The organism is Marinomonas shanghaiensis, assembly GCF_003259175.1.
Taxonomy (GTDB): Bacteria; Pseudomonadota; Gammaproteobacteria; order Pseudomonadales; family Marinomonadaceae; genus Marinomonas; species Marinomonas shanghaiensis.
This window is the reverse complement of the sequence record NZ_QGOK01000007.1, coordinates 173,014-230,684: the sequence shown is the minus strand read 5'-3', so window position 1 is coordinate 230,684 and position 57,671 is coordinate 173,014. Positions and strand designations below refer to the sequence as shown.

The window sequence follows — 57,671 nt, the reverse complement described above, 5'->3', positions numbered from 1 at the left end:
CAAAATAACGCTTACCGTTCACAACACCACCGACATCCGATCCAGATAAAGCACTTTCTAAGCAGCCGTCCCAGTTGATTCTTTTCACATCAAGAGGCTGAACCAAATCATAATCCACATACCCAGGCACTCGGTCGACCGTTGGCATAATAATATCGAAGCCCGTACCATCCGTTGCCCGCAACGAGTTCATCAACTCATCATTTGTGCCATAAGGAGTAAAAGTCGCATTAATACCAGTTTTCGCTTTAAAGTCTGCTAGCATTTCATCGGTAATGTAACCAGCCCAAGCATAAATACGTAACTCTTTATTCGCAGCAATGGCTCTATTGATAGAAAATGGAGCAGCGGCAACAGCACCTGCAATGGAGGCACCTTTAACAAACTGACGACGAGAAAGGGTCATTCTTGAACTCCTTTGAGTTTATGATTTTTAGTGATTCATGAAAAAACGTTTGACGCTCAAAACACACTTTTATTAAACACTCGTTTAATATCCTTTTAAATTTAATACAAAATAATGACGAAAAAGTGACCATGGAAGTTTTTTTTATCCATTCAGAATGTTTCGCGATACGTAAGGCGCTAAAAGTCAAAAATAAGGCGCTTTTGGACCATTAGACCAATACCGATCAAACGCTCTCCACTCAACATCTAATACCAAGACTGTCATATTTTTGTCATCTACTCCTATTAAGGTAGTCCCATTTCCAAAATAATGTAAACAAAGTAGGTTCTGGATTGAAAATCTCCCATGTGACTCGCACGACGACCATTAGTTATTTCATTATTGCGGGTATGCTCATCGCCCTGCTGCTTTGGAGCCTAATGAAATTTCGTGATGCTTTTGAACAAAGCGATGCCTATACACAAGTTTGGTCCTATTCTTCCATCGATTTAAAACAGCTTATAGAAGGGTATTTATCTTCTGGAGAAGCATCCACATTGCAAACAACGGAAGCCTTTATTCAAACAAAAATTCGCCCAGCATTAGGCACATTACCAAGCGACATCAGAGACCCAATTGAACAACAACTCACAGAAATAGAAAAAAGCCTTCAGTCGGATATAAGAGCGGCCGGAAAATTATCCGCCAACCCTTTTGCTCTCATCGAGAACAATGAACGGCAGACGTTATTATCACTGGACGAAGCCACTGACAAAATACAGTCTTACCAAGTTCAGACCGACCTCCAGACCGCAACCCCTTACCTAGCAAGTCAAGCCAAACTGTATGCTGACTTGATTCATGTAAGCAGCGCAAGAAACGAATTTTTAACCAACAGTACAGCAGAAAACCATGAACGCTTAAAACAAGCTGTACAGCTTTTTCAATCCCACATCAAAGACTTCAGCAATTTGCCTATACTGACACTGATCGGCGAAGAAAGTAGCAGTGCCAATGATGACCTCTCCGCACTAATGGGCTGGTCAACAGACACAGAAGATACAGCGCAAAAAGTAGATCCTTTAGAAGAAGCCAAAGCTGAACTGCACTCTTGGTCTGACCGATACTTAAAAGACGTAGACGTGAGTCTCATGGTGATTAAACAAGCCGTCGCAGCACAAGATAAAATACGCTCGCAAATAAAACAGCTTGAAGCCACCCTAAAATCGGGTACGCAAAACATTCAGGAAAGTGCTCAGGCCACACAACAACAAACCTTACTCGCCTTCTCTGTCTTTGTCATACTCATGATACTGACCACTGTTTCTGTGCATATTTTCCAAAATAAAGTTGTCGTAAAAAGTGCGAGAGATTTATACACCGCGGTGAAAGAATTAGTGGAGCACCAAAATATCAGCACATTAAAAGTGGGGAAGAATAAAAATGAATTATCAGATGTTGCCCACTATTTAAACCGCTATTTAGAGCAGATAGCGGTTCAACGACAACAAAGAGACACCGAGCTTAGCAATATATCGCTTTCGCTTAATGACATGCTCAATGCCTTTGGGCAGGTACACGAGCTAAGTATGGCTTCACGCCAAGAACTTGACGACACATTAAACATGTCCAACCAAGTCGAAACCTTAGCCAATAAAGCTGAAGTCCGCGCTCAAGAAGTTGCCAGCTATGCGGCGGACACTAATACTGCCATGACGCACAGCGTGAACCAAGCTGCGTCATTGGCTGTCGCAAACCAAACGACAATGGAACGCTTAGCCAACAGCAATAATGCCTTAGCTAATTTAGCGGCCTCAGTATCAAGCGCCTCTTCAATTGTAGGCGGCATCAAAGACATTTCAGAACAAACCAACTTGCTGGCGCTAAACGCTGCCATTGAAGCTGCTCGTGCAGGGGAACATGGTAGAGGCTTTGCTGTCGTTGCTTCTGAAGTGCGCACCTTATCCAGCCGGACCCAGCAATCATTAGAAGAGATGACCGAAATCTTTTCCTTACTCACTTCCGCCACCAGCCAACTGAAAACTAACTTAGAACTGATTCAAAGCGCCTCAACGGAACAAGTCAGTTTGACGCAAGCCCTTGGTCAATCGGCACAAGAAATCTTAGAAAAATCTAAGCAGTCTACCCATTTAGCGAAAAAAGCAACGGGGTATGCGGCAGAGCAAAAATTAGGCATGAACAAACTCAATACGGCCGTTGTCAAAGTTCGAGAGCAGGCCAATGAGTCTGAAGCTTTTATGTCAAATGTCACCAACAACATTAAGCAAAAAATTCAAGATATCACCACTACACTGGGTATCAGCTAGCCTCTACACAAAGCCGGTTACTTAAGCCTAAAATAAAAATCCAGCCTAAGCTGGATTTTTTTTCTCACACAGTCATAACAAATGACTAAAACAATACTCGAGCTTTTATCGTGCCATCGACTTCTTTCACTTTTTCAAGCGCAAGTTCGCCAGCGGCAGCGTCTACATCCATGACCATGTAGCCAAGTTTCTCGGTTGTACGAAGATACTGGCCTGTAATGTTAATGTTGTTTTCAGAGAAGATCGCGTTGATCTTAGAAAGCACACCTGGACGGTTTTCATGAATGTGAAGAATGCGATGATTATCTGCTTGAGCAGGCAAAGCCACTTCTGGAAAGTTAACTGCAGCGGTTGTGGTACCAACATCAGAGTATTTAATCAGCTTCTCAGCGACCTCAATACCAATGTTTTCTTGCGCTTCCATCGTACTACCACCGATATGAGGCGTTAGAATAACATTGTCCAAACCACGCAATGGTGAAACAAATTCCTCATCGTTGCCTTTAGGCTCAACTGGGAATACGTCGACCGCAGCGCCACCTAAATCTCCAGATTTAATGGCATCCGCCACCGCGTCTAGATCCGCTACCGTACCGCGTGAAGCATTAATGAAGATAGAACCTTTCTTCATTTGAGACACTTCTTTCGCACCGATCATCATCTTAGTGGAATTTGTCTCTGGCACATGCAAACTGATAATGTCACTGGTGGACAGTAATTCTTTCAGGCTCTTTATTTGACGCGCATTGCCTAATGGTAATTTCGTGACGATATCGTAAAAGCACACTTCCATGCCTAAAGATTCAGCCAACACGCTCAACTGCGTTCCTATGCTGCCGTAACCAATAATACCCAAACGCTTACCACGAGTTTCGAAAGAGCCCGCAGCAGATTTAATCCAACCACCACGATGACACGCTGCGTTTTTCGCAGGAATGCCTCGAAGCAACAGAATTAACTGACCAAGAACCAACTCAGCCACACTGCGCGTATTGGAGTATGGCGCGTTGAAAACAACAACACCCTTCTCGCTGGCGGCATCGAGATCCACTTGGTTCGTACCAATACAGAAACAACCAATGGCAACCAGTTTATTGGCATGTTCTAAAACCTCGGCCGTTAACTGAGTACGAGATCGAATACCGATAAAATGCGCTTCCGAGATTTTCTCAATAAGCTCATCTTCTGCTAGTGCTGTTTTGTGGTATTCAATGTTGGTATAGCCTGCGTCATGCAATGCATCCAATGCTGACTGATGAACGCCTTCTAATAACAAGATTTTGATTTTGTCTTTGTCTAGTGAGTTATTACTCATGGCTCGTTCGACTTCTCTTTGGTGGTGGGGGAAAAAGTTTGACTATATTAACACAGAATAATGTGTAACCTAACGCTGCGACAGGAATGTCTTTCATTATCAGAAGAACAATCCTCATAGCCGCCTCGTCTCATTACAGGCATTGTGTGTCTGATTCATTAAACCGCTGTCTTTCTCTGCAAATACACACCCGTCTCCACATGATGTGTGTACGGAAACTGATCGAACATGGCATATCGAACCACTTCATGCGTGCTCGACAAAGCCTCTAAATTCGCTTTAAGCGTCTCTGGATTACAGGAGATATAAAGAATGGCGTCAATCTTACGAATCAGTTCAACCGTGGCATCATCCAAACCGGCTCGCGGTGGATCAACCAGCACCACAGAGGGCGTCAGTTCACTCACGCCCGCCTGAAGTAGGCTCTTAGGCAATTCAACGTCACCGTTCAAAGCGGCAGACACGTCTTCACTGGCCATTTTTACCACTTGAATGTTGTTCATACCGTTAATCGCGACATTCAGTTGTGCCGAATTCACCGATACTTTAGATATTTCTGTGGCAACCACGCGATCAAAACGACGCGCCAGAGGAATGGAAAAATTACCATTACCACAGTACATCTCTAACAAATCTCCTGATGCTCCTTTGGTAACATCCAAAGCCCATTCAAGCATCTTTTCGCTGATACCAGCATTGGGTTGCGTAAAACTGTTTTCCACTTGCTGATAGTGAAATTTACGACCGTTAACCGTCAACGTTTCCATCACAAAGTCACGCGTGATAATTTGCTTTTTCTTACGACTGCGACCAATAAAATGGCACGCTGGAAAAGCCTCATTTAACTGAAGCGCCGCCGCATTCCATTCTGCATCAATCGGCTTATGGTAAAGCAGACTGATTAAGGCCTCGCCCGTCGTGGTCGTTAAAAAATCCACTTGGAAAAGCTTATGGCGTAGCACAGGTATATCACGAACAGCATCGAGCAGTTTGGGCATCAACTCATTGATAAGGCTCGATGCGGCCAAAAACTGATCCGTTCTAATGGGGGTTCTCGGATCAGCAGAGTCAAACATAGCGTAATATAAATCATCGCCTTCATGCCAAATACGGAACTCAGCGCGCATCCGATAATGAGACGGCTGACTCGCAAATACTTCCATCTCAGGCAATGACAAAGTCGCCATTAATTTGGCTAATTCAGCTTGCTTTTCTTGCAGCTGCTTTTGATACATTTCTGGTTGGATTTGATCCGGTCTCATAGCTGATACTCTTGGAAGCGATCGATACTGATTAAGCGCGGCATTATACGAGTTCCCCGCATACAAATCTAATCGCACACCACCATACCGTGAAATTAACCAACCAAATTAATGAAGGTATTTAGGCCCAAGTAAAATAGCTAAGGATAATGTGAGCGAAAATGTTCCCTCATAATCCTCATCAGCCTCATGAGTAAATTGAGGAATAACCTGCCCTATGAGCCAATCCTTATACAAGAGACGCTCATATTGCACATTATACAAAACACTATCTGGCTCAAGAGAATGCTCACCGGACTGCAAAAAACTGACTTGATACTTTACGCGATTTCTCTCGTTTAATCGTTGCTGTATAAAAAAGTTTTCACGAGCGTAAAACAACCCCTCTTTATCAAGCCAAGTGATACCAAAGTCCGTCCCTAAATCGAGAGTAGGAGCAACGACATACCCCAAACCGATACCATAACGTGCGCCAATGCCTTTAGAATAATAAGCAAAAGCCTCTTGCTTCTGCCACCACTCCCATTTGTCTATCACGTCACCCTGCTTAAGGCGCACACGTATAAAAGGATCAAGCGGAAAATCAACACGGATACCCGCATCAACATCCAAACCTATGTCGTCTTCTATATAGCGAACCGCAGCCGACACGCTGGATTTCAGTGCCGAATCGATCAAAGTATTTTGCTGAGATGACTCTCCACGCAAACTTTCAGGCGCTAAAGAATCCGGTTCTGATTCAACGATCAAGCGCAAACGATCCTGAGTATTCGGTAATTTCAATCGTGTACGAAAGTCAAAAAAACCCGTACTTTTGTCTTCGTTAAAAATGGACCCAAAACGAATCTGTACGTTACTATCGGATTGCTGTGGGCTTTGGCTACCAGATAGAAACGTATCAATATTTGTTGACCAACTGCCAATTGTTTCTGAGAAAGATTCATGAGAATCAAGCCACCACGGAGCTTGATCTTCCTCACTATACTCTGCCTCAGTCGCTTGGACAGTGTCATCTTCAGCCGAAAACGCCAATAAAGGCCAACAGACGACGAAACAAATTGTCATCCTATAGCCCTTACCCAGTAACATAAACTTAGTTACCCTTAAGCATTTTCTGGATCATAAGAGAGGAATTTTCAGCCGCCACTTTTAGATACTCTTCGAAGCTTTGAGGCGATTCCTTACCCGCGATGTCAGACAAAGAACGCACCACCACAAACGGCGTAGCAAACTTAAAACAAACCTGTGCTACCGCAGCGGCTTCCATTTCGACAGCAACCAATTCTGGAAACATTGCACGCACCTTATTGACTCTTTCAGGGTCGTTCATAAAACTGTCACCTGTGCCAATCAGACCCACTTTCGCCTTCACTTGAGTCACTGACGTCAAGGCTTGTTTAGCTTGATTAACCAGCTCCATGTCAGCGGGATAAGTCGCAGGCATATTTGGCACTTGCCCCATAACATAACCAAAAGCGGTAACATCCACGTCGTGATGAACAACCTGGTCAGAAATAACCACATCGCCAACCTGCAATTCAGGATCAAAACCACCAGCAGAGCCAATATTGATCACATACTCAGGCTTAAACTGAGAGAGCAATAAGGTAGTAGACACCGCCGCATTCACTTTACCGATACCCGATTTCAACAAAACAACGTCTTTGCCTTCAAAACGTCCAACAAAAAAATCACAGCCAGCAATAGACTGTTCACGAACCTCTGTCATCCACGCTTTGATCACAGCGACTTCTTCGTCCATGGCTCCAATTAATCCAATTACACTCATTTATTGCTCCCAATATTTGTCTTTTGTTGCATAACTTTTTCAGTAAATAATCTTATCTGGTCAACAGAGTAAGGCCACGGCATATCAAAAAATGACACATTATCCGGCATTTCAGGCCATTGCTGTAAAGAAAAAATTTGAACTTTTGGAAAAGCGGACTGAATCGCCAGTAAAAGCCTTGAAGGCTGAGGCTCCAGTAATACAATGGTCGCTTCAGCATGATACGACAAGACAACCTGATAATGAGAAAGATCTGCCAACCACTGGGTAATCACACGATGTTTTTCTAACTCAGTATACCAAATCGCTTTTGTGACTCGACTGCCGCCAATCATAACCCAAGAACGCCCTTTCTCGCTTGAGCGAATAGGTAGTATGCCCTCTCGTGCACAGGCTCGAACCAACACTTGATGCAAACTATAATCAAAAGAACACCCCTGTAAGGTAAAAACATGAGCATTCACCTCCACTGGCAAGGTACTGTTAAGCCATACAAGCGGAAGATCATCGCGGTTGTATTTTAACTGCAAAGCACGAGTCATATCGGATTGTGCATTAATATCTTTATCACAACCAATTAATACAGCATCAAACCTTTGCATCGTACTGGACTGAGTAAAGAAGCTATCAGTTGATACATATTCTTCAACGTGTGTGCCCAACCGGATCAAGGCCTCTTTAATGGCTTTTGCGTTTGGGTAATCATTCGCTACCCAAGCAACGACTTTATCCGCTACTAGCGAATGAAACTCTGCACTCTGCCCCTCTTCCCCCACCAACAAATTCAATTGAACTGCATTGTTTTGCAGGATTTTTTGCTGACCACCAAGCGTTGCCAGTAACACCTTAATCATCCAATAAAAGAGCGGCCTAAACGCCATATCATTCATCGCAATCATTTCCAGTTCGGAATCGTAAAAACGCACAGTGAGGCGCCTTTCAGCCATATCATTTGACATGACCATCATGAGCAAGACTCGTATCAGGCTTCTGAAGCAGGTGTCCACTGCAACCACTTTTGCGCCCGCTTCAATGGAGCAATCTAATAAGGCTCGGTTTGCTTCAACGCCCATCGCGGCCATCACACGCGCACTCTCTTGACTAAATACCTCACCTATTGGCAAATAAACCACATCACTTTCCACACCATCAATGTCATCTAATACAGAAATCAATAAAGCAAGCCAACCCTGAAGATGCCTGGCTTCCAACGGCCCAGGCAAAGTAGACAGATACCCTAGCTCATTTAAAATCGCATCTGTATCCACTTTTCTTTGCACTACAGAAGACAATGGTTGCAGTTGCGCCAATTGCCACGTCAAACTCGTCTCTTGTGTGACATTTCGGCCCACCAGCAACAAGCCACGATAGTCACTCTCATTCTGGAAGGAATAGGCACGCCATTGGTATATTTGGCTCAAATTATTAATCGTCAAATCAAAAACCACCCCAAGACCGCCCTTTAGTGCCTCCTGAATAGGTTGATGACAAGAAATAGGCATGAAATCAAATAAGGTCCTAGATTTATCGGCATCGGGGAAAAGGCTTTTGGCCTCAACATTGATTAATTCAACTTCCGCCACCTCATTACAGAAAATAACAGCACTGTGTACTGATTCAGCAAGCAGGGTAAACTTATGTTCTTTTGCCCTGATAAAGGCCTTATATTCATTACTTTGTAACTGTATAGGCTGCAGTTCAGCATAAGGCAGCAGAGTGTCTTCTCGACGATAAACAATGCGCTCTAAGGGAGAAAAAATTAACTGTCGAATCAAACGCAGCAAAAGCAAATAACAACAGAACAAGACGCAACCAACCGCAAGGATCAAAGGCAGAGCACGGCTCAGCGTCGCAGAAGAAAGCGTATACTTTTGCAGGATGTCCAATTGCAAATCGGCTTGCACAGGCGAGACTAAAGGCAAACGCGAATGCAGTACTGTGCCAGATAAATCCACCCCCACTTTATGCTCTTCAAGCAAGATCCGGTTATGCTCACTATCATAGACACTCACGGCACTTACTTGAGCACTTTCAAGCAATTCGTTCGCCAATGTGAGATTATCGTTTAACGAAATAAAACCATATAAAAAACCAATGTTTTCCTGCGCTGCTGAAACCAACCGCTTTTTATAGATCAGTAGAATAGAATTATCTTTGGTAACAACAGACGCCCATTTATTCATCAGCCCCGCTTCTAAAACGGAATCAAAATCGACCTTTGTGAATAAACGAGCCCTTGGGTCCATCGAGTTTTCACCATTTACCCACTCAATGTAGAAAAAATCCAACCCCCCAAAAAACAACACTTCATGATGGCTAAATAATAAATCCAGCTCTCGCCCTGAAGCATAGTTGCTTAACGAAAGATCTTGGCCGATGAATTTCATCTCGTCTTCCGCACGAGCCAAATAATCATTGAACGTTTGTTCGACCATACGATGCTTTAGCGCAAGGTTTGTCTCTAAAGCCGACTGATGCAAACGATCGATAAAGTACAAAATCGCAAGAGCAATGGCCACAAAAACCACACAGATTAGTATGAATGCTTTTTGCCGAAAACGACGGCGTAAACTAAAGGTTACTTCTGCCATAATTCCACCGAATAATGATGGGCTTGTAGCATCATTAAGCGCAAACTCTCTGAATCTAGCTCAGCGGGCATCAGCGTGGCGTTAGCCACATAAAGGTTGGGCATATTTCTTCCTTCAAGATCTAATTTAATCGCCTCAGCAACCGCAATGGCTAAATCGTCCTTCATAAACAAAACACTCACTTTCACCCGACGACTTTCTAAGTCAGCCAATCCGCTTAACGTCACCCCCCAAGTATTCGTTTGTGTTAATAAATGCTCCCCTGAGGTTTGCAAGGCGGCCACCACGCCTTCAGAAATGCCCTGAGCACAACTGAAAATAAAATCGGTATTGCCTTCCTTCAAAAGCGTCTTTGCCGCGACAAAGGCTTCCTGCTTATCATCTGGCACCTCTAAAATACGCTCAACACGACGTTTATACTTCTGCATCTCATCCAAAAATAAGTCACAGCGCACATAACCAAGGTAGCTAGGTGGTAAAATCAATGCTGAGATTCTTGCTCCTGCGGGCAATTGGCGATCGAGATAACTTGCCAACATCGAGGTTGCTTTCTTTTGATCAAAACCTATGTACATCAGTGGCGGATGATTTATCCAATGCGTTAACGGTGATGCGAAATTATATAAAATCACTTTGGGTTTACCAGAACGAAGAAAACGCTCCAAAAATCGTCGCTGCACAGACCCCAATTTTGTTACCACCACATAATCTGGTGACGAATCCGTTATCTTAAGGTAAGACGTCAGATCACCGTCCCACTCAGACTTATCCGTATACGTATCTAAGCGATAGTCTATGTTTAACTCTCGCATACGTTTTCTAAAGGCGACCAATAAAGATCTATTTTCTATCGAATCAACGTCACCGAATAGCAGCAAGGCAATGCGTACAGCGTTTTTTTGAGAAACCCGAATGGGACTGGGAGGAGAACTGACAATCGTTGAAAATTGCTCGGCTAAAGGGCCCTGTCTGGGGATTAACTGATAAAAATCACGGCTGTCCATTAAATCAAGCGCCATACTCGCCGCTTGCGTTGGCGGCACCGCACAGCCCAAAGTCACCCATACAACAAAAGCACACAGTCTTCGCATTACTGAATCCGATAAAACATCATAGAAAAACAATTCTAACCAAGTTAACGAACTTTGGTGATGACGGAAACAAGAAACTGCCAACAAGTACAAAAAATGTACCTAAAAAGACCCAAATACCGAAAAATAAGACGTTTTGATAAATTTTAGACATAAAAAAAGCCGACATAAAGTCAGCTTTTTTTAAATTTGGTGCGGAAGGAGAGACTCGAACTCTCACGCCGTGAAGCACTGGAACCTAAATCCAGCGTGTCTACCAATTCCACCACTCCCGCAAGGAATGGCGAGCATTATAGGTAATTGAATTTTCCGGTCAATAGTTTTTTTACTTTTTTATTAAAAAAATCAAAAATAATTTCCCAGACCTATTTGCTCACCATTTTATTACGCATCAAGCATTTGCAAGCCTGACTTAAAAAACACGACCACCAGAATATTCACCACGCTCATAGCGCACAGCCATCTCTTCCAAATCCATAGTATGGATACGAGAAGCTTGACCAGCAGAACCAAAGGCTTCATAACGGTCAATACATACCGCTTTCATCGCTTTGATACTTTCCGTCAAATACTTACGCGGGTCAAAGTTGCCTTTGTGCTCCGCCAAACTACGACGAATCGCACCAGTTGCCGCCAGACGCAAGTCAGTATCGATGTTAACCTTACGAACACCGTAACGAATCGCTTTAACGATTTCGTCAATCGGCACACCGTACGTTTCAGGAATGTCACCACCAAATTCATTGATAATAGATAACCAATCCTGTGGAACCGAAGACGAGCCATGCAATACGATATGAGTGTTTGGAAGTAACTCAACGATTTTCGCAATACGCTCAATATCTAGAATGTCACCGGTAGGTGGACGAGTAAACTTATAAGCACCATGGCTAGTACCAATTGCCACAGCTAACGCATCAATACCAGTAGCATTAACAAAGTCTACCGCTTCTTGAGGGTCTGTTAGCATTTGATCATGAGAAAGTGTGCCTTCAGCGCCCACACCATCTTCTTCCCCAGCTTGACCCGTTTCTAGAGAACCCAAGACGCCCAACTCACCTTCTACAGAAACGCCACAAGCGTGTGCGAATTCAACCGTACGACGAGTAACATCAACATTGTACTCATAAGTCGCTGGTGTTTTACCATCAGCCATCAAAGAGCCGTCCATCATAACAGACGAAAAGCCCAACTGAATGGAGCGTTGGCAGATAGCCGGAGACGTACCATGATCCTGATGCATAACAACAGGAATATGTGGGTAATCTTCAATCGCGGCCGCAATTAAGTGACGCAAAAAGTGAGATCCTGCATATTTACGAGCACCAGCCGATGCCTGCATGATAACCGGTGAGTTCACTTCATGAGCCGCTTCCATGATTGCCTTTACTTGTTCCATGTTATTCACATTGAAAGCAGGCAAACCATAACTGTGTTCTGCTGCATGGTCGAGCAATTGGCGCATACTGATTAAAGGCATAAAAGGTTTCCTCTGACAATTTGTCTTGTTTTGTATTTATAACGTTTGGAGTTACGGTGTTAGTTAACTCTCTGTATTTGTAATCATGGCTTGTTCGCACAGACCATGTGGCTTACGCCTTATCGTTATTGTCATACCCGACTGACATCGAGTAGGTCACTCTCTAGTTTTGTTTTCACCAACACTGCTTTCAGTGCAACTCACATCAAACTTCAAACAGTGTTAGTAAAGTAGGCTTTTCGCCTTTTATCATTTATGTAGTGCTTTAGAACGATCTTTGCCGTTCTTTAATACTAATTTTGCGCTCGTGACTCTAACATCGCAACCGCTGGCAACACTTTTCCTTCAACAAACTCTAAAAATGCGCCGCCGCCAGTTGAAATATAGGAAATTTTGTCTGCAAGACCGTATTTATCAATCGCCGCTAATGTATCTCCACCACCCGCCACTGAAAACGCATCACTGTCAGCAATCGCCTGAGCAATAACTTCTGTGCCTTTAGAAAAGTTATCAAATTCAAAGACACCGCATGGACCATTCCAAAGAATGGTTTTGGCATTTTTTAGAATATCAGCGAGCACTTGGGCAGAATCCGGACCTAAGTCCATAATTTCTTCATTATCAGCCACTTGATCGACCGGCTTAATCGTTGCAACCGCCGTTTCTGAAAACTCTGTTCCCACACGAACATCCGTCAACTCAGGAATATCCAAATCAGCCATCAGTTTTTGAGCTTGAGGGATTAAGTCTTTTTCATGCAATGACTTACCAACATTGTAGCCACGAGCGGCAACAAACGTATTAGAGATACCGCCGCCCACAATAAGCTGATCACATACTTTAGACAGTGATTCTAATACCGTTAATTTAGTCGATACTTTTGAACCACCCACAACAGCCACCAAAGGACGAGCGGGATTATCAAGCGCTTTACCCAACGCTTCTAACTCTGCCGCCAATAATGGACCAGCACACGCCACAGGTGCGTATTTAGCAACGCCATGGGTTGATGCGTGAGCACGATGAGCCGTACCAAATGCGTCCATCACAAACACATCGCACAAAGCCGCCATTTTTTTCGATAGGGCTTCATCGTCTTTTTTCTCACCAAGATTAAAACGCACGTTTTCAACCAAGACAAGTTGACCCGACTCAACCTCAACGCCATCCAGCCAATCTTTGACGAGTGGCACATCTTGCCCTAATAAAGTAGAAAGGTGTGTAGCAACAGGTTGAAGAGAAAACTCTTCTTCATATTGTCCTTCTGTTGGGCGACCAAGATGAGACATCACCATGACTTTCGCACCGGCCTCTAGCGCCAGCTTAATGGTTGGCAAGGCAGCACGAATTCGCGCGTCGCTGGTCACTTTTCCATCTTTTACGGGCACGTTTAAGTCTTCACGAATAAGCACGCGTTTATTCGTCAAATCCAAATCTTTCATATTCATTACGGTCATGTACGATGTCCTCGTCGTTTTAACGTCTGATGTCTCGATCCAAATTTGATTGCTCAATCACACCAGCCCAATACTTAGCCACATCCAACATACGGTTAGCGTAGCCCCATTCATTATCAAACCAACACAATAACTTCACCATACGCTTATCAATGACTTGAGTTTGCGTACCGTCTATGATCACAGAACGTGGATCATGATTAAAATCTACTGACGCATGCGCTTCTCTAGTAAACCCCATGAGCCCAGCGTATTTCAAATGAGCAGCGTGTTCCAACTGTGTATTGATTTGTTCAACCGTTACGTCGCGCTCGGTACGCAAAACCAAATCAATCACAGAAACATTTAAGGTCGGTACACGGACCGCATTACACCCCATCTTTCCGTCAAGTTCAGGCATCATACGAGTAATACCTCTTGCTAAACCAGTATCGACGGGAATAATAGAGCTCAATGCAGCACGGGTCAGACGTAAATCTTTTGTATGATAGCCATCAATCACTGGCTGATCATTCATCGCCGAATGAATGGTCTGAGTCATACCATGCACAACGCCACAAAATTGCTTCACAATGTCCAATACAGGAATCAAACAATTTGTCGTACAAGAAGCAGCTGACACAATACGATGCTCTGCCTGTATATCATGATTATTAAAACCATACACAATGGTCGCATCCACATCCGCAGCAGCGGGTTGAGAAAGCAATAATCTTGGCACACCCGCATTGAGATAAGCTTGCGCCCCATCTCTACCAGAAAAACTGCCAGAACATTCAAGCACCATGTCTAATGCGAGAGACGACCAGTCCAATTCATCAGGCGTCGCACAGGAAAAGCACAAAATGGCATCATCACCAATAAGTAATGCATTACCTTGAGTCGAAACAGGTTGAGGGAAACGGCCATGAGTCGTGTCATAGCGCGTAAGATAACTGATTGTCTCAATGTCAGACAATTCATTGATAGCAACCACTTGAATGTGATCGCGGTAGCCGTTTTCATACAAGGCTCTTAATACCGAACGCCCGATACGACCATAACCATTGATAGCGACTCGCAACATAGTCCTACTACTTCATCGCAAAGAAAGTCATCCAAAAAAGCATCACTCTCCGCCTAATAAAAGGAAAAAGAGGCGCGCAAGCGCACGCCTCTTTTCTTAGCAAACAAAACCCTTACGCGGCAAGAATTTTCTCAGCCGTCGCAACCACATTGTCTACTGTAAAGCCGAAGTGTTTCAACAAATCGCCGCCAGGTGCAGACTCACCGAAAGTCGTCATCCCCACCATGGCACCTTCGAAACCAACGTACTTGTACCAATAATCCGCATGTGCCGCTTCGATGGCAACACGCTTAGTCACACTGCTTGGCAACACAGACGCTTTATACGCCGCATCTTGTGAGTCAAATACGTTTGTTGATGGCATAGACACCACGCGCACTTTTCTGCCCTTCGCTGTCAACGCTTTCGCTGAGTCCATTGCAAGACCCACTTCAGAGCCCGTTGCAATTAGGATAAGATCTGGCGTACCAGCACAATCCTGCAACACGTAACCGCCTTTTGCGACGTTCGCCAATTGCTCTGCATCACGTGCTTGCGCAGGCAAGCCTTGACGAGAAAAGACTAATGACGTTGGGCCATCACGACGCTCAATGCCCGCTTTCCATGCCACCGCAGTTTCTGCCGCATCACATGGACGCCATACAGACATGTTAGGTGTCATACGTAAGTTAGCAAGCTGCTCTACTGGCTGGTGAGTCGGACCATCTTCACCCTGACCAATCGAATCATGGGTGTAAACAAATAGGTTCTGAATACCCATCAACGCTGACATACGAACCGCATTACGCGCGTACTCCATAAACATCATGAAGGTCGCGCCGTAGTTAATAAAACCACCGTGCAAAGACGCACCATTCATGATGCCACTCATACCAAATTCACGCACCCCGTAGTAAACATAATTACCGGCTGGGTCGTCTTGAATACCTTTTGAACCAGACCAAAGCGTTAGGTTTGAGCCGGCAAGATCGGCAGAACCACCTAGCAATTCTGGTAACATAGCGCCAAAGAAACCAATCGCATTTTGCGACGCTTTACGGCTGGCGATGCTTTCGCCTTTGTCTTGGCATTCTTGGATGAAGGCTTTTGTTTTCGCGTCGAAATCCGCAGGCAATTCGCCTTTAATCACACGGCGTTCAAACTCGGCTGCCAGCTCAGGATAAGCGGTTTTATACGCTTCGAACTGAGCATTCCATTGCGTTTCACGTGCAGAACCTGCTTCTTTTGCGTCCCAGCCAGAGTAAACATCAGCAGGGATTTCAAAAGGTGCATAAGGCCAACCTAGGAACTCACGCGCTGCTGCGATTTCTGCATCACCTAGTGGTGCACCATGGCAATCATGGCTACCCGATTTATTCGGTGAACCAAAACCGATAATGGTTTTGCAGCAAATCAAACTGGGTTTCGTCGTTTCGGCTTTTGCCGCTTCAATCGCTGCTTTAATCGCTTCTGGATCATGGCCATCTACGTCAGCAATAACGTGCCAACCGTAAGCTTCAAAACGTTGTGGTGTATTGTCTGTAAACCAACCTTCAACATGACCGTCGATGGAGATGCCATTGTCATCCCAGAAGGCAACCAGCTTGCCTAGACCCAACGTCCCCGCCAATGAAGCGGCTTCATGAGAAATACCTTCCATCAAACAACCATCGCCAAGGAAACAATAGGTATTGTGATCTACAATCTGGTGGCCTTCGCGGTTAAATTGCGCGGCTAGGGTTTTCTCAGCAATCGCCATACCTACCGCGTTACTGATACCTGCGCCCAACGGACCTGTTGTGGTTTCTACGCCATCGGTATAGCCGTATTCCGGATGACCTGGTGTTTTAGAGTGAAGTTGACGAAATTGTTTTAACTCTTCGATTGGCAGCTTGTAACCAGACAAATGCAGTAAAGAGTAAATCAGCATAGAGCCATGGCCGTTTGACAACACAAAGCGATCACGATCTACCCATTTTGAATTATTGGGGTTGTGCTTTAAAAAGTCATTCCATAGCACTTCAGCGATGTCTGCCATCCCCATTGGCGCACCTGGATGGCCTGAGTTAGCTTTTTGAACAGCATCCATACTCAAAGCACGTATGGCGTTAGCAAGTTGTTTGCGAGACGGCATGGTTATTCTACTCCTGATAGCTTAACGAACAATAGAAGAAACATTCTCTACGGGATAGAGCCACCATGCAATGCTGACCCCATCATTACGCCCAAACATTGGGCAGAGAAAATGAAAATACACATAAATCGGCACCATCGTAACAAAAAAAACGACCTTTGCCTCATTAAAATCTGCAGATCGGGTTGATATTTAAACAACTCTAGTCCATCATTTGACCCACTAAAAGCGTCGATTTGTTTCGGCTTGCGGACGCTATATAAATTCAGCTAAACAGAAGCAATATCACCTGTTTAGCTTTTTTGAAATATAAACATTGCTAAGCGGGTTTTTTTATACCTATTTAGCGCTTATCCATCATTTTTGATAGAGGCACTAAACATGTCAGAATATTCTTTATTTACTTCAGAATCTGTTTCTGAAGGCCACCCAGACAAAATCGCCGACCAAGTATCCGATGCTATTCTTGATGCCATCTTGGCTGAAGACCCAGAAGCGCGTGTCGCTTGTGAAACTCTAGTCAAAACAGGCATGGTATTGGTAGCCGGTGAAGTGCGTACTAATGCTTGGGTCGATATTGAAGAAATCGCCCGCGGCGTTATCCGTGAAATCGGCTACAACAGCTCAGACATGGGCTTCGACTGGGAATCTTGCGCTGTCATGAATGCCATCGGCAAACAATCTGCCGACATCGCGGTCGGTGTTGACGAAGCCGGCGAACACGAACAAGGCGCAGGCGACCAAGGTTTGATGTTTGGTTTCGCCACCAACGAAACCGACGTATTAATGCCAGCGCCTATCACTTACGCACATCGCTTAGTTCAACGCCAAGCAGAAGTGCGCAAAAATGGCACACTTGACTTTCTACGCCCAGATGCAAAAAGCCAAGTCACCTTCCGTTACGACGAAAACGGCAAGCCCTGCGCGATCGATGCCGTGGTTCTTTCAACGCAGCACAGTGCGGCCGTAAAGCAAGCGGACCTTCGTGAAGCGGTTATGGAAGAAATCATCAAGCCGGTTCTTCCTGCAGAATGGTTATCTAAAGAGACAAAATACTTCATCAACCCAACGGGCCAATTCATCATTGGTGGACCAGTGGGCGATTGCGGTTTAACGGGTCGTAAAATCATCGTTGATACATACGGCGGCATGGCGCGTCACGGCGGTGGTGCCTTCTCCGGTAAAGACCCATCCAAGGTTGACCGTTCTGCAGCCTACGCGGGGCGTTATGTGGCGAAAAATATCGTGGCAGCGGGTCTTGCAGACAAATGCGAAATCCAAATCTCTTACGCCATCGGTGTGGCTGAACCAACGTCTATCAGCATCAATACTTTTGACACAGGCAAAGTCAGCGATGCGGTGATTACACAGTTGGTGCGTGAACACTTTGAATTACGCCCTGCCGGCTTAATTAAAATGCTCGACCTAAAACGCCCAATTTATCTACCAACAGCGGCGTACGGTCACTTTGGCCGTGAAGGTGAAAACTTCACTTGGGAAAAAATCGACAAAGCAGACGCATTACGCAAAGCCGCTGGTTTATAATTTTCTGATTTTCCGTTATAAAGCCTTCTGCTGCCTAAATCTTATTTAGGCAGCAGAAGGCTTTTTTATTTCTCTCTTTTCATTTATTCAAAACCATAAGGCAAAATCATGCGTATTCCACGAATTTTTATCGACTCAGAACTCAACGAGAATACCATCCTTGCTTTACCTGATTCCGCATTTCAGCATCTATGCAAAGTACTACGGTTAAAATCAGACCACCCTCTTCGTGTGTTTAATGGCCAAGCGTTTAACGGTAAAGGCGGTCAATTTAATGCCATACTGTGCGATGTCGAAAAACGTTCTGCTAATATTCGCGTCACCGATTTTGAAGAACTGGATAATGAATCCCCCATTCAAGTGACGATTGGACAAACGCTGTCGAGAGGCGAACGTATGGATTACGCCATACAAAAATCCGTCGAAGCTGGGGTATTTGCCATTCAGCCACTTTTTAGTGAGCGCTGTGAAGTCAAACTACAAGAAAGCCGAGCGGAAAAGCGCCAGCAGCATTGGCAACAGGTTGCCATTAGCGCCGCAGAACAATGTGGTAGAGGCATGGTTCCCATCGTCTACGCCCCTATGGAATTACATGAATGGGTAGAGAAATGTAACGAAATGTTAAAGCTTACGTTGCATCATCACAGCGCCAAACCGATTAGTCAGTACGAAAAACCCTCTAATAATCGCGTAGCTTTGTTGATTGGCCCAGAGGGCGGCCTAAGTGAAAAAGAAGTCCAACTGTCTGAAAAAGCAGGGTTTAATGCCATTACACTGGGGCCTAGAGTACTGCGGACAGAAACCGCTCCCGTTGTTGCCCTCAGTGTTATTAATACCTTATGGGGCGATATCTAGTCTATTCTTATGGCAAGCAATCACTAACAGAATCACTACATATTCAACGTATAAATGGCTTTACCATTTTAGTAGGACTCAATAAAGGACAGATGATCACATGTTTTACCGAATCGTTTTAACTTGTACGGTATGTATAGGGACAGCTCTGCTACCTGCAACGGCCCAAGCTCTAACACTAGAGGAAGCCACTTATATTGCGATAGAGAATAACCCAACGGTTAGACAAGCCATTGCCGAATATCGAGAATCCAAAGAAAATGCCGAGATAGCACGACGCTCAGGCTACTATCCAAGCGCTGATCTCTCAGCAGGCGTTGGCCGTGAAACGACCTACGCAGACAATACAAACTCAGACGATGTTGACTTGACACGACGCGAACTCACCCTTTCATTAAACCAACCCTTGTTTAATGGGTTTTCCACAAAAAACGAGATTGATCGGTTAAACAGCGAAGCGGAAGCCAATCGCTGGAATGCGCTAATTTCCGTTGAGAATACGGCACTGGAAGTCGCCCAGGTGTTTGCGAATGTCTTACGCTATCGAGAACTCGTTACGCTTGCCGAGCTTAACCTCAAAACGCATGAGCGTATTTACGGGCAAATTAAATTAAAAAGCGACTCTGGCGTTAGTCGTCAATCTGACCTCAGCCAAATCACAGCCAGACTTGCGAAAGCCAATGCCAACCATCTAGCCGCCGTCAACAACCTTCGAGACGCCGAAAGTAACTATCTCAACATTGTTGGAGAGTTACCACCAGAAGACCTAATTTATCCCGTTCCGGATCAAGACCTTCTCCCTCAAAGTTTAGATTCCGCCATCAGCCAAGCGTTGCAAAAGAACCCAGCGATTGAAGGCGCACGTTGGGATGTAGCGGCCACGGAAAGCCTCGAGAAAATTGCTGATGCAAGCCTGTATCCCAACATTAATTTTGTTTTAGAGCGAACATGGAATAACAACATAGACGGAGATGAAGGACCAAGTGAAGATATGTTGGCCATGATTCGACTGAACTATAATTTATACAGTGGTGGCACTCAAAAACGTCAAAAAGAAGTCGCCGTTCAACAGAATATTCAAGCGTCTGAAATTCGCCGAAAAACCATTAGGGACACGGAACTTACCGTGCGCTTAGCGTGGGCGGCATTTGAAGCAACAATAGGACAAAAAGAACACATTCGACAATACGTTATTGCCACCAAGGAATCCCAAGTCGCTTACGAGAAGCAATTTCGCCTTGGCCGTCGTACATTACTAGACGTGCTTGACAGTGAAAACGAATTATTTCAGGCACGCCAAGACTACGTTAACGCAGATTACGACGAGCTTTTTTCAGAGTTTCGTTTGTTTAATGCCAAAGGTGAGTTAATGCGCGCCTTCCGTATTTATCGCCCTCAACTACTTGGTTTCAATGATGAATTTGATAAAAAGAAAGCCATTCCTAAGGCCGGCCCAACCGCGATTGACGAATTAAAAGCCGCCGAAAAAACACTGCAAAAGACACCACCGGTCCCAAAATCAAAGGCTCCTACAGAGGGAACCAAAGGCGTCCCAGAAAACGAGCTTTTCTTAGAAGCTGATGAAAACACCGGAAGCTGGTAGCAAAAACCGCAATAAGAACAGAACCATTGGGTCAATGTATTCAACATACTAACCAATGGTTCGGTACTCAGTAATAAGTACCTACACATTGGACTCACCTTCACGACGCGCAGGATTTTTATTCATAAACATAACTATCTACAAATCGTGGCTGTTTTTTCTTCTCAGCGCCCCCATATTTCTATAGCATCATCCTTATTAATCGATTTATAAAAGCATTGATATACCGCTTTCGCTTTAGGAACTTACCCTATGACTATCAAACTCGGAATTGTTATGGATCCTATTTCATCCATAAACTACAAAAAAGACACGTCACTCGCCATGTTATGGGCCGCTGCAGAGAAAGGTTGGCAGCTTATTTACATGGAACAAAAAGACTTATTTTTAGACAATGGTAAAGCCTATGCCATGACCCGCCCATTACAGGTTTATAAGGACCCTGCGCACTTTTACGACCTTGGCGAAGAAACCAAAATGGCCATGGGCGATCTGGACGTTATTTTAATGCGTAAAGATCCGCCATTTGACAGTGAATTTGTCTACAGCACTATGATTCTAGAGCAAGCAGAAAGAGACGGTGCACTTGTCGTTAACGACCCCAAAAGCTTGCGCGACTGTAACGAAAAACTGTTCGCTACGCAGTTCCCGCATTGCTGTCCACCGGTCTTGGTCACCAGACGAGCAGACTTACTCAAAGGGTTCCATAAAGAGCATGGCGATGTCATTTTCAAACCACTGGATGGCATGGGTGGTAGCTCTATATTCCGCATCAAGCCTGATGACTCGAATATTAGTGTCATTATTGAAACGCTCACTAATATGGGCGTAGAGCAAATCATGGCACAAAAATTCATCCCTGAGATCAAAGACGGCGATAAGCGCATTTTGGTCGTCAATGGTGAACCTGTGCCGTTTGCGCTAGCACGCATTCCGGCATCAGGCGAAACTCGTGGCAATTTAGCCGCAGGTGGTCGTGGCGAAGGTCGCCCTTTAACAGAACGTGATCGTTGGATTTGCGACCAGGTCATCCCATCACTAAAAGAAAAAAACTTAATGTTTGTTGGCTTAGATGTCATTGGTGATTATCTCACCGAAATCAATGTCACCAGCCCAACATGCGTTCGTGAATTAGATGCTCAATTTGATCTAAATATCGCCATGATGTTAATAGAAGCCATCGAAGCACGTCTTCAGTAAGAGCAACATGCGAGTAATAGATAAATTTTCTGTCGCACTTTTCATCGCCATTAGCTTCCATGTGCTAATGGTGATGGTTGTTGGTTTCGATTTTCAACTTCCCTCTCCCAAACCCAAAACACTAGAGGTAACACTGGTTCAACACACCACAAGCGCACCTGTTGAAGCCGACTTTATTGCGCAAGCGAACCAACAATCCAGTGGTACAGAACTGCGTAAACAAAAACTCACAACAACAGAAGAAGCGCGCTTCTTAGCCGATACGATTCAGGAAATATCGCCTCCCATCCAACCTCAACTCGCTTCTGCCGAGCCCGTTGATGAACCCAACCTGCTGGCGACAACCAATCAAGAGGCTATATTTGAAGTCGTAAACGAATCAGAAAAAGAGCCCAAAACCTTAGAGGAACAATTTCGAGGGGAAACACAGCTGCCAAGTCACCTCTCTAATGACATAGCAACCTTAGAGGCTTTACTGGATCAACAACGTCAATCCTATGCCAAACGCCCAAGAATTCGTCGCCTCACTTCAGTCTCTGCTAAAGCCGCGATAGATGCCCAATATCTGGATGACTGGCGCCGTCGAATTGAACGCATTGGCAATATTCACTACCCAGAAGAAGCAAAACGTAACCATCTGTATGGTGAGCTTCGCCTGGCCGTTATCTTGCTGCCAAATGGTTACGTGGATGATATTGAAGTACTTCATTCTTCTGGTATCAGAGTATTAGACGATGCGGCTATGCGCATTGTTCGTCTTGCAGAACCCTTTCAAATATTTCCCAGCGAACTCAAAAAAGAAGTCGATAAGCTAGAGATCATTCGCACATGGCGATTTGTCCCAGGTAATCAATTACAAAGCCAGTAAGACTAAAAAATAACAAACACAAAAAAGCCCTCAAATGAGGGCTTTCGTTGTCTTACTGATGAACATACGAGCACGTCAGTCGAACTGACCATCTCCCATCGCAAGACGAATTTTCTTCATCGCATTTTTTTCAAGCTGACGAATGCGTTCAGCAGACACACCGTATTCATCGGCTAAATCATGCAAAGTCGACTTAGCATCTGACAGCCAACGCTGCACTAGAATGTTTCGACTACGTTCATCAAGATCTGCCATCGCCACTTCAAGACGCTGGTTAGAGTCTTCTTCCCAGTTACCATTTTCGAGCAACATGGCTGGATCTGAACGGTGATCCTCTAGATACTGAGAGGGCGCTTGAAATGCACTGTCATCATCGTCATCAGCGGATGCATCGAATGCCATATCGGAAGAGCTTAAACGTCCTTCCATCTGGCGAACTACTTCTGGTGTTACACCTAAGTCACTGGCCACCGATTCGACTTCTGAATTGCTGAACCAAGACAAAGATTTCTTTGCACTGCGAAGATTAAAGAACATCTTACGTTGTGCTTTCGTCGTCGCCACTTTCACAATGCGCCAATTCTTAAGAATAAATTCATGAATTTCGGCCTTGATCCAATGCACTGCAAACGACACAAGACGCACACCGACTTCAGGATTAAAGCGTTTAACCGCTTTCATCAAGCCAACATTGCCTTCCTGGATGAGATCGCCTTGGGCTAAACCGTATCCAGAGTAACTTTTCGCGATGTGCACAACAAATCGTAGGTGCGACATAACCAAAGTACGTGCAGCCTCAAGATCTTCCTGATAATAAAGACGATCCGCCAACGCTTTTTCTTCGTCGGCCGTTAAAATTGGAATTCTGCTAATGGCTTGTATATAAGACTCTAGGTTCTGACCTGGAATCATCATGTCTGTAGGCTGAAGAGCTTTACCCATCTCTATTTCCACCTTTCTAGTTGTTCATGCCGTGTATGACAAAATACTACCAAGTAAATTCTGCTTGTGTGTGACATAAATGTGAATAAACCATGGCTATTATCTTCGTACTGATTTTCGCCTTTCATTGTCACTGCAGCTCAATGTTTGTGATGTGTCGGTTCACCGCAATCCACGCGCCAACCACACCCACCAAAGCGCTTATAGTTAAACATAAAATAATTTCATCTGCATTAAAAGTCTGTAATTGAAAGCCACTCTGATAGAGCTCAATCAACCGCTCTGCTGGCGTACTCACCCACCAGCTAAGCAAGAGAATACATAGGCTAGCAAACAAACCACCCAAGAGACCAAACCAAAGCCCCATGTATAAAAAGGGTCGACGTATATACGCATCCGTCGCTCCCACCAACTTCATGACTAACACCTCATCACGACGACTTTCTACTGCCATGCGAATGGTGTTACCCACGATTAAAAACACAGCAACAATCAATAACACCGATAACGCGTAGACAAATCGCTGCCCAAAACTCAGTATATTGGCAAGACGCTGTAACCATTGTGCATCCAATTCTGCGTATTCCACTTCTTTTTGTGCCGCAAGCTGGTCTCGTAACGCTTGTAAGCTTGCCAGAGTATTCACATCCACAGTGAGAGTAGGGATCACGCGCAATACAATCGGCAAAGGATTTTCAGGTAGCGATGACATAATTTGCTCATAACCACTTGATTGCTCAAAATAGCGCAAGCCTTCTTCTTTCGAAATATATTCAACGGATGCCACATTATCCAAAGCCGAAAGACGATGTGATAACGCAAGCGCTTGTGTGTCTTCTAAATTAGAAAAAAGATACAAAGTAATGACTGACTGCTGTTCCCATTGATCAGTGACAGATTGCACATTTTTCAACAACACATACAAACCGCCAGGCAAAGACAATGCGATCGCAATCACCATCACCGTCATAATGCTGGCCAATGGATAACTGACCAAGCGCATAAAACTTTCTGTTAGTGTTTCTTGGTGTTGACGAAAGTACTTAATAGGGCTGAAAGACGTCCGCGTTGACCAGCTATGCTTAGTCGCTTTAATCGACTCTCTGGTCGCGCCTCGTTGATTGGGTTTTTGCACCATTTAGCCAAACCCTCCGTCGTTCACCATTCGACCTTGGCTCAACGTCAAAACACGATGACGCATACGAGCAACCAAAGCCAAATCATGACTGGCAACAAGAACCGTCACACCGACCCGATTAAACTCCTGAAACAAGTTCATAATTTCAGCAGATAATTTAGGATCCAAATTCCCCGTAGGCTCATCCGCTAACAAGAGCTGCGGCTTATTCACCACGGCTCGGGCAATACCAATGCGCTGTTGCTCGCCCCCTGATAAGGCCATTGGGTTGTATTTTTCTTTATCCAAGAGACCCACTTTATCCAAAGCAGCACGCACTCGCTTAGCAATCTGTTGAGAGTCCGCACCACTCACTTGCAGTGGTAAAGCCACATTATGAAAAACACTTCTGTCCAATAACAACTGATGGTTTTGAAAGACCACGCCCACTCGACGACGATGATGAGGAATCGCTCTACGACTCAAAGTTCGTAAATCCACACCATCGACCAAGATTTGACCTGAAGTCTGACGCTCAATCATCATCATGAGCTTCATTAAAGTACTTTTACCGGCACCCGAATGCCCAGTAAGAAAGGCCATTTCACCCTGCTGCAAATGAAAACTCACCTGCGACAGCGCCTCTTGTCCACTCTCGTACTTTTTACCCACTCGTTGAAATTCGATTTCCACGCTAATCCAGCATCCTTAAATTAGAAAAAACAGTACTAAAGAACTCACTCACCTACTCACTATCAAACAAGGCGTCAACAAACTCTTGTGCCACAAAAGGACGCAAATCCTCAGCTTGTTCACCAACACCAATATAACGTATAGGTAATCCGAATTGTTTAGCGATAGCAAAAATAATACCGCCTTTTGCGGTGCCATCCAATTTCGTCAGCGTAATGCCGCTCACACCAACCGCTTCGGAAAACAGCTTAGCCTGACTAATGGCATTTTGACCCGTTCCGGCATCCAAAACCAACATCACTTCGTGTGGCGCTTTTTCATCTAGCTTTTTCATGACGCGAACGACTTTTGACAGTTCATTCATCAAGTTAGCTTTATTTTGTAAGCGACCCGCTGTATCCGCTATCACGATATCGATACCCTTAGCCTTTGCAGACTCAATGGCATCATAAATGACCGAAGCAGAATCCGCTCCAGTATGCTGCGCGACAACAGGAACATTATTGCGCTCCCCCCAAACTTGCAGCTGTTCAACGGCTGCGGCACGAAAGGTATCGCCCGCTGCCAACATAACACTTTTACCTTCTGCCTGATATTTTTTCGCCAATTTACCAATCGTTGTCGTTTTACCGACTCCGTTTACTCCCACCATCAAGATGACAAACGGACCGTCTTGACTCACAGGATCAAGTCCTTGCTGAGATTGACTAAGAATACCTTCCATGTCAGCTTTTAAATGCGTTAGTAAGGTGGAAGAATCTTTTAGCTCTTTGCGATTTAATTTGTCCGTCAGACCACTGATCAAGGTTTGCGTCGCGTCAATTCCAACATCCGCCATCAGCAACTGTGTTTCCAGAGCTTCCAGCAAATCATCGTCAACTTTTTTATGCCCCCCAATTACAGAAGACAAACCGCTCCCTAAACCGCTGCGAGTACGAGACAGACCCGATTTAATACGCTGCGACCAAGACAGAGCTGGCGAAGGTGGGGTTGAGGGCTGCGCAACAGATACATCTACTTCACGCTCGGCGAGACTTGCTTGACTGTCATCCACATCCACCAAAGAAGCAGCGTCCCCTAAATCCGTTGCGTGGGATGCCGCCGCTTGTGCGTCTTTTTGCTTCGCTGCCGCGATACTGGCATTCATTTTTTTAACAAAGCGACGACGAATCACAAACGCCACGATGGCTAAAAGTGTACCAATAACAATGGGAACATAACGCGCATATTCACCAAGATACGGCGTAAAAAAAGCAACAATTTGATTAACAACTTCCATTAAATCGATCTCTTTATTTTGACTGATGCAGTAAACAACCGTGAAATGCTATGATTAGACACAGCGCTACATATATGAACACTTAGAAACCCTTATTTTAACATTATTCTGGCTCGCAAACAGGCTTAGTTTTCATCAAACATTCTTCTCTTTCTAAGGTAAATTATGTCCGATAGCAACAAACCTCTTTTCAGTAGACCGGTATTAGCCGCCATTATGCTGTTCTGCACATTGGCTATTTGGCTACTCAACCTCACTGCACCGGCCAATAAATTTCCCACACCCAATGTAGAGACGTGGACCACAACATCAGGCATTCCCGTTATTTGGCTCAAACAAGAGCAATGGCAGGCAAGTGACAAATTGGAAATTCGCTTTGCCTTTCGCGCAAGCACCCGCAACATGCCGCTGACTCAAACAACGCTTGCTCTTTTAATGAGTGACTCTCTACCGCTTAGCACCGCGTCTATTAATCAAAGGTTAACGCCTTTAGCGGCCAGCGCAAGCAGCTATTATGATCACGAAAGACAAAGTATTGGGGTGACATTAAGTAATGAGCCACAATACTTAATGCCAACACTGTCCTTGCTGAGCAATTGGCTAAAAGCACCGGAATTCAAGCGTCGAACCTTTGACAATTGGCAACGCCAACAACACGCTAACCCTCCCGTACAACACGAGCTTGAAGAAGTGCTCTTTTTTGATCCTACTCAGCCAGACGAAACATCAGAGCATCCAGCAATATCACTACAAGACGTGGCAGACTATTATCAAGACTTAACAACCTCTGCGAGCGCCATTTTTATCATTGGAGATATGACACCCGACTCCAAAACGGCCATTCAAGATGCAATCAACAACATAAGCCAAGACTATCGTCTAGCAAATCAGACAACAGAACCTCTTCAACATGCGCTCCTTAGCGCGACGATTCAGCAACAGGAAGGTGAACTTTGGCAAACCCGCAGTGCTTTAGCGCTCTCATCCATTACCTCTGTTACAGAATGGATTAGCTTACAAATATGGGGCGCCGATATGATTGCCACACTGAACCAACAACCACATATTGATTTTGCTCAACTCGCCTTAATATTATCACCACAAAACCCTTGGGCGTGGTGGAGCATTCAGTATGGCAGTAACGTCACCACGAATGCCCCTACCGACGACGTTTCGCGTTTTATTAATGCCAAAAGCCTCATTTTTACCGAACAAGTGCCGTCTATCAAGCATCCCAAGACATTTCAAACACTGCTCGATGACTTCAAACAACAACTCGAACAACAAAGCTTATCGCCCACTTGGTGGAGTAACATCGCGACTCAAGTCACCAACCAGAATGGCTCATTAACCTTGGAAAAATTCGCTGCCGACTATCAAGAAGCGATGAATAATTTCTCGCTTGAAGAGTACCAAGCCACACTTAAAACCTTATTAAAGCCATCGTCCTATCAAGAGATTCAGGTCTATCAATGAAAAAAAACACCCCCAGTAGCGCCGTCAACAACAGCAAAGCGAAAGCCTCAAAACTGCGTATCATCGCGGGGGAATGGCGATCGCGCCAAGTACCCATTCCCGCCGTTGAAGGCTTAAGGCCCACACCGGACCGAGTAAGAGAAACCCTGTTTAACTGGATTAACCATCACATTCCAGGAGCGGTCTGTGGTGATCTGTTTTGTGGATCAGGCGCACTGGGGCTCGAAGCGTTATCACGTGGCGCCAAACATCTTACATTTGTGGATAATTCACGTGTCGTTTCACAACAAATGACCGCCAACTTAGCCACTTTAGGTGCGACCGATAAAGCGAAGGTGATCGCGCAAAACGCCGCCGTTTTTTTGGATACCGTGACACCGCATGCGATGGACATCGTATTCTTAGATCCGCCGTTTCGTAAAGGCTGGCTGGCTCAAATCATTCCATTGCTCGAAAAAGGCTGGCTCGCATCACGTGCTTTGGTCTACATCGAAATGGAAAAAGAAGCCGCGCTTCCCGCGCTTCCCGCTCACTGGACGTTAATAAAAGAAAAAAATGCAGGACAATTGGTCTATCGGCTATTCGACATCAATAAATAAACACTATTAAAATCGCCCTAACCAAATTAGGGCTTTTTTTTGCGCGTAAAGCACTCAAACGCCCCACAAAGAAGCAAGCATCAGCCTCCTTCTCCATTATCACGCCAAATATAACAGATCACTTTGGGTATTTTTAGCACGATGCTTGCATGACCTGAAATCACTAGGTGCTACTTAATTTGCGCGCACTCTCTCTAACGCTTCTCTATTATGATCAGGAAAGTCATCATGTTAGCCAACCTATCCTTCAAAACAAAATTATTGCTGCTGCTTATTACAGCCGTTTTGGGTTTCATCATAGTGACCTTTGTTGCCATGAAAGGTCTTTCTTCTCAGCAGGATGCCAACAACGAACTCAGAAAACTCTCTAAAATTCAGGCATCAAATGATCAACTCAGCATTCACATGCTCGAAATTGCCGACCAGCTCAGATCCATTTCGGTCGACAACTATTCCGATTATGTCGCTAGCGCCAATCAGCAAATAGAACAAAACAACCAAACCATTACGGCCAATATCGCACAAGCCAGTCGACTAGAATTAAAAAGCGCTCTTGAAGACAATCTTGTAGCCATGAATAACTACAGCCAAGCCCTCATGATGCTGATTAATAAACGCCACACGATAGGTTTTGATTCCTCCTCTGGTTTGCGCGGCAGCGTCAATACAATGGGGGAAGAAATAAGCGAAGACATCAAAAGCCTTAGTCTACTAAAACGAGAGTTTACGAATGTTCGTAAAGCCGAGGCAAGCTACCTATCCGATCCCGAAGACAGCACATTGGCCGAATTTACTGATAGTTTTGCTCGCTTTGATAACCGTATAGAGAACTTTGGCTTTCAAGATACCCACGGCGTCAAAGCCAACGCTTATCGCGATGCGCTTATTCAATACGGTAAAGAATACCAATCGCTAGATGTCATAGAAGCCCAATTTACGGAACAAAAAGAACGCTTTAATGACAGCCAGCTCAAGGCCAGTCAGCTCATTGAAGCAACCATTGCCCAAGCCGAAACCGACGCAGAGAAAAGCTCAACCCAAGCCAACATTACCCTTCTTAGTGTCAGCACGGGGGTCATTTTTTTCGCCGCCTTACTCATGGTTGCCATTGGCCGCAGCGTTAACATGACGTTACACAACATCATTAGCGACCTAAACAAGGTAAAAAAAGGGGACATGTCTTCCAAAGCTGCCATCAACAGCAGGCGCAACGATGAATTTGACCAGCTCAGTCAATCGCTCAATGAAATGACAGGCGGCCTGGGGGACGTATTAAAAGACGTGGTTTCTACGACGGATAATGTCAGCGCCATGTCAACCGACTTAAACAACACCATCAATAGCATCGCCAGCAGCAATCACTTGGTCAATCAGCGAACCCTCTCATTAGCGTCCGCCACCGACGATATTTCAAGCCGTTTAAACGAACTATCCAGTACCACTAATACCCTTAAAGCCCATTCTAAAGACACCTATCAATCGGCAAAATCAGGAGCGGATACCATTAAAATGGTATTAAACAGCATCACTGACACCGTCAATATTGTCAACATGACCAGTCAGCAACTCGATGAACTGGGACGCTTATCGAAAAATATCGACAGTGTTATCGCGATGATCAACGACCTTGCAAGCCAAACGAATTTACTCGCCTTAAATGCCGCAATAGAAGCCGCTCGCGCCGGTGAAGCTGGACGAGGATTCTCAGTGGTTGCCGATGAAGTACGCGCTTTAGCAGAAAAAACCGTTGATGCGACTTCAAAAATTACCGACATAGTCAACACCATTCAACAGTCCACTCAGACAGCCATTAGTACCATGGAAGGCGGACAAAACAACTTAAGAATCATCAGCGAAAATGGCAGCAAGGCTGAAGAAGCCATGCGTGACATCGAAAACAATGCGATGACAGGATCACAATCCACTGACTCGATGGCCAACGCTATTCACGACGTGGCTAGTACCGCCATCCAGATGAGCACCGAAATGGAAGAAATTGCACAACAACTCAACCAAGACACACGCTCTATCGACATTTTGGCGGATAAAACCAAGCAGATTCAGCTCATTTCTGCGCAACTTGCGGTGAAAACACAAGTTTTTACCCTCGCTTAAAAAAGTCATTCATCAACAAGCGCTTTTGATTGTCTGCAAAAAAGACAACATAAGCGCTTTCTAAAGCGACCATTCTATAGCAAACCCTTGATGACACTAGACGCAAACGCTAGACTGTGCAGCATCATTCATCGATGAACCTTCCCACCTATCTTCACGGGAACTCGAGCACTTTCTTTAGACTTTAGGATACAAACAAACCTATGCCGGACGTCATTCCAGCCGACTCTGTTGGTATTGTCACGCCACAGATTGCGCAATTCGACACACCGTTGGCACTGTCCTGCGGACAAACCTTGTCCTCGTATCAGTTAGTATACGAGACTTATGGCACCCTGAATAAAAGCGCGTCTAATGCGGTGTTAATTTGTCATGCGCTCAGCGGCGATCATCATGCGGCAGGCTATCACACCCTGTCGGACACCAAGCCAGGTTGGTGGGATACCGCAATAGGACCGGGGAAAGCCATCGATACCAATAAATTTTTTGTGATTGCCCTCAATAACTTAGGTGGCTGCTGTGGCTCAACAGGTCCCACCAGCATTAACCCAGAAACGGGACAACGTTGGGAAGCCAGTTTTCCCATTGTCACCGTAGAAGACTGGGTGGAAAGTCAGGCCCGTTTGGCAGACGTCTTGGGCATTCAGACCTTTGCGGCCATTGTGGGTGGCAGTCTTGGCGGCATGCAAGTACTCGAATGGAGTATCCGCTTCCCTACCCGTCTGAAGTCCGCTGTGATTGTCGCTTCCGCGCCAAAATTGTCGACACAGAATATTGCCTTCAATGAAGTCGCGCGCCAATCCATTCGTCGTGATCCTGACTTTTTTGATGGTAATTACATAGAAAATAATTCTGTCCCCACCAACGGTCTAGGTTTGGCTCGCATGTTGGGCCATATTACCTATCTTTCAGACGATGCCATGGGGGCAAAGTTTGGTCGCCAAATGCGTCACGATCGCTACCAATACAATTACGGCATTGAATTCGAAGTGGAAAGTTACTTGCGCTATCAAGGCGAAGCCTTCACCAAACGGTTTGACGCCAACACCTACATGCTGATGACCAAAGCCCTGGATTACTTTGATCCCGCCTCGCAAACCGGTGGCGACTTATCCGCGGTTCTAAGCCGAGCCCAATGCGAATTTTTACTGGTGTCCTTTACTACCGATTGGCGCTTCGCTCCAGAACGTAGCGAAGAGATTGTTAACGCCTTGGTCAAAGCCGGTAAACTGGTTTCTTACGCCAAGATCGAAGCCACAGAAGGTCACGATGCCTTTTTGTTCCCAATTCCTCGCTATATGGCCGTGTTAAGCACCTTTTTAACTCGCATCGCAAGCAACGTAACGACGGAGACCAAATAATGCGCTCTGACTTAGAAATGATCGACGAATGGATTCAGCCCAACATTCGAGTGCTGGATTTAGCTTGCGGGCCAGGCGAATTGCTTCACCATCTCATCAAAAACAAACAAGTGAATGGCTATGGTCTGGAAATTGGTCCTGACGATTTAAACACCTGTATTAAAAAAGGCATTCCGGTTTTAGAGCAAAACATCGACGAAGGTTTGCAAAACTTCGATGACCAAAGCTTCGATCTCGTATTAATGACTCACGCCTTGCAACAATTCCGTCGTCCTGACTTATTGATTGACGAAATGCTGCGCATCGGCAAAGAATGCATTATCACCTTTCCAAACTTTGGTCATTGGCGCAGTCGTCTGCATTTAGCGCTGAAAGGCCGAATGCCGGTATCGGATTTCTTGCCCTATAATTGGTACGACACCCCAAACATTCACTTTTTTACCTTTCAAGATTTTGAACGTTTGTGCCGTGAAAAAAACATCAAAATTCTGCGTTGGGCCGCTGTCGATGGTCAACTTAAAGACCATTGGTGGATTCGATCCATGCCGAATCTATTCAGTGAAACGGCCATTTTTCATATCAGTCGTTAGACGATACATCACACAACAAGGCGGCCCATCAGCCGCCTTTGTTTTAAAGAATAACAGAGGGAAAATCGATGAACAAAACCATCGTACTCGCCAGCAGCAATGCTGGAAAAATCAGAGAATTCAATGCCTTGCTTGGCGATATGGGTATTGATGTTAAGCCACAAAGCGAGTTTAACGTCGAAGACGCCGAAGAAACAGGCTTGAGTTTTATTGAAAATGCCATCCTGAAAGCACGCCACGCTTGTGCCCAAACAGGCTTACCAGCATTGGCGGATGATTCCGGCATTGAAGTGGATTATCTCGATGGTGCGCCGGGGATTTATTCGGCTCGCTTTGCGGGAGAACACGGCAATAACGCAGCAAATAACGCCCTACTGCTAGAAAAACTCGAAGGAGTGCCCGAACACGAGCGTACCGCTCGTTTTCATTGCGTATTAGCCTATATGCGTCACAAAGACGACCCAACGCCACAAGTGTTCCATGGTGTATGGGAAGGCCGTATTTTAACATCCACAGAAGGCCAAGAAGGTTTTGGCTACGATCCCTTGTTTTATGTACCAGAGTGCGCTTGCAGTGCTGCCAGCTTACCAAAAGAAGTGAAAAATCAAATTAGCCATCGCGGTAAAGCGTTAAAACAACTTTTTGCCGCATTTCAATCCTCCCCTTCCCAACAAGGAACGCCATTTTGAGCACGTCGTTACCACCACTAAGTTTGTATATTCACCTACCTTGGTGCGTGCGTAAGTGCCCTTATTGCGACTTTAATTCTCATCAAGCCGACCGCTTTGAAAGCAATGGCAAACTGCCTGAAGACGCTTATCTCGCACAACTTTTAGCGGATTTAGAAGCGGATCTTCCTTATGTAGCAGGTCGTCCCATCCAAACCGCGTTTATTGGGGGCGGCACACCCAGCTTGATGAGCGAAGACTTCTACTACCGTTTAATGGATGCGCTACGCGACAAGCTAACTTGGGCTGACAACGCTGAAATTACCATGGAAGCCAACCCAGGGACCTTTGAGCAGGAAAAGTTTCGTCATTTTCGCCAAGCGGGTATTAACCGTTTGTCCATTGGGATCCAAAGTTTTCAGCCAAACCTGTTGAAAACCCTAGGAAGAATCCACAACCGCGAAGAAGCCATACACGCTGTGGATAAGTCCAGAGCCGCTGGGTTTGATAATATCAACCTAGATTTGATGCACGGCTTACCTGATCAAAGCCTAGACATGGCGCTGGAAGACTTGTCACTGGCCATTGAATTGAACCCTGAGCACTTATCTTGGTATCAACTGACGATCGAACCCAATACGGAATTTTATCGCCGCCCACCTACGCTACCCGAAGATAACACATTGTGGGGGATTCAAGACGCAGGGCAAGCGCTGCTCACCCAACAGGGTTATGTGCAGTATGAAGTGTCAGCGAACTCGAAACAAAACCGTCGTGCAGCACACAATCTGAACTATTGGCGCTTCGGTGATTACATCGGCATCGGCGCAGGCGCTCACGGCAAAATCACGTTAGTTAATGGACAAATATTTCGTACACGAAAGACTCGCCATCCAAACCATTACTTAAACACTCTGCCTGAAGCCTTGGTGATCAAAGAGGCCATCGAGCAAGAAGACTTACCCCTTGAATTTATGATGAATCGCTTACGTTTGTTCGAAACCTTTGATTTAAAGGATTATGAGCGATTTACCTATCAAAGTGTGCCAATACCTCTGCTCAAAGCCTGTGAAACCGCGTTAAAACAGGGTCTTTTAGATAACAATGAATGGAAGCATCAACGCATCAAAACCACAGAAAAAGGTAAGCTATTCCTCAATGAATTACTGGAATTATTCCTTCCTTAAACCCTGACCGAACGGGTCATTTTGTTTACTATAATTTGACATCTAACTAAATTGATGTAACTCTTACCAGGTTAAAAATGAAAAAGGCCATCCTAGATGGCCTTTTTTCGCTTAATTAAAAACACACCGTAATGTGGACATTTCTAATTCCTTTGTCTTTTTAAACGAAAAATAACGCTATTTTGATGCTTTAATTCATGACTTCGCTCTATTTGGTAACGACCCAAAATTATGAATGAATTGTGAAAACAGGACAAAATACGTCGCATTAAGAACAATCTGCTCATGAGAATTCTTTTAGTGTGAGTTAACGAGATTGTATAAAAAACACTCATGTTGATTTTCGTTTAAAAAGAACAGAAAGAGTTCCACTAATTCAGGAGAATGTTTATGAGTAATAAAGTACCTGACAGTGGTCGGGCAGAGTACAACACGTCGTACAAAGTAGGCCAAGATAACATACAGTTTCTTGGTCTAGACGTACTTAATCCTGTGTTTAGCACCAGTGCTTTGATCATTTTTGCATTCATTATTGGCAGTATTTTATTCCCAGCCGATGCCAGTGCTGTTTTATCGGGCGCCAAAAATTGGTCAATCGATAACTTTGATTGGTTCTTCATGGTCGCAGGGAATATTTTCGTACTCTTCTGCTTGATTTTAATTGCACTACCTTTGGGTAAGATTCGTTTAGGTGGCACCGAAGCGAGCGCAGAACACTCAACCATTACTTGGTTTTCTATGCTTTTCGCAGCTGGAATGGGTATCGGCCTGATGTTTTGGAGTGTGGCTGAGCCTGTCGGTTACTATACAGCGTGGTACGGTACGCCATTTGATGTCGCTGCAAATACACCTGAAGCACGCGATCTTGCGATGGGCGCTACCATGTTCCATTGGGGTCTTCACCCTTGGGCCATTTACGCAGTGGTCGGCCTGTCTTTGGCTTTCTTTGCTTACAACAAAGGTTTACCGCTGACTATTCGTTCCGCTTTTTATCCCTTATTTGGTGAAAAGGTTTGGGGCGGTATTGGTCACGTGATTGACGTTATCTCCGTTATTGCGACCATCTTTGGTTTGGCAACGTCTCTCGGTTTTGGTGCCCTGCAAGCCGCAGGTGGCCTCAACTTCCTATTCGATATCCCTAACACATTAACAACACAAATCCTTGTTATCTGTGGTGTTACCGCGGTGGCTATTATTTCAGTGGCTCGTGGTCTTGAAGGAGGGGTGAAACTGTTATCCAACATCAACATGATTATCGCTGCCGTACTGGCCATTTTCATTGTCATCGTTGGTAATACTGGCGCTATCTTTGCCGCTATGGGTTCTTACTTTTTGAGCTATGTTGAAAACATCATCCCATTAAGTAACTGGATTGGTCGTGATGACACAACTTTCTACCATGGTTGGACTGTGTTCTATTGGGCTTGGTGGATTTCCTGGTCACCATTTGTCGGTATGTTTATCGCACGTGTTTCTCGTGGTCGTACTGTTCGTGAGTTCCTAGTTGCGGTTCTCCTGGTACCAACTGTGGTTTCTCTTGTGTGGATGTCTATTTTTGGTGGTTCTGCTCTAGACCAATCCGCCAACGGTATTGGTGCATTAGCCGACGGCATTGGTGATTCGTCATTAGCCATGTTCCAAATGTTTGCAAACCTACCGTTAACAGGGCTGATTTCTTTTGTCGGCATCATTCTGGTATTGGTCTTCTTTGTCACGTCTTCAGACTCTGGCTCTTTGGTCATTGATGGAATTACCGCGGGCGGTAAAACCGACGCTCCAATGATCCAACGTGTTTTCTGGGCCGTTCTTGAAGGTATCATTGCCATTGCTTTACTCGTAGGTGGTGGCTCTGAAGCACTCGGTGCGATCCAAGCGGCAGCCATTACTATTGGCCTACCATTCACATTGCTCATGTTAATTATGTGTGTGAGTTTGTGGAAAGGCTTGCACAGCGATATGCACCTTTATAAATAACCGTGACAACACAACGCGAATAATATAGATCGTTCGCGTTGTGTTGTTTTTATAAATACTTTACTATGCGCGTTCTCTTAGGGGAGTAATCTTCTTTGCATAGCCTACATACTAATGTGTGCAGCAAAGATTCTTTGTCAACATAATTGAGCCTCAAGCTCGTGGCAAAGAAGTCCTGATCTGAATGACGGGATTGATGAGACTTAAGACAATAACTTGGCTCAGGTGGGCACGAGTTTATTGTCTTTTGTTTTATTGCCCACCTAGGACCTATCAAAAATGGAAGCATTACTCACTTCTATCTCTACTGTTGCCCTTGCTGAAATGGGCGATAAAACCCAACTTTTGGCTTTGTTCCTAGCAACGCGTTTTGCCTCTAAAATGTCGATTGTGCTGGGCATTCTTGCTGCGACCTTACTTAATCACGCGTTGTCTGCTTGGTTAGGGGTCGAAATTGCTCAATGGATACCAGAAAGCGCAATCAGTTGGATTGTTGGCCTAAGCTTCATTGCTGTCGGCTTATGGTTATTGATTCCAGATAAAGACGATAGCGAAGACAGTCAGGTGCTAAAATACGGCGCATTTGGCGCGACCTTTGTGCTGTTTTTCTTGGCAGAAATTGGCGACAAAACACAAATCGCGACCGTATTATTGGGAGCACACTATGGTAGTGTTTGGATGGTTTTGATTGGCTCAACCTTTGGCATGATGCTCGCGAACGTTCCTGTTGTTTTTGCTGGACGTTGGATTATGGATAAAATTAACGCTGACCGTACTCGCCAACTCGCTTGTTTGCTTTTCCTGATCATGGGCGTTGTCACCATAGCGGCACCGCTACTGTCATAAATCGGCTCGACTAAACGGGAAGAATACGATGGACGTCGAATTAACAGAAATACTCGAAGCACTTTGCCAACATGCCCCATTCAATGAGATTGCCGATGATACGCAACTCAATGATATGGTGAAAGAAATAGAGATACAGTACGTTCGTGCTGGCGAGTGGGTCATCGCTCCAAGCGCACTGAACAATACGCTTTTCTTTATCCGTAGTGGGGCGATAGAGGTACTGAGCAAAGAGAACAAGTTAATTCGACGTATGAATGAAGGCGAACTCTTTGGCTATTTTTCTCTGTTGCGCGGCGGCAAGTCATCACAGTCAATGCGCACTATTGAAGACAGCTTGTTGTATCGTATTCCTGCCCGCTGGTTCCTTAAGCTGTACGAAGAAAACGACACATTTTCTGATTTCTTTCAGTTAGCACGAGAGGTACGGCTGCGCGTCGCCATGGATTCGCAAAGCTCAGACGTATCGCTAATGACTTGCCCTGTTGTTAGCTTACTAAGACGCCCTCCTATTAGCACAGACGTCAGCTCAAACATCCGAGTGGCTGCGCAAATCATGGCGGAGCATCGAGTGTCCAGTTTATTGATTACGGAATTTGACGAACTTATCGGCATTGTTACCGATCAAGACTTACGCACTCGAGCGGTTGCTAAAGGCCTTGCCTACGATACGCCAATTGCAGACATCATGACCCGTCACCCTATCGTTATGGACAGCGGAGATTATGCCGCCGAAGCCGTGCTAAAAATGATGGAACGTAACGTTCATCATATACCGGTGGTGAAAAATGGTCGTCCTATTGGGGTAGTAAGCACAGGCGATATCATTCAAAAAGAAAGTCATGGCAGTATTTACCTCATCAGCGACATTTATAAGCAAACCAGTATTGAGGGCTTACAAAGTATCAGTCGCAAGATGACACACACTTTTACCCATTTGGTTGTCGCGGATGCCAATACACAAATGATTGGCAACGCTATGTCACACATAGGCACCGCCTTTGTAAAACGATTGCTGCAACTCGGTGAGGAAAAATTTGGTCCACCCCCTATCCCCTATTGCTTTATCGCCCTTGGCTCACAAGCTAGGGAAGAGCAAACCATCAAAACCGATCAAGATAATGCGCTGATTTTAAGTGACAAATACAATAAAAAACTGCATGGCGAGTATTTTGAAGCGCTGACAGATTGGGTTTGTAATAATCTAGATAAATGCGGTTATGACTTATGCTCTGGCGACATCATGGCATCCAACCCTCGTTGGCGTCAGCCATTGAGTGTGTGGAAAGAAAACTTCAGTGAATGGATTCAAAAACCCAAGGCCGAAGCGCTGTTACGTCTGTCTATCTTTTTTGATTTGCGTGGCGTTTATGGCGATAAAACACTCGCCTTGCAACTCAATCAACATATACGCCGTGAAGCACAGCAACATTCTGGCTTTTTGACCTTTATGGCCAGAAACGCCAATCAACGTAAACCACCGTTAGGTTTTTTTAGACAATTCGTTCTGGACGGTGAAGGCACGCAATCGCGTACTTTTAACCTAAAAGAAAGAGGCATTGCCCCCATCATAGACATTGTGAGGGTACACGCTCTCGCCTGCGGTAGCGACAAACTCAACACCTTAGAGCGTATCGAAGATATAGAGGCCGCAGGCTTGCTACCAGATGGCCGAGCCAAAGATCTAGCACTGGCTTTAGAAATGATTGGCATGGTGCGTATTCGACACCAAAAAGAGCAAATAGAAGCAGGCGAAGAACCCAATAATCACGTTAATCCCGAGAACCTATCTTCCTTTGAAAAACGCCATTTACGGGATGCGTTTCACATTGTGTCAGGACAACAAGAGTTTATTAAATTTCGCTACGCTGGGAAACGCAGCTAAAATGAGTAAATTACTGAAAGCCAAAACAAAAGAAGAAAAACAAGACTGGCAAGCCATGTTTGCCGAATGGGCGGAAGAAGCCCCCGAAGGACCACTGAAGCGCTATTATCAAGCAGGCATGATTGCACCAGACACCCCCCTACAAGATGCCCCCTTATTGGCATTAGATCTAGAGACCACCGGACTAGATCCAAAAGAGGATGAAATCATCAGCCTTGGTGTCATTCCACTCAGTAATAAAATCATCCGTTGTCAGGGTGCTCAATATTGGATGGCAAAGCCCGAACGTTCATTGAATGCAGAATCAGTCACTATTCACGAAATCACACATTCTGAACTCGCTGAAGCACCACCTCTGCATGCTATTTTAGATCAGATCTTAATCGCACTAACTGGCCAAGTCGTCGTTGTCCATTGTGTTTCGATTGAGCGTCAATTCTTATTACAAGCGGCAATAAAAATATACGGCTATCCGCTGTATTTTCCCGTGCTTGATACCATGGATATTGAACGACAGGCCACCTTTAAGCCTTGGTGGAAGCGCTTTGGCAGGCGACCTTCGCTGCGCTTAGATGCTTGCCGTCAGCGCTACAAACTGCCTCGCTATAAAGCTCATCATGCGCTCACCGATGCATTGTCCTCGGCAGAGCTGCTGCAGGCGCAAATCTCTCACCATATGGACCCAACGGCCGATATTTCAAACTATTGGGTATAATAAGTCTGTTATTAAGCCAGAACAGAATGGGTGCGTTTAGACTCAACAAGCATAGAAGCGTCAATCGAAGGACAACTTTCACGTACCACCAATTCGGTTTCTAATACCACGTCTTTGGCTTCTCTTAGACCTAAGAAAACCTCAGCCGCAACACGTCCTTTTTCAACCGTATGTTGATGAATGGTGGTGATTGAGGGGTGAATGTTTCCCCCTTCTGCAATGCCATCGAATCCTACCACTTGTAGATCTTCAGGGACGCGCAACCCCATATGCAACGCCGCTTGTATGGCCGCAATAGCAATACAATCACTCATGCAAAGCAACAGCTGAGGACGTTCCGCCATGGTTAAGGCCTCACGAGCCGCTTGATAAGCTAACTTATGATTGTTCTCAGGAATATTCCAAATATGCTCAGAGGCAACCGATAACTGATGCTCCTCTAACGCCTGAAAATAACCATACAAGCGCTGAATCGAAATAGAGGCCGCACGATCAAATAGCTCATCTTCGCGTATACGGCACACTCGATCCGTCGCCAACAAACTCAGCCCCAAAATGGCGACAGCGCTTGGTTTGTGCTGTAACGCATGACAAGCAATTCGATAAGCACCACTGTGGTTTTCTATGTTGACCGATGTGGTACCCGGAATAAAACTGTCCACCGTGATGATATTCTTATTTGGCATCAGCCAAGGTGCGTTAATACACTGTTGAGGCTTATGACCGTAAACAATAAAACCATCCACCATAGATGACTGCATACGACTTTGCGCATCTTGCTCGACTTGATCGGAGGACAACAACAACATGTTGTATTCGTTGGCTTCAAAGACTTCCGCCATGCCTTTTAAGAATTGATTGGCAACAGGATCCGTTAAGCTGTAACTAAGATCATCAGACAACACAATGCCGACGATTCCAGTACGACCAGTACGCAAACTACGAGCGGCAGCATTAGGACCAAAATAGCCCATTTTCTCGCATTCGCTCAAAATATTTTCACGCAAAGTCGCCGACAATTGATCGGGACGATTAAAGGCGTTTGAGATGGTTGCCGTGGATACTGCCAACCGCTCAGCCACATCTTTTAAAGTCAGTTTTTTTATGTTTTTTGTCATACTAACCACTCGTAACCACTCTTCACAAAAAAAGAGCTTTGACGAACAAGCCGATTTACGTAAAACGCAAACCGGCTTGTTAACAACAGCACTCAATACATTGCGCAATAACGCTTAAGACAGCTTAGCGTAAAACGCCTGATAAGCCGGTAAAGTCAATGTTTGTCCATTTAAAGTAGCGGTAAAACCATGTCCGTCGACTTCAACCAAGTCACTGTTGACAGTGGCTTGCTGAGTGTCACCTGTCATGTTTAATACCACTAACAAGCGAGTACCTTGATATTCACGTACCAAGCCAATTAATTGCGCGTTGCCCACATCCAGCTGTGACAGCTCGCCATTAACCAACGCAGGCTGCTGCTGACGCCAATGAATCAGATGACGCACCTTGTGCAGCAATGACGCTGGATTAGCTTCCTGTGCCGCTACGCTCAATGGCAGGTGATTTTTATCTACAGGCAACCAAGGCTCTATCGTTGAAAACCCACCTTGCTCTGAATTATCCCACACCATTGGTGTACGACAACCATCACGACCTTTGAACACAGGCCATAACGGAATACCGTAAGGGTCTTGGATGCGCTCAAACGGCACATCAGCCTCAGGTAGGCCCAATTCTTCACCTTGATACAAGCAAACACTGCCGCGTAAAGACAAAATCAGCGCCAACGCAATCAGAGGATACGCTTCAGGATCTTCATCGGCTCCCCAACGTGTGCGCGATCGCACCACATCGTGATTCGACAAAGCCCAACATGGCCAACCATCACCAACGATTTCCTGCATGTTTTTTAGGACATCACGGATATAATCTGGCGTATGAGGTTTATTCAAAAAATCAAAAGTATACGCCATGTGCAGCTTATCACCACCCGACGTGTATTCCGCCATGCGTTTCAGTGGGAAGTCATCACCAATTTCACCAACGGTTGTACTGCCTGGAAACTCGTCCATCATGGCACGCATGTCTTTCAAGAAATCTAAGTTTTCAGGACGGCTCAAGTCGTACACGTGACGCTGATACGTATAAGGATTATCGTGTGGCGCGCCCATGGTTTTTGGCTCACCCACAGGCACTGGTGGATTGTCTTCCAAGCCCTCACTGTGGAAGTAGAAGTTCACCGTGTCCAAACGGAAACCATCGACACCTAACTCCAACCAGAAACGCATATTATCTAGGTGCGCCTGACGCACTTCTGGATTATGGAAATTAAAATCCGGTTGAGACTCAAGGAAGTTATGCAAATAATATTGCAAACGACGGCTGTCCCATTTCCACGCACTGCCACCAAAGATGGATAACCAGTTATTTGGCGGTGAGCCATCTGGTTTTGGGTCCGCCCATACATACCAATCGGCTTTAGGATTGGTTTTATCTTGACGACTCTCTTCAAACCAAGGGTGTACATCGGCCGAGTGACTAATCACCTGGTCTATCATGACTTTTAAACCCAACTCATGGGAGCGATCAATCAAAACCTTGAAGTCCTCCAATGAACCAAACATCGGATCAATATCTCGATAATCTGATACATCGTAGCCAAAGTCTTTCATTGGTGACGTAAAGATAGGAGAAAGCCAAATAGCATCCACACCAAGTGATGCGACATAATCTAATTTACGGGTAATACCCGCCAAATCACCCACACCATCGCCATTCGCATCCATAAAACTACGTGGGTAAATTTGATATATAATCCCACCTTTCCACCAGTTCAAATTGGTTGTCATCAGACTCTCCAAAAAAGATAAAACATGGGGCAAAGCATGGCCTGCCCCAATGAGAAATAACGTACAACTTAACGAGTATAAGATTGCTCGTTTTCATCAAATAAATGCATTTTTTCAGGCAAGGCAGACAAATGAACCTTGTCACCGCGCTGAGTTTTTAACGTGCCCGCTTGCTTGGCAATAATCATGTCATCGCACCCAGGTACTTTTACGTACAACAAGGTCGCCTCCCCTAAGGACTCAACAAACGACACCTCACCAGACAAGAAAGCTTGTTCTTGGGTAGCAACCACCACCATATCTTCAGGTCGGATACCAAAGAAAGCCGACTTAGACTGTTCTGCAACATCTGTTTTGATGGGCGTATCGACCATCACCGAAGAAGACAAAGCAACGCGAGTCTGATCACCTGCTTTTTCAATTCGACAAGGCACGATATTCATCGCAGGCGAACCTATAAATTTCGCCACAAAAACATTCGCAGGGTGTTCATACAATTCCAACGGTGAACCAACTTGCTCAATATTACCCGCAGACAATAAGACAATTCGATCCGCTAACGTCATCGCTTCCACTTGATCGTGGGTCACATAAATCATCGTCGAATCGGGCATACTGTCTTTTAAATTAGCAATCTCCATGCGAGTCGCCACACGCAATGCCGCATCCAAGTTAGACAAAGGCTCATCAAACAAAAATACCTTAGGACGACGTACAATCGCACGACCAATCGCCACACGCTGACGCTGACCACCAGAAAGCGCTTTAGGCAGACGATCTAGGTATGGCGTTAACTGCAGCATATCAGCCGCTTTACGCACTTGTTGATCAATATCGGCTTTGCTCACCTTAGCAATTTGCAAGCTAAACGCCATATTGTCGTACACAGACATATGCGGATACAAAGCATAACTCTGGAATACCATCGCAATACCACGTAACGCGGGTGGAATATCATTCACAACCTGACCATCAATTTCCAAGGTACCAGACGAAATTTCCTCCAACCCAGAAATCATCCGTAACAAGGTTGACTTGCCGCAGCCAGATGGACCGACAAACACAATAAACTCGCCTTGTTTGATGTCCAAATTAATGTCTTTTAGAACTTCTACTTTATTTGAGTAGATTTTTTTAACATGGGTTAACTTTACATCTGCCATGATTCAATTGCCTCAATCTAAATACTGACCTTGAGTGAGGAGCTCGCTCAACCCACTCACATAGGTGATGTTATTTCACAGAGCCTGCTAGCAAGCCGCGCACTAAGTAACGCTGCAAACTAAAGAAGACACACAAAGGAATAATGATGGTAATAAAGGCGGACGCCGTCAGAATTTCCCAGTTACCACCACGAGAACCTAATAGCTCACGCAACTGCCCGGTTAACACCAAATGCTCTTCGTTGTTGCCAAGAAACACCATGGCGATCAACAAGTCATTCCAGACCCACAAGAACTGGAAAATAGCAAATGACGCCAATGCAGGGAAAGACAAAGGCAAAATAATCTTACGGAAAATATCAAAGTCTGAGGCACCATCCACACGAGCAGATTCAATAATTTCACCCGGTAACCCAGCAATGTAGTTGCGTAGTAAATAAATCGCCAAAGGCAAACCAAAGCCCGTATGAGCCAGCCAGATACCGACATAGGTTTTTGAGCCCACACCAAAAAACTCACCAATCAAGTTGTAGCTTTTTAACAACGGAATCAAGGACATCTGCAAAGGCACAACCAATAAGCCCACAACCGCCGCGACCAACAACGCCCTACCAGGAAATCGCATCCAAGCCAACGCATAAGCCGCAAACGCTGCCACCAGAATAGGAATGATGGTTGCCGGTATCGTCACGGTTAAAGAGTTAATAAAGGACTTGCCTAACCCTTCCGTACTCAAAACTTCCCGGTAATTATCCAAGGTAAAACGAGGTGGAATCTCCGCGGTATAGAATATCCGCTGGCTGCGTCCCTCCCATGGCGACGGAGAAGAAAACGCGTAGTCACCATTCTCCATTACCTGAAGCGTCTGACCTTTTCTAAGGTCGGCCACCGTACCAGCTTCAAAGGCTTCTGGTTCCAAAGAGCTAAAACCAAACTTCGACACAGAACCAGAAGAGCCCTCTAAAATATTACCGCGAATGACATACTGATCCCCTTCTTGGACCTGTGTCTTAGGGTCGTTCGCTCGGGCAATAATCAGCTGCTCTGACGTTGACAGCGCCGTCCACCAACCCGATACAGATAATTGATCTTTGTCTCGAATGGAGGATATAAACAAACCCGCTGTTGGAATGGTCCAGATCACCACTAAAAACAACACAGTGGCATGAACCAAATAAGTCAATGGGGATCGTTTCGAAGATGCAATCATATTAGCGCCCCTCCATTTCTGCATTTGCACGCTTAATATTCCACACCATAATTGGAATCACCAATACCATAATAACAATAGCAATAACCGCACCACGACCAAAATCACCGCCGCCGCGGAACATCCAATCAAACATCTGATTGGCTAATACTTGTGTGTCCCATTGGCCATTCGTCATCGCCAATACAATATCAAAGACTTTCAGTACGAGTATGGTAATGGTCGTCCATACGACCGCAATGGTTCCCCAAATTTGTGGCACCATAATTTTAAAGAAAATTTGTAAACCATTTGCCCCATCAAGTACCGCTGCCTCAATGGTTTCATCAGGAATACCACGTAATGCCGCTGATAAAATCACCATAGCAAAACCCGTTTGGATCCAGACTAAAATGATCATCAAAAAGAAATTATTCCAGAAAGGGATAGTGATCCAGTTCTGCGGCTCGCCGCCAAAAAACACCACAATGGCATTTAACAAACCGATTTGTGCATCGCCACCACTACGATAATCGTAGATAAATTTCCAAATGACCGACGCACCAATAAACGAGATCGCCATGGGCATAAAGATCAAGCTTTTCGCAATATTGCCCCACCAAATACGATCCGTCATGGTCGCAATAATCAAACCAAAAAAGGTCGCAGCGGTCGGTACAACAATCAACCACAACATATTATTTCGGAAGGATTCGAAGAACTCATCACTGCCAAATAACCACGTGTAATTAGACAGGCCGACGAATTCTTCACCACTGCGGTCGAAAAAAGACAAGCGAATGGAGTCGATCACGGGGTAAAAAAGATAAAACGTCAGCAGTAACACGGCAGGGCCGAGAAACAACCAAGGACGAATACTGTTAGCAATGCGTAGGTTACTAGCGACTTGTTGTGCAGGGCGATTTTTCGTCGGGAAAATTTTGTCTAGAAGAATGTTGGAGCCATAAAAATAGACAGCACATCCCAATACACCCAAAATCATGGTCACTAACGCGGAAGCGAGCTGGGCCATAGAATCTCCAAAAATACGTACAGCGCATGAGATAACCCCTCGGGTTACTCATACTTATTTGGCAATAAAAAACAAAGCCCCTAAGCACAGATTCGCTTAGGGGCTTTAAAAAGTATTACTTCAAAGCATCCCATGTTTTTTGAATATCACGAGCCACTTCTTTGGCATCTTTACCGCCCGTGTAATCCACCATACCGGTCCAGAAAGAGCCTGCGCCGATCTTGCCAGGCATCAAATCAGACCCATCGAAACGGAAAGTCGTTGCATAACGTAAGATTTCACCTTGTTTCTTCGCAGCATCACTTGAATACAACTCAGGATTTGCACCTAAGTGTGCAGACAAGAAGCCCGTTTGAGCCATCCACAATTCATGAGCAATGGGTGAACGAATGAAATCAATAAAGGCACGCGCCCCTTTCGAATCATTGGTGATACTCATCAAGGTACCCGCACCCAAAACTGGGTTACCCAAATCTTTAGACGCATAAGATGGGAAGTAGAAGAAGTCCGCATCTAGGCCAAGCTTAGTACCTTCTGGAAAGAAAGCTGGGATAAAAGATGCTTGGCGATGCAAGTAACATTTAGGAGGCGATTGGAATAGGCCTTTTGGACTATCACGAAAATCTGTAGAAGAAACCGCGCCTGCGCCACCATCAACAAACTTATCATTGCGTGCGAACCAACCAAATTCTTCAATCGCACCCACAACACGTGGGTCATCAAATTTAATCTCATTGGTGACCCAGCCATCATAAACAGACGCTGGCTGAGTACGAAGAAGCAAATCTTCTACCCAATCGGTAGCAGGCCAACCCGTTGCCGCACCAGAACCCAGACCAATACACCAAGGCGTTCCGCCATCAGCAACAATCTGTTCTGTTAAGGCTTTTAGATCTTCCATGGTTTCAGGCACGTCATAGCCCGCATCAGCGAAGTTATCGGGCGAATACCAAACCAGCGATTTCAAATCAGCGCGATAAAAAACACCATAGAAATCGTCTTGCCCTTTCTGGTTTTTAAAGGTCGCAAGGTCGACCCATGACTGACCCGCCGCATAATCTTTTACCACGGCATTTTTTACCGTGTCGCTAAGCGGACTGATAAAGCCTTTAGCGGCCAAATCTGCCGCTAAACCTGGTTGCGGAAAGACCGAAACGTTTGGAGCACTGCCCGCTTGAGCGTCAATCACTATCTGTTGCTCAAAAGAATCTGAGCCAGCGTAATTGACCTTTGCGCCCGTGGCTTTTTCAAAGTAAGCAATAACTCGCTCGAAGTTGGTTTTTTCATCGCCCATCCAAGGACCGAAAACAGAAACCGTCTCACCAGATAAATTAACGGATTTTAGAGCCTCATAGCTGCTCCAACTAAAACGAGAATCTTCACCTGGTGTAAATAAGAGGTCGGCTGCGTGCACAGCATTTGCGGAAAGTGTCAGGGCGACTGCCACAGACAATAGAGATTTTTTCATCATTGCTCCTTACAGGCTCGCTTGGGAAACCCATAGCACGCCTTTGTTTTTATTATCAGAGGTCGAAACAAGGTAAACATGTCTTCTATAAGGATTAAGAAGAAATTTGATTATTCACAAAGAAAACCCGCCCTTCAAGGGCTCAGACTCCTTAATATTGACTTAATTATTTTTTAAATTTAGTAGGTCTTCGCCAAAATGCGAATCTTATTTGATAAGGGTGATCCGTATAAAAAACCAACAGAAAAGGTTTTTTATACTAAATTCAGTAGGTTATTCGCAAAAAAGTACACAAAAAACCTGCTTTTCATACATCAAATTTGCATTTTTAATGCACATTTTATGTATGAAAAAAGCGCGGTACTGCCGCGCTTTCGACTGACTTTAAAGCCACTAAATATTTTCTTAACCGTTTAACTCAAAGGCGCTTTCTAGACGCTACGGGTTAAAAACGGCTTAATTGCGCCTGTGCTTCATTTAACGTAGGCAGAGAAGGATAAGCGCCTAATTTCGTCACAGAGTCCGCCCCACAAGCGGCAGCAAAACGAACAATATCAACCAATTGCGTTTGTGATAGCGCCGATAGAGAAGCCTGATCGCCGCCTTGTTCTGCCAATTTATACAGTAAGCCACCCACAAAAGCGTCACCCGCAGCGGTAGTATCTTTTACTTCTACTTTAGGCGTGATCACTTCACCCTCACCATGAGCGGCGGTATAGAAGCGAATGGGGTTGGCGCCGTCGGTTAATACAAACAAGGTGACACCAGCGGCCAAAGATTCATCGATTAAAGCAAACGGATCCGCCGCCAAAACAGCAAGCTCCTCAAGACTGGCTTTGACCACATCACCACTTTGCATCCAGTCAATCACACGCTTAGTATCCACCTGCCCATTTGGCCACAGGTTCATCCGTAAGTTTACATCGATACTCACGATCCAGTTGGCGGCTCGCGCCATGCTCACACCGGCGAGCGTCGCTTTGGTGATCTCAGCGTCCGTTAAGGTATTAGAGCAGGTATGAAAAACGCCTTTTCCTGCGAACCAAGCGGCATCAAAATCGGCCTCTTTAAACAAAATATCCGCAGAAGGGCTGCGGTAAAACTCAAAACTACGCTCACCTGTTTGGTCCAAACTTACGAATGCTAGAGCCGTTTTCGCTTCCTTAGTCATCAACATATTGCTGGTGTTTACGCCATAACTATCAAGGGAAGCTTTTAAGAAATGACCAAATGCATCATCGCCCACTTGACCCACAAAATGACTATTGCCACCCAAGCGCGCAACCGCGACAGCCACGTTTGCTGGCGCACCACCAGGAAACTTGGTAAAGGATTCAAGCTCGCCAGCTTGCGTGGCACCATTAGAAAGAAAATCAATTAAGGCTTCACCGAACGCCATTACTTTTGTTGTCATTGCTCTGTTCTCTTTGTGAATCGAAGATAGGAAAAAGATTAGTCGAAAAATTATGCAGGGGGAAAAATATTAAATCAATTTAATTTATTTAAAGCACACTTTGTCATAGATTCAGATGACAATTGGTTCACCGACACTTTCTTGCTAGACTCCATGCTTTCATTACATTCCTTACACCAACCATCATTGAGATTGAGCAAGAGAATGACCAAAGCTAAACGCCTCTATGTTGTAGACGATGACGATGAGATTCGTATACTGCTCAAGACTTACTTAGAAAAACACCAATTTACGGTGTTAACCGCCGATTCAGGCGAAGCCTTTTTGGCGGATTTTCGCGCTGAACAAGAAGTCGATCTGGTGATTTTAGATATCATGTTGCCTGGTCAAGATGGCTTTGCCGTCTGCCGTTCGCTCAGGGCGCAGTCGCAAGTCCCTGTTATTATGTTAACGGCCAATTCCGATGAAATGGACCGTATTATTGGTCTAGAAATCGGTGCCGACGATTATCTTGCCAAACCCTTTAATCCTCGAGAATTATTGGCTCGTATTAAAGCAATCTTAAGACGCATGGAACACAGCGAAGTCGTCGACATCGCTCCTGTTGCCCACCGTTTTTATCGCTTCGCACAATTTACCCTAGACACCCTTTCACGAGAATTACACTTTAAAGCGGAAAAAGAATCACTATCTGGCGCTGATTACAACCTTTTGATGTTGTTCTTAACCAACCCAGGAGCGGTGCTTACGCGCGAAATCATTGCTGAAAATACCCGCGGGCGAGACAGTGCACCACTGGATCGTTTTATCGATGTCCATGTTAGCCGTTTACGCCAACGTCTGCGTGAAGACGCTCGTCAACCACAGTTGATTAAAACCATTCGCGGTCAAGGCTATATTTTAACCGCCAGTGTGGAAGCCATTAGCGATGTCCGCGACTAACACGTCCGCCAGCAAAGGCTCGCGCCTCAAACGCTGGTCGCAATCACTGACTGGACAGATCTTGATCATCATGGCACTGGGGGTCGCCAGCGCCCAATTTATCAGCTCAACCATTTGGCTACGCCAACTCGAATCCGATACCGAAGAAAACGTTCGTGAAGTTTCCAAACACATGGCCTTTCGAATTGCGGCAACCGTCAGTTATTTCAAATCCCTACCAACAAATTATCGCCATATTGTCATCGATCAATTACAAGACATGGGGGGAACACGCTTCTTTGTCACTCTCAACAAAGAAGAGATTCGCATCAACAACATTCCGGACTCGCCGCTCAAAGACATTGTCAAAAATGAAGTGCAAGGCACATTGATAAGACAATTAGGCATTCATAACGCCAAAATCGCCTTCTCCAGCCCCGATGATTTACACGTTATTAACAACCATACACGCCTAGTCGACTTACCGGAGCGCTGGGGGCATCACAGTTTATTGGTAAAACCGCTTACTCCCCCTATTATCGTCATTCAAATCCCTATAAACGATAAAGATTGGCTGTACCTCGCCAGCTTAATGCCGGACCCGTATTTTTTAGATGGAGCTTCCGCGCTGAGTGAGGATCGCTTATTTTCCATGGCGATGTCAGTCATTACCGTGTTGCTGCTCAGTATTGTTGTGCTGAGACGTGTAACGCGCCCCCTCGCTACATTGGCGAGAGCGGCAGAACGGTTTGGTCAAGGCGATTGGAAACCCATCAAGGAAGCGGGCAGTATCGAAGTGCGTAACACCGCCAAAGCATTTAACGACATGCAAAGGCGTATCCAGCGTTATCTCAATGACAGGGAACGGCTCTTTGCCTCCATTTCTCATGATCTAAAAACCCCGATTACTCGCCTCCGCCTTCGCGCTGAAATGCTAGACGAAGATGACATACGCGACGCCATGATTCGAGATCTTGAAGATCTAGACATGTTGGTAAAAGGGGCTCTTCAAAGCGTAAAAGAGACAGATATTCATGAAAACCGCATCGAAGTGAACATTTCAAGAATGCTCAAGGACATGCAGTCTACAGCTAATTTACACGATACTAAGCTCACGGTCGCTGGTGAACTAAAACACCCTTTTATCGGCAAACCGCTGGCGATTAAACGCTGCCTGGGCAACCTTGTTGACAACGCCTTGTACTACGGCAAAACCGCCACGGTATTTATAGAAGACGATGAAGACGAAGTCTGTATTCGTATCTGTGATCAGGGGCCCGGCATCCCGATTGATAAAATGGACAAGGTTTTTCAGCCTTATACCCGTCTGACGCCCGATCATTCCGGTCACCCAGGAGGCATGGGGTTGGGCCTCAGTATTGCCCGAAATATTGCCCGCGCTCACGGTGGTGAAGTCACCCTAAGTAACCATATAGAGCAAGGCTTAGAAGCCAAACTCTGGTTACCAAGACACTGAGTATTTAAAACATAAAAAGCGTTTTTTTGTTCAGGGTAAGATGCAATAAATCGTCATTTAAAAAGCAAGAAATGATCAAGCAAACAACCCTCTTGCAAGACTTTGTTACAATAGGTTGCTCTATTTTACCCTCTCTTGCCATATCCTTTGCTAAATTCTATCACTCGAACGTGCGCTTACACTGACTGATCAGACGGCGACGTCGATATAGAAAATAACGCAACATCAAAACAGTTTCTGTATTTGATTGGACGACATAACAATAACAAAGGTTACTATCATGAAAAAAATTGCTTTCGGTTTAACCACAGTTGCACTTTCTCTAGCTGCCGCAACCGCTCAGGCTGGTGAAGTAGAAGTTCTACATTGGTGGACATCAGGTGGCGAAGCCGCTGCGATCAATGTACTTAAAGAAGAAATGGTAGGCGCTGGCCACACTTGGAAAGACTTCGCAGTCGCAGGTGGCGGTGGTGAATCTGCTATGACCGTTCTAAAATCTCGTGCCATTTCTGGCAACCCTCCTTCTGCGGCTCAAATCAAAGGCCCAACCATTCAAGAATGGGGTGATTTAGGGTTCCTAACGAATCTAGATGATGTTGCCAAAGCGGGCGAGTGGGATGTTATCCTTCCTCAAGTCGTTAGTAACACAATGAAATACGACGGCCACTACGTAGCGGCACCTGTCAACGTTCACCGTGTTAACTGGATGTGGGCAAACCCTGAAGTATTCCGTAAATCTGGTGCTTCTATCCCAACCACATGGGAACAGTTCATCGTAGAAGCGAAAAAAATCAAAGCCGCTGGTTTCACTCCACTTGCTCACGGTGGCCAAAACTGGCAAGACGCAACGCTATTTGAAGCCATTGCCTTATCTAAGGGCGCTCGCTTCTACAACAGTGCGTTCATCGGCCTATCTGACACCACTCTACGTAGCCAAGACATGATTGACGTGTTTGATACTTTCAAACAAATGCGTGAATTCGTTGATCCAGGTTTCTCTGGTCGTGATTGGAACGTCGCAACCTCTATGGTTATCAATGGTGAAGCAGCGATGCAAATCATGGGAGACTGGGCGAAAGGTGAATTCACTGCTGCTGGCAAAAAAGCAGGCATCGATTACGTTTGTTACCCAGCACCAGGCACAAGTGGCGCGTTCACTTTCAACATCGACTCTCTAGCCATGTTCAAAGTAGACGGCAAAGACAAACAAGCGGCACAAAAAGACCTTGCTCGTTTGATTCTTGAGCCAAAGTTCCAAGAGACCTTTAACTTGAACAAAGGTTCTATTCCAGTTCGCTTGAATATGCCACGTGAGAAATTTGACACTTGTGCACACGCTTCTATGGATGCGTTCCTAGCAAGTTCTACTACAGGCAACCTAGTACCAAGTATGGCTCACGGCATGGCAGTGAACTCAATGGTTCAAGGCGCTATCTTTGACGTTGTGACTAACTTCTTCAATGACGAGTCTATGACCTCTAAAGAAGCAGTAGACAAGCTAGCTCGCGCTGTTAAAGCAAGTATGTAAGATCTACCCCTGCAAACCCCTTGTTTGCAGTAAGCATACGAGGTTGGTCTTCTGACCAACCTCTTCTTAATACCTCCAAATAGTGAAGCATCAACTATGAACACTAAAGCCGCCAATTCTGGGTCAGGACAGACTCAGTCAGGACGTCCTGCGCGCCTAAGCTTGGCCGATTGGATGCCGAAAATCGTCATGGCCCCAACGGTACTGGTTACCTTGGTGTGCATCTACGGCTATATGATTTGGACAGCCGTACTGTCTTTTACTGGCTCGCGTATGTTGCCGTCGTACAATTTTGTCGGCTTCGAACAATACGAACGCCTTTTCAACAACGAACGCTGGATGGTAGCCCTATCTAACCTTGGCATTTTCGGTGGGTTGTTTATCTTTATTTGTTTGTTCCTTGGCGTAACACTTGCCATTTTCTTGGACCAAAAAATTCGTGCCGAAGGCGCAATCCGTACCATCTACCTTTACCCGATGGCCATTTCTTTTATCGTAACGGGTACTGCTTGGAAGTGGTTGCTTAACCCGACCAATGGCCTAGAAAAAATGATGGTTGATTTTGGCTTCGTGAACTTCAAGTTCGACTGGCTGATTAACCCTGACATGGTAGTTTACTGTTTGGTTATTGCCGCGGTTTGGCAAGCCTCTGGCTTCGTTATGGCACTCTTTCTAGCTGGTCTTCGCGGCGTAGATGGTGACCTGATCAAAGCCGCTCACCTAGACGGAGCCAGTACCTTTACGACATATCGTCGTATTATTCTACCCTCATTAAAACCGGTGTTTTTCAGTGCCTTAGTGGTGTTGTCACACATTGCGATTAAGAGCTTCGACTTGGTGGCCGCTTTAACCAATGGTGGACCAGGCTACGCTTCAGACTTGCCTGCTAACTTCATGTATACCTATACCTTCACCCGTAGCCAAATTGGCTTAGGCTCGGCTTCTGCCATGGTGATGTTGGGTTGCGTGTTGGCTATTTTGGTTCCTTATTTGTACTCTGAATTGCGAGGTAAACGCCATGAGTAATAACGCTATCAGTCGCAAAACCTCAGGCGTGGATAAAGCCTTACGCGTTGCCCTATACACAGTGTTATTAGTGGCCGCAGCGTTTTACCTTATCCCTTTTATCGTCATGTTGATTACGTCTTTAAAAGACGTTGAAGAAATTCGTACTGGTAACCTACTTTCCCTACCAGCGGCATTGAATTTTGATTCTTGGGCAAAAGCGTGGTCAAGCGCTTGTACTGGCAGCAGTTGTGGTGGTATTTCCCCATACTTCATGAACTCGTTTCAAATCGTCTTGCCCGCTGTAGCGATTTCAACACTAGTAGGTGCCATTAACGGTTACGTCATTTCTTTGTGGAAGTTCCGTGGCAGCGATTTGTTTTTTGCCGCTATGCTAGTGGGCTGTTTCATTCCCTTCCAAGTAATTTTGTTGCCAATGGCACAAACACTCGGTTGGTTAGGTATCGCTAATACAACATCCGGTTTGGTGTTTGTTCACGTCGTGTACGGTGTGGCATTCACAACCTTATTCTTCCGTAACTTCTATCAGTCTATTCCGGGGGAATTGGTCAAAGCGGCTCGCCTCGATGGCGCGGGTTTCTTTACGATTTTCTATCGCATCATTTTGCCGGTTTCTACACCGATTATCGTCGTAACCGTCATTTGGCAGTTTACACAAATTTGGAATGATTTCTTATTTGGCGTGGCTTTCTCTGGTTTTGATACACAACCGGTTACGGTCGCCTTGAACAACTTAGTTAACACCAGCTTCGGTGGTAAAGAGTACAACGTCGACATGGCGGCGGCCATCATCGCCGCACTACCGACACTGGCGGTTTACGTGTTCGCCGGAAAATACTTCGTTCGTGGCTTAACCGCTGGTGCTGTCAAAGGCTAACAGCGGCTTAAACAAACCAGAATATAAAAAGATGCACTGGTGTTTTTTCATCCTACACCGCACCAGTGATTAGACAAAATTTGGAGTAATAACATGGCAAACCTCGTCATTGATAATGTTAAAAAGCGCTACGGCAACACAGAGATTTTGAAAGGCATCAATATTTCCATCAAAACCGGTGAATTCCTGATTTTGGTTGGGCCTTCTGGCTGTGGTAAATCGACGCTGATGAACTCGATTGCTGGTCTTGAAGATGTCACGGAAGGTCGTATTTTAATCGCTGACAAAGACGTGACTTACACTAGCCCAAAAGATCGTGATATCGCGATGGTGTTCCAGTCTTACGCCTTGTATCCCAACATGACGGTAGAGCAAAACATCTCTTTCGGTTTGGAAATGCGCAAGGTACCAAAAGCAGAGCGTGACGTAGAAGTACAACGCGTCGCCGAGCTGTTGCAAATCAGCCATTTACTAGACCGTAAACCGGCACAATTGTCTGGTGGTCAACGTCAGCGTGTTGCCATGGGACGAGCCTTAGCGCGCCGCCCTCAGCTTTACTTGTTTGATGAGCCATTGTCTAACCTAGACGCTAAATTGCGCGTAGAGATGCGTACAGAGATCAAGAAGCTGCATAAAAAGCTTGGTACCACCATCGTTTATGTTACGCACGATCAGATCGAAGCCATGACCTTGGCCGATCGCATCGCCGTGATGAAAGACGGACAAGTTCAACAACTTGGTACCCCACAAGAAATTTATGACAACCCAGCGAATTTATTCGTTGCGGGCTTCATGGGCTCACCTGCGATGAACTTCATCCCAGCCAAAGTGATTGAGCAAAATGGTACGCCCATGTTGGAGCTGGCCACCAGCACCACGGTTGCTTTGCCATTCCCAAAACCAGAAGCACTAAAGAACTATGTAGGCAAAACCATCTTACTTGGCCTGCGCCCTGAAATGATCACCGAACCTCAGCCGCACAAAGAGGGTCAGCCTTTTGTGACGACCACAGATGTAGAAGTCGAAGTGACTGAGCCTATGGGGGCTGACACCATGATTCTAACTCGTGTCAACGATGCTGAAATCAACTGTCGTTCCAACCCAATGTACCCAGCTGCGGCGGGATCCATCATTAAAATGATGTTCGACACCTCTAAAGCCGTTGTCTTTGATCAAGAATCTGGTCGACGTTTAGATCTCTAGTCGTCACTCTTGCTATAACGCGTTAAAAAAGCCCAAAACAGAATGTTTCTGTTTTGGGCTTTTTTATGAAAAACGTCAATTTTTTGCACAAATGGTCAAAATTACTGCACAGTCCCTCGAACTTGTCACAAATATGAGATACATTTTGAGAACCGTAATCAAACAAGCGACTCTAATAGTGGCATTTGGTTATCTCAAATCGAAGAATGGCCGACTAATATCATGTAAAGGAACCAAACCATGAAATTCACCAAGCGTTTTATCACGCATATTGCGATAACAGGCGTCGCATTATCCGTGACAGCCTGCTCAATGGCGCCACAAAAACCCGACTGGAAAGAAGACAAAGAATATAAGGTAACCATCCTACACACCAATGACCATCACGGTCGTTTTTGGCAAAACAGCAACGGCGAATACGGCATGGCCGCTCGCAAAACCTTGATCGATAACATTCGTGAAGAAGTCGTATTAGACAATGGCAATTCCCTATTGCTGTCTGGTGGTGACATCAACACTGGCGTTCCAGAGTCTGACATACAAGACGCTGAGCCTGACTTTCGTGGCATGAAAATGTTGAAGTACGATGCCATGGCATTGGGTAACCACGAATTCGATAACCCACTTTCTGTTTTGAAAAAGCAACAAGAATGGGCCGGTTTCCCTTTCCTTTCTGCCAATATTTTAGATGCCAAAACAGGCAAGCCACTGTTTGACGCCTATAAAATTTTTCAAGTTGACGATTTGAAAATAGCGGTAGTCGGTTTCACTACCGACGACACCGTAAAACTAGGTAACCCAGAATTCCTTACAGGCATCAAAATCGAATCGCCGATTACCGTTGCGAAAACCCTCATTCCAGAGCTTCGTAAAAAAGCCGACTTAGTCGTTGCGGTAACTCACATGGGTCACTACAAAGATGGAAAACATGGCGGTAATGCCCCTGGCGACGTCACCCTAGCACGCACAGTTCCAGGCATTGACGTTATTGTCGGTGGTCACTCACAAAATCCTTTGACTCAGCCTGATGAACAAAACGGTACGCTGATTCTGCAAGCCCACGAATGGGGAAAATACGTTGGTCGTCTAGACTTTGTCTACAAAAATGGCGCCATCGTTTGGTCCG

Annotated in this window: 46 protein-coding genes, 1 tRNA gene and 1 riboswitch (2 of these 48 only partly in view); of the genes, 24 read left to right on the top strand and 23 right to left on the bottom strand. The window is 45.3% G+C overall.

Annotation, left to right across the window (positions count from 1 at the left end; translation table 11 throughout):
• Positions 1-406: the 5' end (the start) of an extracellular solute-binding protein gene (locus DKT73_RS07985; protein WP_111638034.1), read on the bottom strand. The gene continues 704 nt to the left of window position 1, outside the view; only the first 406 of its 1,110 coding nucleotides appear in the window; it begins with the start codon at positions 404-406; the stop codon falls past the left edge of the window.
• Between the two features lie 335 nt (positions 407-741).
• On the opposite strand from DKT73_RS07985, the gene DKT73_RS07980 reads away from it, so the two are divergent.
• A complete protein-coding gene (locus DKT73_RS07980) occupies positions 742-2,715 on the top strand; it encodes a methyl-accepting chemotaxis protein (protein ID WP_232827815.1) in 1,974 nt (657 codons plus the stop codon).
• 85 nt (positions 2,716-2,800) lie between these two features.
• Here DKT73_RS07980 and serA read toward each other — a convergent pair whose 3' ends face one another.
• From serA to tkt, 11 genes are all read right to left on the bottom strand, one after another.
• A complete protein-coding gene (serA, locus tag DKT73_RS07975; protein WP_111638032.1) occupies positions 2,801-4,030 on the bottom strand; it encodes a phosphoglycerate dehydrogenase in 1,230 nt (409 codons plus the stop codon).
• Positions 4,031-4,188: 158 nt separating this feature from the next.
• Complete coding sequence (gene trmA, locus DKT73_RS07970) at positions 4,189-5,292, bottom strand: tRNA (uridine(54)-C5)-methyltransferase TrmA (protein WP_111638031.1); 1,104 nt, start codon at positions 5,290-5,292, stop codon at positions 4,189-4,191.
• 108 nt (positions 5,293-5,400) lie between these two features.
• Positions 5,401-6,357, bottom strand: coding sequence for a hypothetical protein (locus tag DKT73_RS07965; RefSeq protein WP_232827814.1), 957 nt, complete (start codon positions 6,355-6,357; stop codon positions 5,401-5,403).
• 28 nt (positions 6,358-6,385) lie between these two features.
• The gene (gene mtnN, locus DKT73_RS07960; protein WP_111638029.1) at positions 6,386-7,081 is read right to left on the bottom strand and encodes a 5'-methylthioadenosine/S-adenosylhomocysteine nucleosidase; all 696 of its coding nucleotides are present in this window, start codon (positions 7,079-7,081) and stop codon (positions 6,386-6,388) included.
• On the bottom strand, positions 7,078-9,672 hold the full coding sequence (locus DKT73_RS07955) for a LuxQ periplasmic sensor domain-containing protein (protein WP_111638028.1): 2,595 nt from the start codon (positions 9,670-9,672) through the stop codon (positions 7,078-7,080). Before DKT73_RS07955 ends, mtnN begins: the two co-directional genes overlap by 4 nt.
• The gene (locus tag DKT73_RS07950) at positions 9,660-10,763 is read right to left on the bottom strand and encodes a type 1 periplasmic-binding domain-containing protein (protein ID WP_111638027.1); all 1,104 of its coding nucleotides are present in this window, start codon (positions 10,761-10,763) and stop codon (positions 9,660-9,662) included. Before DKT73_RS07950 ends, DKT73_RS07955 begins: the two co-directional genes overlap by 13 nt.
• 190 nt (positions 10,764-10,953) lie before the next feature.
• Positions 10,954-11,038 (bottom strand) — tRNA-Leu (locus tag DKT73_RS07940).
• A gap of 137 nt (positions 11,039-11,175) precedes the next feature.
• Complete coding sequence (fba, locus tag DKT73_RS07935) at positions 11,176-12,243, bottom strand: class II fructose-bisphosphate aldolase (protein ID WP_111638025.1); 1,068 nt, start codon at positions 12,241-12,243, stop codon at positions 11,176-11,178.
• 293 nt (positions 12,244-12,536) lie between these two features.
• Positions 12,537-13,700: a phosphoglycerate kinase gene (locus DKT73_RS07930; protein ID WP_111638024.1), complete on the bottom strand. Its 1,164-nt coding sequence runs from the start codon at positions 13,698-13,700 to the stop codon at positions 12,537-12,539.
• A gap of 19 nt (positions 13,701-13,719) precedes the next feature.
• A complete protein-coding gene (locus DKT73_RS07925; RefSeq protein ID WP_111638023.1) occupies positions 13,720-14,766 on the bottom strand; it encodes a type I glyceraldehyde-3-phosphate dehydrogenase in 1,047 nt (348 codons plus the stop codon).
• 112 nt (positions 14,767-14,878) lie between these two features.
• Positions 14,879-16,879, bottom strand: coding sequence for a transketolase (gene tkt / locus DKT73_RS07920; protein WP_111638022.1), 2,001 nt, complete (start codon positions 16,877-16,879; stop codon positions 14,879-14,881).
• Between the two features lie 381 nt (positions 16,880-17,260).
• Between tkt and metK the strand changes: the two genes are divergently transcribed.
• From metK to DKT73_RS07895, 5 genes are all read left to right on the top strand, one after another.
• On the top strand, positions 17,261-18,424 hold the full coding sequence (gene metK, locus DKT73_RS07915) for a methionine adenosyltransferase (RefSeq protein ID WP_111638021.1): 1,164 nt from the start codon (positions 17,261-17,263) through the stop codon (positions 18,422-18,424).
• Positions 18,425-18,532: 108 nt separating this feature from the next.
• On the top strand, positions 18,533-19,279 hold the full coding sequence (locus DKT73_RS07910) for a 16S rRNA (uracil(1498)-N(3))-methyltransferase (protein WP_111638020.1): 747 nt from the start codon (positions 18,533-18,535) through the stop codon (positions 19,277-19,279).
• Positions 19,280-19,379: 100 nt separating this feature from the next.
• On the top strand, positions 19,380-20,882 hold the full coding sequence (locus DKT73_RS07905) for a TolC family outer membrane protein (protein ID WP_111638019.1): 1,503 nt from the start codon (positions 19,380-19,382) through the stop codon (positions 20,880-20,882).
• A gap of 252 nt (positions 20,883-21,134) precedes the next feature.
• On the top strand, positions 21,135-22,082 hold the full coding sequence (gshB, locus tag DKT73_RS07900; protein ID WP_111638018.1) for a glutathione synthase: 948 nt from the start codon (positions 21,135-21,137) through the stop codon (positions 22,080-22,082).
• A 7-nt stretch (positions 22,083-22,089) separates the two neighbouring features.
• The gene (locus DKT73_RS07895) at positions 22,090-22,950 is read left to right on the top strand and encodes an energy transducer TonB (RefSeq protein WP_111638017.1); all 861 of its coding nucleotides are present in this window, start codon (positions 22,090-22,092) and stop codon (positions 22,948-22,950) included.
• A gap of 75 nt (positions 22,951-23,025) precedes the next feature.
• On the opposite strand, the gene rpoH is transcribed toward DKT73_RS07895, so the two are convergent.
• The 4 genes from rpoH to ftsY form a co-directional block, all read right to left on the bottom strand.
• Complete coding sequence (gene rpoH / locus DKT73_RS07890; RefSeq protein WP_111605943.1) at positions 23,026-23,892, bottom strand: RNA polymerase sigma factor RpoH; 867 nt, start codon at positions 23,890-23,892, stop codon at positions 23,026-23,028.
• A gap of 130 nt (positions 23,893-24,022) precedes the next feature.
• Entirely contained in the window at positions 24,023-25,030 is a 1,008-nt protein-coding gene (gene ftsX / locus DKT73_RS07885) for a permease-like cell division protein FtsX (protein WP_111638016.1), read from the bottom strand.
• Positions 25,031-25,702 (bottom strand): cell division ATP-binding protein FtsE, encoded by a 672-nt coding sequence (gene ftsE, locus DKT73_RS07880; RefSeq protein WP_111638015.1) that lies wholly within the window; start codon positions 25,700-25,702, stop codon positions 25,031-25,033.
• 52 nt (positions 25,703-25,754) lie between these two features.
• Positions 25,755-26,981, bottom strand: a complete 1,227-nt coding sequence (gene ftsY / locus DKT73_RS07875) for a signal recognition particle-docking protein FtsY (RefSeq protein ID WP_111638014.1) — start codon at positions 26,979-26,981, stop codon at positions 25,755-25,757.
• A gap of 165 nt (positions 26,982-27,146) precedes the next feature.
• Here ftsY and DKT73_RS07870 point away from each other — a divergent pair, with 165 nt between their 5' ends.
• The 11 genes from DKT73_RS07870 to DKT73_RS07820 all read left to right on the top strand — a co-directional run bounded on the left by DKT73_RS07870 (position 27,147) and on the right by DKT73_RS07820 (position 40,397).
• Positions 27,147-28,457 carry a peptidase M16 family protein gene (locus DKT73_RS07870; RefSeq protein WP_111638013.1) on the top strand — a complete coding sequence of 437 codons (1,311 nt, stop codon included), beginning with the start codon at positions 27,147-27,149 and terminating at the stop codon, positions 28,455-28,457.
• On the top strand, positions 28,454-29,056 hold the full coding sequence (rsmD, locus tag DKT73_RS07865; protein ID WP_111638012.1) for a 16S rRNA (guanine(966)-N(2))-methyltransferase RsmD: 603 nt from the start codon (positions 28,454-28,456) through the stop codon (positions 29,054-29,056). The genes DKT73_RS07870 and rsmD overlap by 4 nt, the downstream gene beginning before the upstream one ends.
• Before the next feature lie 228 nt (positions 29,057-29,284).
• A complete protein-coding gene (locus DKT73_RS07860) occupies positions 29,285-31,171 on the top strand; it encodes a methyl-accepting chemotaxis protein (protein WP_111638011.1) in 1,887 nt (628 codons plus the stop codon).
• Positions 31,172-31,374: 203 nt separating this feature from the next.
• Positions 31,375-32,532: a homoserine O-succinyltransferase MetX gene (gene metX / locus DKT73_RS07855; protein ID WP_111638010.1), complete on the top strand. Its 1,158-nt coding sequence runs from the start codon at positions 31,375-31,377 to the stop codon at positions 32,530-32,532.
• Positions 32,532-33,122, top strand: a complete 591-nt coding sequence (gene metW / locus DKT73_RS07850; RefSeq protein WP_111638009.1) for a methionine biosynthesis protein MetW — start codon at positions 32,532-32,534, stop codon at positions 33,120-33,122. Before metX ends, metW begins: the two co-directional genes overlap by 1 nt.
• Before the next feature lie 68 nt (positions 33,123-33,190).
• The gene (rdgB, locus tag DKT73_RS07845; protein ID WP_111638008.1) at positions 33,191-33,811 is read left to right on the top strand and encodes an RdgB/HAM1 family non-canonical purine NTP pyrophosphatase; all 621 of its coding nucleotides are present in this window, start codon (positions 33,191-33,193) and stop codon (positions 33,809-33,811) included.
• On the top strand, positions 33,808-34,977 hold the full coding sequence (gene hemW / locus DKT73_RS07840; protein ID WP_111638007.1) for a radical SAM family heme chaperone HemW: 1,170 nt from the start codon (positions 33,808-33,810) through the stop codon (positions 34,975-34,977). The genes rdgB and hemW overlap by 4 nt, the downstream gene beginning before the upstream one ends.
• Positions 34,978-35,367: 390 nt before the next feature.
• Positions 35,368-36,951, top strand: coding sequence for a BCCT family transporter (locus tag DKT73_RS07835; protein ID WP_111638006.1), 1,584 nt, complete (start codon positions 35,368-35,370; stop codon positions 36,949-36,951).
• A gap of 68 nt (positions 36,952-37,019) precedes the next feature.
• Positions 37,020-37,222, top strand: a riboswitch (yybP-ykoY riboswitch).
• A gap of 8 nt (positions 37,223-37,230) precedes the next feature.
• On the top strand, positions 37,231-37,797 hold the full coding sequence (locus DKT73_RS07830) for a TMEM165/GDT1 family protein (RefSeq protein WP_111638005.1): 567 nt from the start codon (positions 37,231-37,233) through the stop codon (positions 37,795-37,797).
• A 28-nt stretch (positions 37,798-37,825) separates the two neighbouring features.
• Positions 37,826-39,682, top strand: a complete 1,857-nt coding sequence (locus tag DKT73_RS07825) for a DUF294 nucleotidyltransferase-like domain-containing protein (protein ID WP_111638004.1) — start codon at positions 37,826-37,828, stop codon at positions 39,680-39,682.
• Between the two features lies 1 nt (position 39,683).
• Entirely contained in the window at positions 39,684-40,397 is a 714-nt protein-coding gene (locus tag DKT73_RS07820; RefSeq protein WP_111638003.1) for a 3'-5' exonuclease, read from the top strand.
• Between the two features lie 11 nt (positions 40,398-40,408).
• On the opposite strand, the gene DKT73_RS07815 is transcribed toward DKT73_RS07820, so the two are convergent.
• The 7 genes from DKT73_RS07815 to DKT73_RS07785 form a co-directional block, all read right to left on the bottom strand.
• Positions 40,409-41,515 carry a LacI family DNA-binding transcriptional regulator gene (locus tag DKT73_RS07815; protein WP_111638002.1) on the bottom strand — a complete coding sequence of 369 codons (1,107 nt, stop codon included), beginning with the start codon at positions 41,513-41,515 and terminating at the stop codon, positions 40,409-40,411.
• A 114-nt stretch (positions 41,516-41,629) separates the two neighbouring features.
• Entirely contained in the window at positions 41,630-43,246 is a 1,617-nt protein-coding gene (locus DKT73_RS07810; RefSeq protein ID WP_111638001.1) for an alpha-glucosidase, read from the bottom strand.
• A 68-nt stretch (positions 43,247-43,314) separates the two neighbouring features.
• Complete coding sequence (locus DKT73_RS07805; RefSeq protein WP_111638000.1) at positions 43,315-44,409, bottom strand: ABC transporter ATP-binding protein; 1,095 nt, start codon at positions 44,407-44,409, stop codon at positions 43,315-43,317.
• 70 nt (positions 44,410-44,479) lie between these two features.
• On the bottom strand, positions 44,480-45,619 hold the full coding sequence (locus DKT73_RS07800; RefSeq protein ID WP_111637999.1) for a carbohydrate ABC transporter permease: 1,140 nt from the start codon (positions 45,617-45,619) through the stop codon (positions 44,480-44,482).
• A 1-nt stretch (position 45,620) separates the two neighbouring features.
• Positions 45,621-46,631: a carbohydrate ABC transporter permease gene (locus tag DKT73_RS07795; RefSeq protein ID WP_111637998.1), complete on the bottom strand. Its 1,011-nt coding sequence runs from the start codon at positions 46,629-46,631 to the stop codon at positions 45,621-45,623.
• A 115-nt stretch (positions 46,632-46,746) separates the two neighbouring features.
• Entirely contained in the window at positions 46,747-48,099 is a 1,353-nt protein-coding gene (locus tag DKT73_RS07790; protein WP_111637997.1) for an ABC transporter substrate-binding protein, read from the bottom strand.
• 445 nt (positions 48,100-48,544) lie between these two features.
• Positions 48,545-49,513 carry a carbohydrate kinase family protein gene (locus DKT73_RS07785; RefSeq protein ID WP_111637996.1) on the bottom strand — a complete coding sequence of 323 codons (969 nt, stop codon included), beginning with the start codon at positions 49,511-49,513 and terminating at the stop codon, positions 48,545-48,547.
• Between the two features lie 204 nt (positions 49,514-49,717).
• On the opposite strand from DKT73_RS07785, the gene DKT73_RS07780 reads away from it, so the two are divergent.
• The 7 genes from DKT73_RS07780 to ushA form a co-directional block, all read left to right on the top strand.
• Positions 49,718-50,455: a response regulator gene (locus tag DKT73_RS07780; RefSeq protein ID WP_111637995.1), complete on the top strand. Its 738-nt coding sequence runs from the start codon at positions 49,718-49,720 to the stop codon at positions 50,453-50,455.
• The gene (locus DKT73_RS07775; RefSeq protein ID WP_111637994.1) at positions 50,442-51,911 is read left to right on the top strand and encodes an ATP-binding protein; all 1,470 of its coding nucleotides are present in this window, start codon (positions 50,442-50,444) and stop codon (positions 51,909-51,911) included. The genes DKT73_RS07780 and DKT73_RS07775 overlap by 14 nt, the downstream gene beginning before the upstream one ends.
• A 280-nt stretch (positions 51,912-52,191) precedes the next feature.
• The gene (locus tag DKT73_RS07770; RefSeq protein ID WP_111637993.1) at positions 52,192-53,439 is read left to right on the top strand and encodes an ABC transporter substrate-binding protein; all 1,248 of its coding nucleotides are present in this window, start codon (positions 52,192-52,194) and stop codon (positions 53,437-53,439) included.
• A 96-nt stretch (positions 53,440-53,535) separates the two neighbouring features.
• Positions 53,536-54,465, top strand: a complete 930-nt coding sequence (locus DKT73_RS07765) for a carbohydrate ABC transporter permease (RefSeq protein ID WP_111637992.1) — start codon at positions 53,536-53,538, stop codon at positions 54,463-54,465.
• Positions 54,458-55,342: a carbohydrate ABC transporter permease gene (locus tag DKT73_RS07760; protein ID WP_111637991.1), complete on the top strand. Its 885-nt coding sequence runs from the start codon at positions 54,458-54,460 to the stop codon at positions 55,340-55,342. The genes DKT73_RS07765 and DKT73_RS07760 overlap by 8 nt, the downstream gene beginning before the upstream one ends.
• A 93-nt stretch (positions 55,343-55,435) precedes the next feature.
• The gene (locus DKT73_RS07755) at positions 55,436-56,545 is read left to right on the top strand and encodes an ABC transporter ATP-binding protein (protein WP_111637990.1); all 1,110 of its coding nucleotides are present in this window, start codon (positions 55,436-55,438) and stop codon (positions 56,543-56,545) included.
• A 240-nt stretch (positions 56,546-56,785) separates the two neighbouring features.
• Positions 56,786-57,671: the 5' portion of a bifunctional UDP-sugar hydrolase/5'-nucleotidase UshA gene (ushA, locus tag DKT73_RS07750; RefSeq protein WP_111637989.1), read on the top strand. The gene runs 719 nt beyond the window's last position; only the first 886 of its 1,605 coding nucleotides appear in the window; the start codon lies at positions 56,786-56,788; the stop codon falls past the right edge of the window.

Bases quoted from the DNA above. Each gene is read 5' to 3' on its own strand.
- rsmD (WP_111638012.1), top strand. From the start codon at position 28,454: ATGAAAAAAAACACCCCCAGTAGCGCCGTCAACAACAGCAAAGCGAAA.
- DKT73_RS07785 (WP_111637996.1), bottom strand. From the start codon at position 49,513: ATGACAACAAAAGTAATGGCGTTCGGTGAAGCCTTAATTGATTTTCTT.
- DKT73_RS07780 (WP_111637995.1), top strand. From the start codon at position 49,718: ATGACCAAAGCTAAACGCCTCTATGTTGTAGACGATGACGATGAGATT.
- fba (WP_111638025.1), bottom strand. From the start codon at position 12,243: ATGCCTTTAATCAGTATGCGCCAATTGCTCGACCATGCAGCAGAACAC.
- DKT73_RS07950 (WP_111638027.1), bottom strand. From the start codon at position 10,763: ATGCGAAGACTGTGTGCTTTTGTTGTATGGGTGACTTTGGGCTGTGCG.
- DKT73_RS07825 (WP_111638004.1), top strand. From the start codon at position 37,826: ATGGACGTCGAATTAACAGAAATACTCGAAGCACTTTGCCAACATGCC.
- mtnN (WP_111638029.1), bottom strand. From the start codon at position 7,081: ATGAGTGTAATTGGATTAATTGGAGCCATGGACGAAGAAGTCGCTGTG.
- DKT73_RS07775 (WP_111637994.1), top strand. From the start codon at position 50,442: ATGTCCGCGACTAACACGTCCGCCAGCAAAGGCTCGCGCCTCAAACGC.
- tkt (WP_111638022.1), bottom strand. From the start codon at position 16,879: ATGCCGTCTCGCAAACAACTTGCTAACGCCATACGTGCTTTGAGTATG.
- DKT73_RS07870 (WP_111638013.1), top strand. From the start codon at position 27,147: ATGTCCGATAGCAACAAACCTCTTTTCAGTAGACCGGTATTAGCCGCC.
- DKT73_RS07905 (WP_111638019.1), top strand. From the start codon at position 19,380: ATGTTTTACCGAATCGTTTTAACTTGTACGGTATGTATAGGGACAGCT.
- DKT73_RS07805 (WP_111638000.1), bottom strand. From the start codon at position 44,409: ATGGCAGATGTAAAGTTAACCCATGTTAAAAAAATCTACTCAAATAAA.
- DKT73_RS07810 (WP_111638001.1), bottom strand. From the start codon at position 43,246: ATGACAACCAATTTGAACTGGTGGAAAGGTGGGATTATATATCAAATT.
- trmA (WP_111638031.1), bottom strand. From the start codon at position 5,292: ATGAGACCGGATCAAATCCAACCAGAAATGTATCAAAAGCAGCTGCAA.
- gshB (WP_111638018.1), top strand. From the start codon at position 21,135: ATGACTATCAAACTCGGAATTGTTATGGATCCTATTTCATCCATAAAC.
- rpoH (WP_111605943.1), bottom strand. From the start codon at position 23,892: ATGGGTAAAGCTCTTCAGCCTACAGACATGATGATTCCAGGTCAGAAC.
- DKT73_RS07815 (WP_111638002.1), bottom strand. From the start codon at position 41,515: ATGACAAAAAACATAAAAAAACTGACTTTAAAAGATGTGGCTGAGCGG.
- DKT73_RS07755 (WP_111637990.1), top strand. From the start codon at position 55,436: ATGGCAAACCTCGTCATTGATAATGTTAAAAAGCGCTACGGCAACACA.
- DKT73_RS07790 (WP_111637997.1), bottom strand. From the start codon at position 48,099: ATGAAAAAATCTCTATTGTCTGTGGCAGTCGCCCTGACACTTTCCGCA.
- ftsX (WP_111638016.1), bottom strand. From the start codon at position 25,030: ATGGTGCAAAAACCCAATCAACGAGGCGCGACCAGAGAGTCGATTAAA.
- DKT73_RS07955 (WP_111638028.1), bottom strand. From the start codon at position 9,672: ATGGCAGAAGTAACCTTTAGTTTACGCCGTCGTTTTCGGCAAAAAGCA.
- DKT73_RS07835 (WP_111638006.1), top strand. From the start codon at position 35,368: ATGAGTAATAAAGTACCTGACAGTGGTCGGGCAGAGTACAACACGTCG.
- DKT73_RS07795 (WP_111637998.1), bottom strand. From the start codon at position 46,631: ATGGCCCAGCTCGCTTCCGCGTTAGTGACCATGATTTTGGGTGTATTG.
- DKT73_RS07760 (WP_111637991.1), top strand. From the start codon at position 54,458: ATGAGTAATAACGCTATCAGTCGCAAAACCTCAGGCGTGGATAAAGCC.
- DKT73_RS07765 (WP_111637992.1), top strand. From the start codon at position 53,536: ATGAACACTAAAGCCGCCAATTCTGGGTCAGGACAGACTCAGTCAGGA.
- metW (WP_111638009.1), top strand. From the start codon at position 32,532: ATGCGCTCTGACTTAGAAATGATCGACGAATGGATTCAGCCCAACATT.
- DKT73_RS07860 (WP_111638011.1), top strand. From the start codon at position 29,285: ATGTTAGCCAACCTATCCTTCAAAACAAAATTATTGCTGCTGCTTATT.
- metK (WP_111638021.1), top strand. From the start codon at position 17,261: ATGTCAGAATATTCTTTATTTACTTCAGAATCTGTTTCTGAAGGCCAC.
- DKT73_RS07925 (WP_111638023.1), bottom strand. From the start codon at position 14,766: ATGTTGCGAGTCGCTATCAATGGTTATGGTCGTATCGGGCGTTCGGTA.
- DKT73_RS07820 (WP_111638003.1), top strand. From the start codon at position 39,684: ATGAGTAAATTACTGAAAGCCAAAACAAAAGAAGAAAAACAAGACTGG.
- DKT73_RS07800 (WP_111637999.1), bottom strand. From the start codon at position 45,619: ATGATTGCATCTTCGAAACGATCCCCATTGACTTATTTGGTTCATGCC.
- DKT73_RS07930 (WP_111638024.1), bottom strand. From the start codon at position 13,700: ATGACCGTAATGAATATGAAAGATTTGGATTTGACGAATAAACGCGTG.
- rdgB (WP_111638008.1), top strand. From the start codon at position 33,191: ATGAACAAAACCATCGTACTCGCCAGCAGCAATGCTGGAAAAATCAGA.
- DKT73_RS07965 (WP_232827814.1), bottom strand. From the start codon at position 6,357: ATGACAATTTGTTTCGTCGTCTGTTGGCCTTTATTGGCGTTTTCGGCT.
- serA (WP_111638032.1), bottom strand. From the start codon at position 4,030: ATGAGTAATAACTCACTAGACAAAGACAAAATCAAAATCTTGTTATTA.
- DKT73_RS07770 (WP_111637993.1), top strand. From the start codon at position 52,192: ATGAAAAAAATTGCTTTCGGTTTAACCACAGTTGCACTTTCTCTAGCT.
- DKT73_RS07830 (WP_111638005.1), top strand. From the start codon at position 37,231: ATGGAAGCATTACTCACTTCTATCTCTACTGTTGCCCTTGCTGAAATG.
- ftsY (WP_111638014.1), bottom strand. From the start codon at position 26,981: ATGGAAGTTGTTAATCAAATTGTTGCTTTTTTTACGCCGTATCTTGGT.
- metX (WP_111638010.1), top strand. From the start codon at position 31,375: ATGCCGGACGTCATTCCAGCCGACTCTGTTGGTATTGTCACGCCACAG.
- DKT73_RS07895 (WP_111638017.1), top strand. From the start codon at position 22,090: ATGCGAGTAATAGATAAATTTTCTGTCGCACTTTTCATCGCCATTAGC.
- DKT73_RS07910 (WP_111638020.1), top strand. From the start codon at position 18,533: ATGCGTATTCCACGAATTTTTATCGACTCAGAACTCAACGAGAATACC.